Here is a 56,436-nt window from a genome sequence, read left to right as displayed (position 1 = left end):
TCTGCTCGGTCAGGCGTTGGATGCGCAGGGCCGGGCGATCGCCGGCCTCTACGCGGCGGGCGAGGCGAGTGGGTTCGGCGGCGGGGGCATGCACGGGTACCGCTCGCTCGAGGGAACGTTCCTCGGCGGCTGCCTTTTCTCGGGCCGAGCTGCCGGGCGCGCCGTCGCGTCCCAGCTCTGAGTCACCTCGTGAGGCGGGTCACCTCGTGAGGACGTGGCCGCGTCGGGTCGAGACGCGGGTCCAGGCGCCCGAGACGAGGATGCGTGCGGGTTCGTCGGTGCGCAGGAAGCCCAGGCTGTCGGCGGCGAGACCGACGCCCGCGGGAATCGGCGGAGCGACATCCGGAATCGCGCGACCCCAGACCTCGGCACGAACCTTGTGCACGAGCTGCTCGCCGGCGTCTTTCGGCAGGGCCTCGGCGACCTCGGCCACACCGTTGCGGGCGGCGGCCTCGAGCACGGGCGCGGCGACCTCGCCGGCAGCCGTCCACCCGCCGCGGGGCGGAGAGATACCGACCCAGGCCGGCGACGATTCGGGCGGCGGGATGAGCACTCCGATGGGGCCGTCGTCGAGGTTGACGGTCACCGAGAGAAGAGCCAAGCGATCGAGAAGCTGTCGGGCCGAGACCACGACGTCGAACGACGCACTCTCGGCGAGCGCGAACGTGCGGAGGCCGAGCACGGTGGGCGCGTTGTCGAGGAGGCCGCGGGGGTGCAGCACCGGCGCGTACACGGCGAGCACGCCGGATCCTCCGATGAGTCGCACGCCGCCCTGATCGAGCCGTGCCGAACGACCGAGGAACACTTTGAGGTCGCCGAGCGAGGGCGAATCGACAAGGGCGAATGACTGAACCATCTCGCTGTCTAAACTACTTCACTGGGAACGCCAATATGGGAGGCAGCATGACCGAGAAGATCCGTGCTACGCCATTGGAGGGACTCCTCACGGCGTTGGACCTCACCGACACGGGTGCCCGCACGAACGAGGACATCTTCACCGGCCCGTCGCAGTGGATGCCGCAGGGCCGCGTGTTCGGCGGTCAGGTGCTTGCGCAGTCGATCACCGCGGCGATGCGCACGGTCGACGAAGACAGGATCGTGCACTCGATGCACGGCTACTTCTTGAGGCCCGGCAACATCGACAAGCCCATCACCTTCGCCGTCGATCGCATCCACGACGGTCGCTCGTTCGCCACCCGTCGCACGCAGGCCTATCAGGATGGAACGCCGATCCTGTCCCTCATCGCCTCGTTCCAGACGGAGGACGACGGCCTCGAGCACCAGATCGACATGCCCGAGTCGATCCCTGCTCCCGAAGACATCCCGAGCACGGCCGAGCGGCTGGAAGGTATCGATCACCCTGTGGCGCGCTTCTGGGCGAACGAGCGGCCCTTCGACATGCGACACATCGACTCGCCGATCTACCTCTCTGTCGAGGGGCAGCCCGTGGGCCACCAGGCCGTGTGGATGAAGACGCTGGGTAGCCTGCCGGACGACCCGAATCTGCACCGCGCGGCGCTCGCCTACGCCAGCGACTACACGATCCTCGAACCCATCTATCGCCGCCACGGTATCGCGTGGGTGACCCCGGGGCTGAAGACGGCCAGCCTCGACCACGCCATGTGGTGGCATCGGTTCGGCCGGGTCGACGAATGGATCCTCTACGTTCAGGAGACGCCGAGCGGCCAGGGAGGCCGTGGTCTCTCTCTGGGGCGCATCTACTCGCGCGACGGAGTACTGCTCGCCAGCGTGGCCCAGGAGGGCATGGTGCGGGTTCCGCCTAGCGGGCGCGCTTCGTGAATTCGACGGGCGCGTCGAGGTAGGGCTCCCACGCCGCGCGCTCGATGTCGTTGATGCGGCGCGGCCTCTGCGTCGCCGCGTCGACCAGCACGATCGTCGTCGTCGCACGCGTGAACAGCACGTTCGGTTCGACCCCGACAGGACTGCGCACCTCGTAGCAGACCTCGAGACTCGCCCCGCCGAGCCGGCCGATCCAGAGCTGGATGTCGACGGGTTGCCTCAGATACGGCACGGGAGCGAGATACTCGATCTCCTGCCGCGCGATCAGTGTCAACGTGTCAGAGCCAGGGCGCCCGTCGAGCACCGCTGTGGATCCCCCGGCTGCCGACTCCGCCGCTCCCGGATCGGGCATCCAGAACGCCTCGATGCGCGCCTCCTCGAGGAGGCGCAGCATCTCGGCGTTGTTGACGTGGCCGTAGGCGTCGAGATCGGACCAGCGCAGGCGGATGGGAACGTGCAGGCGCATCGCGACCTCGACTAGTCGCGTGTGAGCTTGCGATACGCCGAACGGTTGGGCTTCGCCGCGTCCGGGCCCAGTCGCTCGATCTTGTTCTGCTCGTAGGACTCGAAGTTACCCTCGAACCAGTGCCAGTTCGACGGGGCCTCCTCGGTGCCTTCATAGGCGAGGATGTGGGTGGCGATGCGGTCGAGGAACCACCGGTCGTGTGTGATCACCACGGCGCATCCGGGGAACTCGAGGAGGGCGTTCTCGAGGCTCGACAGCGTCTCGACATCGAGGTCGTTCGTCGGTTCGTCGAGCAGCAGCAGGTTGCCGCCCTGCTTGAGGGTGAGCGCGAGGTTCAGGCGGTTGCGCTCACCACCGGAGAGCACGCCCGCCTTCTTCTGCTGATCCGGACCCTTGAATCCGAACTGCGAGACGTAGCCACGCGACGGGATCTCCGTCTTGCCGACCTGGATGTAGTCCTGTCCGTCGGACACGACCTCCCAGAGCGTCTTCTGCGGGTCGATGCCGCCGCGATCCTGGTCGACGTACGAGATGTCGACCGTCTCACCGATCTTCAGATTGCCCGAGTCGAGAGGCTCGATTCCCGTGATGGTCTTGAAGAGCGTGGACTTGCCGACGCCGTTCGGGCCGATCACGCCGACGATGCCGTTGCGCGGCAGGGTGAAGCTGAGGCCGTCGATCAGCACTCGATCGCCGAAGCCCTTCTTGAGGTCTTTCGCGTCGATGACCTGAGATCCCAGACGCGGACCGACGGGAATGACGAGCTCTTCGAAGTCGAGTTTGCGCGTCTTCTCCGCCTCGGCCGCCATCTCCTCGTAGCGGGCGAGACGAGCCTTGGACTTGACCTGGCGGCCCTTGGCGTTCGAGCGAACCCATTCGAGTTCGCTGGAGAGCCTCTTGGCCAGCTTGGCGTCTTTCTTGCCCTGAACCTGCAGTCGCTCCTGCTTCTTCTCGAGGTACGTCGAGTAGTTGCCCTCGTAGGGATAGAGCTTTCCGCGGTCGACTTCGGCGATCCACTCGGCGACGTGGTCGAGGAAGTACCGGTCGTGAGTCACGGCGAGAACGGCGCCGGGATACTTGGCGAGGTGCTGCTCGAGCCAGAGAACACTTTCGGCGTCGAGGTGGTTGGTGGGCTCATCGAGGAGCAAAAGGTCGGGCTTCTGCAGCAGAAGCTTCGTGAGCGCCACACGACGCTTCTCACCACCGGAGAGGTTCGAGACGCTGTAGTCGCCGGGCGGCGTGCGGAGCGCATCCATCGCCTGCTCGAGCTGGGAGTCGAGGTCCCACGCGTCGGCCGCGTCGATCTCCTCTTGCAGCGTGCCCATCTCGGCGAGGAGCGCGTCGAAGTCTGCGTCGGGCTCCGCCATGGCGAGGCCGATCTCGTTGAAGCGGTCGACCTTCTGCTTGATCGGGCCGACACCCTCCTGAACGTTCTCGAGCACGGTCTTCGACTCGTCGAGCTCCGGCTCCTGCATGAGGATTCCCACGCTGAAACCGGGAGTCAGCCTGGCTTCGCCGTTCGACGGCGTGTCGAGTCCGGCCATGATCTTGAGGATCGTCGACTTGCCGGCTCCGTTAGGGCCGACGACACCGATCTTCGCCCCCGGCAGGAACGCCATCGTGACGTCGTCGAGGATGAGCTTGTCTCCCACGGCCTTGCGGGCGCGGACCATCGAGTAGATATATTCGGCCATTCGACCAGTCTATGGTCTCTTCGGCCTCACTTCCTCGGCTCAGAAGTCGATAGGACGAGTCTGGCCGACGAAGCACTTGCCGGTCGCAAGCGGCGCCGCGATGATGCTGGTGTAGCCGCCGACCGCGCCCCACTGCCCGATCAGACAGGCATCGGGCGCGTGCACCGAGAACTGCACCGAGTCAGCCTTGACGCCCACGGTCGTGATGTCCGGCGTCAACTCCATGGTCTCGACGGCGAAACCGCCCGCGCGGAGGGAGTTGATGAACGCGGGGCCATCGGGCTGTCCGCCCGCCGCCGTGATGGCCTGGTTGTTCAGGTAGTCGAAGAACGGCTTGTTCTCGGCGGCAGTGCCGTTGGGAACGAGAGCGGGGGGCGGCGCATCCGTCGGCGTCGGCGTCGGCGACTCAGACGATGTCGGGTCGGAGGAGCTCGAGGTCGAGGTCGGCGCGGGTTCGGCCACGCAGCCGGTCAGAACCAGAGCCAACGATGCGGTCGCGATCACCGCGACCAGGGTCGCTCGACGTCGCCGTATGCCGTTGCCGTCAGTCGCTCTACGCGTCACGATGCCCTCTTCTCGCTGTGTCCCCCGTGTGCCCTCACCGATTCTAGGTGAGGGCCTCGGGTGGGCGACAACGGCGAGGTCGATTCGCCGATCCATCGAGCGGGCTAGAACGGCACCTTTTCCGTCTTGGAGCCCTCGTCTTGCGCGTCGGGCACCGACTCCTCTGAATCGTGCGGAAGATCGACATCGCCGACGGGCGACGACCAGATGTCGTTCGTATCGCCGTGAGCCCCAGACCCCAGAGGATCTGGCTCAACGTCGTCGACACTCGGAGCGCCCTGCTGGTCGACGGGCACGGCAGCCTTCAGCCGAGTGAAATGGGAGACGCCGAATGCGAGGTCGTGGCCGACGGAGTCGACGTCGACCTCGATCGCCGTGCCGCGTTTGTCGCCACTCGTCCAGTTGCGCACCCGCAATCTGCCCGTGAGCACGACATGGTTGCCGATCTCGAGCGAGTTGGCGACGTTGTTCGCCATCCAGCGGTACGCGTTGACGGTGTACCAGTTGGTGTCGCCCTCGATCCACGTCGATGTCGCGCGGTCGAATCGTCGTTGGCTCGAGGCCAGACGGAAATTGGTGACCGTCAGGCCTGTGCTGGTTCGCACGTTCTCGGGCTTTGTCGCTACGACGCCTGCCAGCGTCACGGTGTCTGTCACGTCATTCTCCTTCAGTCGGTCGGTTGGCCGGCGCGAGACCGGCACTCGTGCCAGTTGATTCCGGACTCGCGCCGGTTGCACCAGACTCGTCGCCGAGGGCGGGGTGCGGGGCCGAGCCGCCGGCATCTGTGCACAGCGCTCGACGACAGCACTCGGAGGAGGAGGAGAGGCCGTATCGCTCCGCGCCGTGCTGGTGCTCTACGGTTGATGCGTGATCTACAGCGCCGATGACAGCCGATACGAATCGATGCAGTACAACCGAACAGGGCGGAGCGGACTCAAGCTCCCCGCCCTGTCGTTGGGCCTCTGGCACAACTTCGGAGACACCAAGCCCCTGCAAACGCAACGCGACATCGTGCGCCGCGCCTTCGACCGTGGAGTCACGCACTTCGATCTCGCCAACAACTACGGGCCGCCTTACGGATCTGCGGAGACCAACTTCGGTCGCATCCTCGCCGACGACCTCAGCCCCTATCGTGACGAGTTGATCATCTCCTCGAAGGCCGGCTATGACATGTGGCCGGGGCCGTACGGCGATTTCGGATCACGCAAGTACCTGCTCGCGTCCCTCGACCAGAGCCTCGCGCGGCTCGGGCTCGACTACGTCGACATCTTCTATCACCACCGGCCCGACCCCGAGACGCCGATCGAAGAGACCGCCGCAGCCCTCGCAGCGGCGGTTGCGCAGGGCAAGGCCCTGTACGTCGGTGTCTCCAACTACGGCGCGGAGGACACGCGTCGCATGCATGCCGCGCTGGCCGAGCATCGTGTCCCCCTCCTCATCCACCAGCCTCGCTATTCCATGTTCGACAGGCACATCGAAGAAGACGGCCTGCTGCCCGTGCTCGACGAGCTCGGTATGGGCGGTATCGTCTTCTCGCCTCTCGCGCAGGGTCTGCTGACAGACCGATACCTGACCGGAACCGTCCCCGATGGGTCACGCGCCGCGACCAGCAGGTTCCTGCCCGAGTCACGGATCGACGACAGTTATCTGTCGCGGGCACGCGCCCTCGACTCGATCGCGAAGGACAGGGGCCAGACGCTGGCCCAACTCGCACTCACGTGGGTGCTTCGGCAGCCCCAGGTGACCAGCGCGATCATCGGCGCGTCCAGCGTCGACCAGCTCGACCAGAATCTGGATGCTCTGCGCGCGGAGCCCCTGTCCGAGGCGGAACTCACGCTCATCGAACCGCTCGCGGTGCACGGCACCGGGCTCTGACCCCGCACTGTCGGTGGCTGCTCCTAGCCTTTTCTCACGACGAGAGAAGTCGTAGCCGTCACGCAGACAGGAGCAGCCATGATCACCACACCCACGACATCAGCCGCATCTTTCATCGCTCTGCGTCCGGGCTTCTGGCGAGTGGTTCATCCTGCGGGGCACGTCCTGGGCTACATCGAAGAGGCGCGAGCGGCCGGGGGGCACCAGTTCACCGCCCGTCGCCTCGTGTCGAACACGACACGACTCGTCGACATCGGTGACTTCTGGTCTCTCGAGAGCGCTCGGGCCTGCTTCGCGTAATCCGCAGATCACGAATCGAACTCTACTCGGCTCGTCGCACCGTCATGCCGTCGACCGACGACGTAGTCTTCGGCTCATGGAATGGTGGAACAACATCGCAGACTGGTTCGCTTCGAGCAACGGGCGTTTCGTCGTGTCCGGCATCGTTCTGCCGGCAGTGGCGATCATCGTCGCCGCAATCGTCGGCGCATGGATCGCGAGCGGCTCGATCAAACGGCTTCTGGCCAAACACGATCGAGAGCTCAAGGTGGCGGCGATCGCATCGCTGGTCGACTCCGCACAGCAGGCGTCCGTGTGGAATTCATTGACGCCGCAGGAGCAGATCATGTCCGACCGCGCGGTGGGTCAGGCCGATATCCAGATCCGTCTGCTGCCCATCAAGGGTGCTGCCGTCGCTGCCGACTGGGCTGCTCACTCGCTCGCAGACATGCGCCGCAATTCGGCCACCTTCGGCTACGAGGTCCAACCCGCGGTCATCGAATTCCGCGATCGTCTCATCGAATGGCAGGAACGTCCGGGCCGCAGCCGCAAGACCTTCCAGTCCGATCTCGACCGCTGGAGCGTCGAGGACGAGGATGCCGAGAAGCACCTCGCTCGACAGCAGGAGGCCTGGGTGGCGCAGCAGCACCACGAGCAGCACAGCCAGCCCGAGCTCGAGGCGACCACCGTCATCACCCCGGCCGCCGCCCCTGCCGCGCCCGTCTCATCCGTCGAATCGCCTGTCGAGACGCCCGAACAGCGGGCGACCCGCGAGGAGACCCAGCGCGTTCTCGCGAACGTGAACGCGGTGCAGCGTCACGTGGGGTCCCGCGAAGACGGCGAGACGCCGCCCCCGATCAACGCATTCCCGCCGCGTCGCGCATCCGAGAACGACTGATCAGTAGCCCGAGAACGCGTCGGTGACGACGCGGCGCACGCGCAGGCGCTTCAGCTCGGAGCGAGCGGCGCCGACCAGGCGCGGCGGTCCCGAGACGAAGGCCGTCCTCTGCCGGGCGTCGGGCACATGCTGCTCGAACACGTCTTTCGTCAGACGCCCGGATCCCGCGTAGCTCCACCCCTCGGGCAGCTGCTCGGGTGCGGACGGCGCGAGAAGAACGACGCGCACTCCCAGCCGCTTCAACTCGTCGGCGTAGGCGAACTCCTCGTGCCCGCGGATGGCGTAGACGAGAACCAGGTCACGCTGCGTGCCCTCGGCCGAGTCATGCTGCAGCTGGCTGATGAACGGTGTGATTCCGATTCCGCCCGCGACGAGCAGCACCGGTCGATTCGGGTCTGAGGGCAGAAGAAAGTCACCCGCGACCAGGTTCGCCCGCACGGATTGCGAGGGCTTCAACGAGGCCAGAGCCCGCTTGAAGCTCGAGGTCGACTCGCCCATCCGCACACCGAAGCGCACCTCGTGGGGGTTGCTCGGCGCCGATGCAATGCTGAACACGCGCCGGGTTCCCGACGAGTCGACGCCCGCGTGCGGGATCGACAGCTCCATGTACTGTCCGGCGCGGAACGAGACCGGGTGCTTCGTCGAGAAGACGAATTCGGTCATCGACGGCGTGAGCTGAACAGAGCGCTCGAACGAGAGCGAAAGTCCACGACGCTGCCCTGCAAGGAAGGCGAGCAGGTTGCCCACCACGAGGGCGAGCTCGGGGCTGCCGTGAATCGGACCGAACGAGAACGGGATGGAGAAGAGCAGCGCCACGACGGCCGCGAGAGCGATTCTCTGCCACAGTCGCGGTGGCAGCGTGAGCGGTTCGCTCAGCATGAAGCCGGCGAGGAAGATGAGCGGTGACGACCCGATCGCGTAGATCAGAGCGTCGGGCACCGTAAGGCCGAACGACGATTGGACGATGACCACGGCGACCGTGGCGATCCCGATGAAGGTGAGTCCCATGGGCAGCTGACGTGTGCGATAGAGCACGAGCAGCGCACCGATCGCGACGACGGGCAGGAGCACGGGCGTTCCGACCCACCACACCGATGCGTTGAGGCCGGTGAACCCGATGATCAGCGCGCCGACGGCGGCCGGGTTGAAGATATGACGCCGCCTCCAGGCGAGCACGTATTTCGACGCCACGGCGATGGCGGACACGAGCGCAACCGAGAGCAGGTCTGTTCCATCGGTCGTGGGAAAGAACAGGAAGAACAGCAGGAGCGCGGTGATGATCGACGACTCCGTGTGCGGCCTCACGCGGAACAGCAGGGCCATCACACGGTTGGCCACGACGCAGGAGACCAGCACGGTGGCCAGAGTCGCGAGCAGCGCGAGAGGCGGGAACCCCAGAACGCCGACGAGACTCTCGACGATCGCCACCAGAGCGATCGCCGCCAGCACGAGGCTGACGAGCCGGTACATCTGAAGCTTGCCCAGCAGGGCATCCAGTCGAGCCATCAGGAGAAGACCTCTCCCCGCAGTGTGCGGGATCGTTCGGCGATGCCGGAGGAGTGCATGCGCACCCAATCGAATTCGAAATGCTCGGCGAGCCGCGCGGGCTGCACGAAGAACAGGGCTGTGGCGAGCCCATCGGCCAGCAGACCGGTGGGAGCGATCGCCCATGTGGCGATGATGTCGGAGGTCGGCGAGCCGGTGCGTCCGTCGAGAATATGGTGCAGACCCGCTCCCCACACCCGGCGATTCGACCCGGATGCGCAGAGCGACTCGTTCTCGATGGTCACGACCCCGATCGCTTTGCTGGGGTCGAACGGATGCTCGAGGCCTACGCGGAGGGGCTCTCCCCTGCTCACCAGATCTCCACTGGCGTCGATGACGAAGTCCGTGATGTCTGACTGTCTGAGCACGTCGGCCACCAGATCGACGAGGTAGCCCTTTCCGGCCGCTCCGACATCGATGACCGTGGGTTCCGTCGTGGTCACGGCGGTGCCGCTCCGGCTCACGGCCTCCGACCATCTGGTCGGCACGACTCGGCCCGCCTGAGCGGTGAGGCTGTACCGACTGTCGTAGCCGAGGTGCTCGAGGGAGCGGCCCACCAGGGGTGTCACCGCTCCCCCGCTGATCTCGTCGAGCCTGTCGTAGAGGTCGAAGAGATCGACCGAATCCGACGGGAACTCGACCGAGCCGGCCTCTCGTGCAAGAGACGCCACCAGGGAGTCGGATCGGAACCGGGAGTACGCGCGATCGAACTCCTCGACCCGGCCTCGCACTCGCTCGGCGACCGCCTCAGGGAGGTCGTCGTCGGTGTCGATCTGCCAGGTCGTCCCGATTCCGGTGAAGCGGAGACTAGACGCCGGCATCGGCCTTGATCTTGTCGACGGCATCGTTGAAACCGCCGCTGGTCAGTGAGGAACCGGCCACCTTCGACACCTTGAGCTCGTTGAGGCTCTTGCCCACGACCTCGGCGGCGATGCCATCGGCGAACTCGCCCTGGTACTTCTTGCCGTTGGGGTTGGTCGATTCGGGAGTGACGGTGACGGCGGTGACCTTGTCTCCGGCGAGAGTCAGCGAGACGCCGACGGTCTCTTTGCCACCGGGAGAGGTGTATTCGCCTTCGGCCTTGTACTCGCCGTCTTTGTAGGCGGACGATCCGGCGGGGGCGGACGTGGCGGGGGCTGCGTCGCTCGTGCTCTGGAGTGTCGCGGCGGGAGTGCTGCCGGAGTCGGACGATCCTGCTCCGGTGGAGCAGCCGGTGACCACACCGAGGAGCGAGAGTCCGGCGAGGGCGGTGACAGCGGTTTTCTGGTGGCGGGTGATCATGGTTCTCTCCATCAGTCGGGATGCGTACTGGCAAGTTAGTACGCCTATGACCATAGGGGCGTCACTGCTGCAAGTACTTGGGAGGAACTGTGGAAACACTGGGAATAGTTGAAGCGACAACTATTGAGGGCTTCTCATCGTCATTCGCCACGAAGCGTAGTGGAGTGCCCCCGGTAGGAATCGAACCTACGACCAAGAGATTAGAAGGCTCTTGCTCTATCCACTGAGCTACGGAGGCGTTGCGCCCCGCTCATCGCGAGGCGTTTCTACGATAGCGCGTCAGAGAGAGACGAGCGCGATGACCGCCACCACAAGCGACACGGCGGCGAGAAGCAGCGATACGCCGATGAGCACCGCGTGCACGATAAGGAACGTGGTGGCCTTGCCCGATGCGTCGCGCGCCCGGGGGTCTTTGCTGACGCGCTTGTAGAAACGCGGCCAGACGAGGGCGTTCCACAGCGCGTTGACGAGAAGGAGGACGGCGAGCGTGATGATCATCGCGTCCATCCTACGATTCATGCGCACGGATAGGATTGCCCACATGGCTTCACTCACGGATCGTCTCGTCTGGATCGACTGCGAAATGACGGGACTCGATCTCAGCGTCGACGAACTCGTCGAGGTCGCGGTGGTCATCACCGACTTCGACCTCAACATCCTCGACCCGGGCTTCGCCATCGTCATCAAGCCCGACGACTCGGCGATGCAGAACATGAACGACTTCGTGCGCAACATGCACGCGTCTAGCGGACTCGATCAGGAGATCCCTCACGGCGTGAGCCTTGCCGAGGCCGAATTCCAGGTACTCGAGTACATCCTGAAGTTCGTGCCCACCGGGCAGCAGGCGCCGCTCGCCGGAAACACGATCGGTACCGACCGCGCGTTCCTGGCCAAGTACATGCCCCGTGTCGACGGCCACCTGCACTACCGCAGCGTCGATGTGTCGAGCATCAAAGAGCTCGTGCACCGCTGGTTCCCCCGGGTGTACTACAACGCACCCAAGAAAGACGGCGGTCACCGCGCCCTCGCCGACATCCTCGAATCCATCCGAGAGCTCGGCTACTACCGCAAGGGCGCCTTCGTCGCGGAACCTGGACCGGCCACAGACGACCTGAAGGAACTCTCATCCACGATTGTGCGCGAGTTCGCCGCCGGTCTGTAGTAGAGTTTTCTTCGGTCGCTTCGATGAGTACTTCATCGAGTGGCACATGGTGGATATAGCTCAGTTGGTAGAGCGCTGGCTTGTGGAGCCGGATGTCGCGGGTTCGAGCCCCGTTATTCACCCCACTTGAGAAAGGCCCGGGTCGCATTCGACCCGGGCCTTTTGCTTTCCGACGCGGCACCCGATTTGAAAGGCGCACCGTGCACGACATCGATGCCGAGCAGTTCGAGGCGCTCGTGGTCGCCGAACTCGATCTGCTGCCCGACGACATGATCGACGGTCTCGACAACGTGGTCTTCGTCGTCGAAGACCGACCCGAGGACGGCTCTCTCGATCTGCTGGGACTCTACGACGGCGTAGCACTCACGGAGCGCGGGCAGTACGGATTCGGCGAGATGCCCGATCGCATCGTGCTCTACCGCGAGCCGCTGCTCGAACTCGTCGAAGATCTCGACGAGTTGAAGGATCAGATCCACGTGACCCTGGTGCACGAGATCGCCCACTTCTACGGAATCGACGACAGCAGACTTCACGAACTCGGCTGGGGCTGACCGGCCACTCAGCCCGACGCGGTTAGCCTTGGCCCATGGCCAGGTCAACCGCATCACGTATCAACCGGGCACTGGGCATCACGCTCGGAGCCGTGCTCATCCTCGCCATCGGACTCTACGGCCCCGCCACGCTCGTCGGGCCCCTCCCCAGCACGAACGCCGTGATCGACGATGCGTCGGACATCGCGCCGACGCTCGGGGCGCCGACCGTCTCGCAGAACGGTGCAAGCGCCATCGCGACCGCCGACGGCGCGATCCTCGCATCCGGTGGCGACGCAGCGCCGGTGCCTCTGGGTGGGGTCACCAAGGTCATCACCGCCCTCGTCGTACTCGACGCCAAGCCGATCGAGGCGGGCAAACCGGGCCCGTCGATCGTGGTCACTGCCGAGGATTACGCGGGGTATGTGAAGTACATCTCGGAGTCAGCGCGTTCGATCTCGTTGATCGCCGGTGAGACCTGGAGCGAGCAGCAATACCTGCAGTCGATGCTGCTCGGTTCGAGCAACACCCACGCCGACGCCCTCGCCCGATGGGCATTCGGCTCGGTCGATGCCTACGTCGTCGCCGCCAATGCCTGGCTGGCGAAGAACGGATATGCGGGCACGAGTGTGGTCGACGCGACCGGACTCGCCGAGGGGTCCCAGGGCACGGCATCCGAACTCGCGGCGCTCTCCGCCCGCGCCTTCGCCGACCCCGTCCTCGCCGACATCATGAGCCACGACAGCGTCGTGGTGGCGGGCAACCGCAAGGTCGACAACGTCGCCGCCTACCGCGGCGACGAGGGAATCATCGGCCTCTCGCGCAGCTTCACAGACTCCGCGGGACTGTGCTTCCTCTTCCGTCTCACGGTGGGCACGGGTGCCGACGCCGTTCCGCTCTACGGGGCGTTCCTCCGCGAGCCCGACTACGAGACTCTGGATGGCGACCTCTCGACGCTCATCTCGACGTCGGCCGCGACACTCACGAAGACGGTGCTCGTGTCGGAGGGAGACAGGGTGGTCACGTACACCACCCCGTGGGGCGATGAGGCACACGGTGTCGCGGTCGCGACCAGATCGCAGTTGATCTGGTTGACGGCTCCTGTGACCAAGAAGGTCACCGTCGAGCCTGTGACGACCGGGGCGAAAGGCACGCGAGTCGGTCAGGTGACGTTCACGACGCCCACGGGAGACGTCACGGTGCTGCTCGAGCTCGATAGACGAATCGCCGATCCGGGGCCGGTCTGGCGTATGACGCATCCGGCGCCCGTGATCGACGCGTTCATCGAGTCTCGAACGGATCAGTAGGCGTTCGCCTAGTGGTCGTCGCCGATGTCGCCCGTCTGAACGGTCGGGTCGGAGTCTGCTGCGTCGAAGGAGTACTTGACGGTCAGGTGTCCGTCGACCTCTTCGGTGTCTCCGGCCTGGTACCAGAAGGTCGACTCGAGGCCTCCGACGGCGCCGAGCGCGGGGAAGCGGCTGTCGAACTGGCCGTCGATGAATGCGCGGTCTTCGGTCTGCCCCTCGAGGGGACCGTCGAGGTACAGGGCTGTGTAGGTTTTCTCAGTCATTGCTCCACCGTAAACCGTCAGGCCGCGTTCAGCGCTCAGTTACGACCCGTCGAGCACAAGGTCGGCCGACGAGGTAGGGTCCTCCTCCTCGACGAAGGTCTCCCACTGCCGCTGCCACCTGTCCCAGTGCGGAATATACGTCTCGCCATCACGATCTAGCGCCCGTCGCTTTCTCACCACGTCTGGCGCATCGAGCCAGATGCGCACGTCGGCGAGTGCAGCGTTTCGACGGGTGAGAACACCGCATCCCTCGATGAGCAACGGGCGCTCGGGGTCGACGTCGTGCCATTCGGCCGGAGCGGCGGCGTTCCAGTCGAACCTCTGCCAGCGCGCCCCCTGGCCCGCGGCGAGGGGCTCGAGAACGAAGCGCTGCACGTGCACTCCCGCGTCGCGGAGACCGTCCCATCCGGGATAGATGTCGTCGAGCCGCACGAGCTGAGGCACGACGGCTCCGGGCCAACCGCCGACGATGCGATCGGCGAGTGTGCTCTTGCCCGCGCCGCTCGGTCCGTCGAGCAGAATGATGTTTCGAGGGCTCATCCGACGATGAAGTTCCATGTTCCGAACGCCACGGCGACGGCGATCGCGGTCGCAGCGATCGCAGCCCCGACGCCGATGAGCACGAACTCGCGCCATCCGAAGAGGGACTCGCGCGCCCAGGTGCGCTTCGCATCTCCCCCGAAGCCGCGCGCCTCCATCGCCGTCGCGAGCTTGCTGCCGCGTCTGATCGACAACACCAGAAGGGCGAAGGCCTGCGACAGGATGCGCCGGATGCGCCCCCGGTCCCCCACTCCCCGCGCTCGCCGGGCGAGCTCGAGCGAGCGCCAGTCGTCGAGAAACAGTCCGACCAGGCGCAGACCCGCCAGGGCGCCCAGCACGAAACGGCTCGGCAGACGCCAGACCTGGGCGAGACCGTCGGCGAGGTCGGTGGGGTCTATCGTCACGAACAGCACGATGGCCGGCAGCCCGATGGCGAGCACCCGGAGCGCGGTGGCGATCGCGAGCGAGATCGACCCGTCTGTGACGTGGATCAGGCCGAACTCGAAGTGACTCTCGCCTGATGCCTGCCCGTACAGCAGCGTCGTGAACCCCGCGGTGGGAGCAGCGATCCACACCGGGATGGTGCGGAGGAAGAACTGCCGCGCGGAGAGCCCGGCCCATGCCAGCAGAAGGCTTTCGAGCACGAGCGCGGTGGCCGCCGAGAGCCAGTCGATCGTGAGAATCAGCGCGAAGCTCAGGAGAAAGGCCGTCGCGAGCTTGGCGACGGGGTTGATCCGATAGATCGCCTGAGCGCCCTTGGTGGGGGTGAGGATACTCACGACAGCCTGATCTCATCGTCGGCGAGGGCCGCCACGAAGTCGGCGTCGTGGGTGACCGCCAGAATCGACTGGCCCTCGTCGAGCAGGCCGGCGAGCAGCGAGACGAGTTCGCTCCAGGTTCGCGAGTCCTGCCCGAAGGTGGGTTCGTCGAGTACGAGAAGCTGCGGCTTCGTGGCGAGCACGGTGGCCACCGACAGCCTGCGCTTCTCCCCGCCCGAGAGCGTGAACGGATTCGCGAGAGCCAGGTGGTCGAGCCGTAGCCGCTCCAGCAGCCCGTCGACCCGCTCGTCGACGTCCCTGTCGCTCAGCTCGAGGGCCCGTGGCCCCACGGCCAGTTCGTCGCGGACCGTCGCCGCCAGAAACTGGTGCTCGGGGTCTTGGAACACCGTGCCGATGCGCGTCAGCAGGTCTTTCGATCGCCAGTCGATCGGCGACGTCGACTTCAGCTTGCGAGTCAGGGCAGGCGTGGCAGACACGACACCCTCCGCGGGTCGCAGAAGGCCGGCCAGGGTCAACGCGAGCGTCGACTTGCCGGCTCCGTTGGGTCCGACGATGGCCGTGGCCCTGCCCTCGTCGAGCGAGACCTCGATGTCGCCGGCGATGCGTGTGCCGCGCACGCGCGCGATCCCCAGGCCAGCGGCATCCAGGAGGCGATCGCCCGCCCCGACGACCCGTCGCTGGGCGACCGGGGGCGGGAACTCGGGGATCCACACGCCGGATGCGCTGAGCTCGGCGCCTCGGGCACGCAGCACGGCGTCGGGGTCTCCGTCGGCCAGCACTCCGCCACCGGGTGCCAGCACCACGACACGGTCGACGATGTCGCGCCAGACCTCGACGCGGTGCTCGATCACGATCAGCGTGGCCCCGGTCGTTGCGGCCACTCGGGCCACGGCGTCGCGCACCTCGGCGACCCCGTGCGGGTCGAGGTTCGCGGTGGGCTCGTCGAGCAGAATCAGTCCAGGCTGCATGGCGAGCACTCCCGCGAGCGCGAGTCGTTGCTTCTGGCCGCCGGACAGAGCCGAGGTCGGATGATCGAGGGGAAGGTCGAGCCCCACGGCGTCGAGGGCCCGCGCGACCCGGTGCCAGATCTCGTCGCGGGGCACGCCCAGGTTCTCGCACCCGAAGGCCACGTCGTCGCCCACGCGGGCGAGAATCACCTGGGAATCCGGGTCCTGCAGGACGAGCCCGGCCACGCCACGCGCGCTTGTCGCGTCGCGCCCCGCCACACGGAGTTCGCCTCGCTGCTCGCCCTCGTCGTCGCCCCCGATCACCCCGGCGAGAGCGTGCATCAGCGTGCTCTTGCCCGCGCCCGAGGCGCCGAGGAGCAAGACCCGCTGCCCCGGCTCGATGTCTAGGTCGAGCCCGTCGACAGCCCAGGCCTTGCGCGACGCGTGCCGCCAGCCCCAGCCGCGCGCCGAGACGGCGGCCGGCGGCTGGCGGTCGTGCGTCATGGTCGCGATGGTCCGGATGCCCGTCAGACCCGCGCCGATACCTCTCGGCCCGAGGCGAATCGGCTGAGCGCCCCCGTGCGGGCGAGCCCGCGCGCCGCGAGCCACGAGAGGAGCCCCGCGAGCACGGCTCCTGAGACCAGCGAGCAGACGGTGTAGATGACGGCGAACTCGACCTTGGCGCCGGGGTACCAGAGCACGAGGTCGTTGATCGCGAGGGCCAGCCCGGCGCCCATTCCCGAGAGGACCGCGACGTAGGCGCGCCAGTTCGCGTAGAGGAAGAGAGCGAACACGAGCTCGGCACCCAGACCCTGGACGAGTCCCGACACGAGGGTGAGTGCGGCCCACTGCGTTCCGACGATCGCGGAGACGACGGCGGCGACGACCTCGGTGAAGAGGGCCGCGCCGGGCTTGCGGATGATGAGACCGCCGAGCACTCCGGCGAAGAGCCATCCGCCGCCGAGGAGAGCCTGGAGGCCCGGGAGCGCCGCTTCGAGCGGTGCGGACAGAGGGTTGTATGCCTGCCCCCAGAGCCAGAAGACGAGTCCGGCGGCGACGCCGATCACGCTGGCGACGACGATGTCGACGACCCTCCAGCGGAAGCGGTTGCTGCGGCCCGCTCCGACCGCGGCGGTGGTGTCTGATTCTGAAGAGGTGGTTGAAGTGCGCACTGAACGTGCCCTTTCGTCGTATGCGAATGTCAGGGCACGGGTGGCGTCGCCGCAGATGTGCTGCGGACGACACCGTGAGATGTCCTCCCTGCGCTGGCATGATCCAGATCAGGTTCGACGGTCGAAGGTTGGAGAACCTTCCTCTCAGCCCGGCTCACCGGACTCCCGTGTTGCGACTCATTATAGAGCGGTCTACTTCTTCAGCGCGCGGATGATCCTGGCGAGAGCCTTGCCGCTGACCCACACAGCGGGGATGGACACCGCGAGGAGCGAGATGAGGTTGGGCTCGAACGCGACGCGCCCGTTCTCCTGCGTGACGTAGGCGCCAACGGGGATGGCTGCGCCTCCCCCTCCGCCGCCGGCAATACCGGACGTCGTCTCGTCTGAGCCGCTCCCTCCGAAACCGAACCAGGTGATGGCGACGGGCACGAGAGTCTGGCCCTCGATCTCGACGGGATCGCCGTAGACGGCCCCCACTCCGAACGATCGAACGGTCTCTGCGAGCTTCACGGCGATGTTTGTCATGGGGTCACGCTACCCGGCGCACATCTGTGCCGCCAGGGTCCCCCGGGGTGTGACACTCTGGGGGTGTGGACCTACGTATCTTCACAGAACCGCAGCAAGGCGCCAGCTACGACGACCTGCTGGCCATCGCAACAGCCACCGAGAGGCTCGGCTTCGACGCATTCTTCCGCTCCGACCATTACCTGCGCATGGGCGACGACCCGTTCGAAGGCCTTCCCGGACCGACGGATGCCTGGACATCGTTGGCAGGGCTCGCCCGGGAGACCTCGCGCATCAAGCTGGGAACCCTCGTCTCGAGTGTCACGTACCGCCACCCCGGCATCCTGGCCATCCAGGTGGCTCAGGTCGACGCCATGTCGGGTGGCCGCGTCGAACTCGGTCTCGGCACCGGCTGGTTCGAGCAGGAGCACCTCGCCTATGGAATCCCCTTTCCGGCGAAGCGCTTCGGCCTGCTCGAGGAGCAGCTCGAGATCATCACGGGACTGTGGGGTACTCCGCTGGGCGAGACCTACTCGTTCGAGGGCGAGCACTACACACTCGTCGACTCCCCCGCGTTGCCCAAGCCCGTGCAGCATCCGTTCCCCGTGATCGTCGGCGGCTCGGGGCCGACTCGGACTCCGAAGATCGCGGCACGGTTCGCCACGGAGTTCAACGTGCCCTTCGCCGAGTTCGCGGACATCCCGCTGCGCTTCCGCGCCGTGCGCGAGGCGTGCGAGACGATCGGACGCGAGCCGTCGGAGCTGGTCTACTCGGCCGCTCTCGTCGCCGCAGTCGGATCGAACACCGCGGAGTTCGAGCGCCGGGCCGCCGCGATCGGCCGCGAACCCGACGAGCTGCGCGAGCACGGTCTCGCGGGCTCCCCGGCCGAGGTCGTCGATCGTATCGGCGCCCTCCGCGAAGACGGCGTCGAACGCCTCTACCTCCAGATTCTCGACATGCACGACCTCGACCACCTCGAACTCATCGCGGCCGAGGTCATGTCCCAGCTCGACTGAGCTTTCCCGCCCAGGCACTTCTGCTCGACCCGAATCACGACTTCACAGGAGACTTTTATGGAAAGCTGGCCCGGATCGGCCTACCCGCTCGGCGCGACCTTCGACGGTAGCGGCACGAACTTCGCGATCTTCAGCGAGGCCGCAGAGCGCGTCGTCCTCTGCCTCTTCGGTGAGAAGGGCGCGGAGACCCGCATCGAACTCACCGAGGTCGACGCGTACGTCTGGCACTGCTACCTGCCCCAGGTGCAGCCGGGCCAGCGCTACGGCTATCGCGTCTACGGACCCTACGACCCGGAGAACGGCTGCCGGTTCAACCCCAACAAGCTCCTGCTCGACCCGTACGCCAAGGCGACGAGCGGAACCATCGACTGGGATCAGTCGCTGTTCTCCTACAATTTCGGTGACCCCGACTCGCGCAACGACGACGATTCCGCCAAGCACATGATGACGGGCGTGGTCATCAACCCGTTCTTCGACTGGTCCGGCGACCGCATCCTCGACATCCCGTACAACGAGACGGTCATCTACGAAGCCCACGTCAAGGGACTCACCGAGCTGCACCCCGAAGTGCCGCGCGAGCAGCGGGGCACCTACGCGGGTGTCGCGCATCCGGCCGTCATCGAGCACCTCAAGAAGCTCGGGGTCACGGCGATCGAGCTGATGCCGGTGCACCAGTTCGTTCAAGACAGCACGCTGCTCGAGAAGGGCCTGTCGAACTACTGGGGCTACAACACCATCGGCTTCTTCGCCCCGCAGTCGAGCTACTCGTCGGCCGGCGAGCGCGGCCAGCAGGTGCAGGAGTTCAAGGGCATGGTGAAGTCGCTGCACGCGGCCGGCATCGAAGTGATCCTCGACGTGGTCTACAACCACACCGCGGAGGGAAACCACCTCGGCCCCACCATCTCGTTCCGAGGCATCGACAACGCCGCGTACTACCGGCTCATGGACGACGACAAGCGTTACTACATGGACTACACGGGCACGGGAAACACGCTGAACGTGCGCCACCCGCACTCCCTGCAGCTCATCATGGACTCGCTGCGCTACTGGGCGACCGAGATGCACGTCGACGGTTTCCGATTCGACCTCGCCTCGGCGCTGGCCCGCGAGTTCTACGACGTCGACAAGCTCTCCACCTTCTTCGAGCTCGTGCAGCAGGACCCGGTGATCTCGCAGGTCAAGCTCATCGCCGAGCCCTGGGACGTCGGCCCCGGCGGATACCAGGTCGGAAACTTCCCCGCCCAGTGGACCGAGTGGAACGGAAAGTACCGCGACACGGTGCGCGACTTCTGGCGTGGCGAGCCGGCGAGCCTCGGAGAGTTCGCCTCGCGCTTCACCGGATCCGCAGACCTCTACGAGCACTCCGGACGCCGACCCGTCGCATCCATCAACTTCGTCACGGCCCACGACGGCTTCACGATCCGCGACCTCGTGTCGTACAACGAGAAGCACAACGACGCCAACGGCGAGAACAACAACGACGGCGAATCGCACAACCGCTCCTGGAACTCCGGGGTCGAAGGTCCCACGAACGATCCCGTCATCCTCGAGCTGCGAGCACGTCAGCAGCGCAACTTCCTGGCCACACTGCTGCTCTCGCAGGGCGTGCCGATGCTGCTGCACGGCGACGAGATCGGCCGCACGCAACAGGGCAACAACAACACCTACGCCCAAGACTCGGAGATCAGCTGGATCCACTGGGATCACGCCGACGTTCCCCTGAACGAGTTCACCGCCGCCGTGTCACGGCTGCGCAAGGAACACCCCACCTTCCGACGCAGTCGGTTTTTCGACGGCCGACCGGTCAGGCGCGGCAAGGGCGAGCCCCTGCCCGACATCGTCTGGCTCAACTCGGATGCCCGCGAGATGGAGCCGGAGGAGTGGGACGCCCCTCTCAGCCGCTCGGTGGGCGTCTTCCTCAACGGGCAGGGCATCCGCGGGCGCGATCAGCGCGGCCAGCGCATCACCGATGTGAACTTCCTTGTCTATTTCAACGCCGAACCGCAAGACGTTGACTTCGTTCTCCCTCCCGGCGAATACTCGCAGTCGTGGGATGTGGTGATCGATTCGGCAGGCCAGGCTGCAGACGGACCTCTTCGCAGCGCGAACGAGAAGGTCAGAGTACTGGCGAAGTCGTTGGTCGTACTCCGCGCCCACCAAGAAGCCGTGACCGAGGCTGACCACTCGGTCGCCGCCTCTCTCACTGCCATGACCGGCACCATCGAGACCATCCCCCTGACCAAGCCGTCCAACGGCTAGCGAGGACCCATGCGAGAACCCCTCTCCACCTACCGACTCCAGATCTCGTCGTCGTTCACACTCGACGCGGCGGCTGAACTCATCGACTACCTCGCCGACCTCGGCGCCGACTGGGTGTACCTGTCGCCCATTCTCGAGGCCGAGCCCGGCAGCAACCACGGCTACGACGTGATCGACCACAGCCGTGTCGATCCCGAGCGCGGCGGGCCGGATGGGCTGGAACGGCTCTCCGAGGCAGCCCACGCGCGCGGCCTCGGCGTTCTGGTCGACATCGTGCCCAATCACGTGGGTGTGGCGACGGCCCCCCTCAGCGTGTGGTGGTGGGAGCTGCTGACGCACGGACGCGATTCCCGGCACGCCGAGGCCTTCGACGTGGACTGGGAGTTCGGCCACGGCAAGGTTCGCCTGCCCGTGCTGGGCGACGACTCCCTCGACGCGCTCGAGCTCGCCACCGGTCCCGATGGGGCGAAGGAACTGCACTACTACGACAATCGATTCCCGGTCGCGCCGGGAACGGCCGACGACGGCGCCGACGCGATCACCGTGCACTCGCGCCAGCACTACGAGCTCATGAACTGGCGCCGCGCCGACGCCGAATTGAACTACCGACGGTTCTTCGCCGTCACGACGCTCGCCGGCGTCAAGGTAGAGGTTCCGTGGGTGTTCGACGAATCGCACGCCGAGATCGGGCGCTGGTTCGCTGACGGCCTCGCCGACGGGTTGCGGGTCGATCACCCCGACGGGCTCGCCGACCCCGAGGACTACCTCGAGCACCTCGCCGAGCTCACGGGCGGCGCCTACGTTCTCGTCGAGAAGATCCTCGAGGGTCGCGAGAAGCTGCCCGCCTCCTGGAAGACGGCAGGCACGACCGGCTACGACGCGCTCGGCGACATCGATCGGGTGCTGGTGGATGCCTCGGGCGAGCAGTTCCTGAACGTCGCGTTGGGCCTCGGCGACGGCGAGAGCGCGCACGACAGCTGGACGACGCTGATCCACGACACGAAGCGCGGCATCGCCGACGGCATCCTTCGGTCCGAGGTGCTGCGGATCCAGCGCGACCTCGACCGCGAAGACGCCCTGGCGGATGCTGCCTGGCGCGGCTCCCCCGCGATCGCGGACGCGATCGCCGAGCTGCTCACCTGCTTCCCCGTCTACCGCTCCTACCTCCCGTCCGGTGTCGAAAAGCTCGAAGAGGCGCACCGCGCCGCTCTGGCAGCGCGGCCCGACCTCACCGCAGAACTCGATGTCGTCACGGCGGCCCTGTCGCACCCCAGCAACGCCGGCGCGATCCGCTTTCAGCAGACATCGGGCATGGTCATGGCCAAGGGCGTCGAGGACACGGCGTTCTATCGCTGGAACAGGCTCGTGTCGCTCAACGAGGTGGGCGGAGAACCGGCCGAGTTCGCGATCGATGCCGGCGAATTCCACGCGCGCCAGTGGCAGCGCATGGCGTCGTTCCCCCGCACCATGACGACCCTCTCGACGCACGACACCAAGCGTGGCGAAGACGTCCGCGCTCGTATCGACGTGCTGAGCGAGCTGCCGCACATGTGGCTCGAGACGCTCGAGGGGCTGCGCGAATCCGCACCCATCGGCGACGAGGCCTTCGATTCTCTCCTCTGGCAGACCGCGATCGGCGCCTGGCCGATCGAGCGCGAGCGCTTGCACGCCTACGCAGAGAAGGCGTCTCGCGAAGCCGGCGCATCCACGACGTGGAACGCACCGGACGAGCAGTTCGAGGAGGCCCTGCATGCCGCGGTCGATGCCGCCTACGACGACCCGCGCACCCACGAGCTCGTCGAGGCGCTCGCCACTCGCATCCGGCCCGCGGGCTGGTCGAACTCGCTCGCCGCGAAGCTGATCCAGCTCACCATGGTGGGCGTTCCCGACGTGTACCAGGGCACCGAGCTCTGGGACAACTCCCTCGTCGACCCCGACAACCGTCGACCGGTCAACTTCGACGAGCGACGTCGGCTGCTCGAGATCCTCGACACGGGCGAGCTGCCGTCCGTCGACGAGACGGGTGCCGCAAAACTGCTCGTCACGTCGCGCGCGCTTCGTCTTCGGCACGAGCATCCCGAGTTCTTCACGGGATACACCCCCGTCGAGGCGCACGGCGACGCAGCCAGCCATGTGATCGCCTTCGACAGGGGCGGCGCGATCACGATCGCGACGCGTCTTCCCTGGTCGCTCGCCCAGGCCGAGGGCTGGGGCTCGACCCAGATCACCATCGAACGCGACAGTGTCGACGTCCTCACCGGACGCCGCATCGAGGCAGGCCCGGTGGCCGTGTCCGAACTGCTCGCCGACCTTCCCGTCGCCCTCCTTGCCGCCGTCCGAGAGGATCTCTCCGAATGACCGAACGTCTCCGATTCGATGTGTGGGCTCCTCACGCCCACCGTGTGCGCCTCGTCGTCGCGGGGAGCACGCTCGAGATGACCAGATCAGCCGACGACTGGTGGAGCGCCGGTCCGTCGACGCCGGAGGGCGAGGTCGACTACGGGTATATCGTCGACGACGCCGACGGAAACTCGGTCGGCCCGATCCCCGATCCCCGCTCGCGCCGCCAACCCGAGGGTGTGCACGGACTCACCCGCACCGTCGACGCCGAATCGTACGTGTGGAACGACGACGATTGGGCCGGACGACAGCTCGCCGGCGGTGCCATCTACGAGCTGCACATCGGCACGTTCACACCCGAGGGCACGCTCGACTCGGCGATCGAGCGACTCGATCACCTCGTGTCGCTCGGAATCGACTTCGTCGAGGTCATGCCGGTCAACGCCTTCAACGGCACGCACAACTGGGGCTATGACGGCGTTCTCTGGTTCGCCGTTCAGGAGACCTACGGCGGTCCGGATGCCTACCGCCGGTTCGTCGACGCGTGTCACCTCCGCGGTCTCGCCGTCATCCAAGACGTGGTCTACAACCACCTGGGGCCGAGCGGCAACTATCTCGGCGTCTATGGTCCGTACGAGCACGAGGCCGCCGGAACGACCTGGGGCAAGGCGATCAACCTCGACGGCCACGGCTCGACCGAGGTACGGCGCTTCATTCTCGACAACGCCCGCATGTGGTTCGAGGAGTACCACGTCGATGGTCTGCGGCTCGACGCCGTGCACGCACTGCACGATGAGAGCTCCCGCCACCTGTTGAGCGAACTGGGCGCCGAGACCGATGCATGGTCGGCCTTCGTCGGCCGCCCGCTGAGCCTCATCGCAGAGTCCGATCTCAACGACCCCGTCATGTTCACCGCCCGCGACCAGCAGGGCTACGGCCTCGCCGGTCAATGGAGCGATGACTTCCACCACGCGGTGCACGTCGCCCTCACACGCGAGACATCGGGTTACTACGCCGACTTCGAGCCGCTGAGCGCTCTGGCCAAGGCGCTCACCTCGGGCTTCTTCCACGACGGAACGTGGTCGAGCTTCCGAGGCCGTCACCACGGCAAGCGCATCGACACCGCCAACGTGCTCACGTGGCGCCTCGTCGTGGCCAATCAGAACCACGATCAGATCGGCAACCGGGCGATCGGAGACCGGCTCACCGCGTCGCTCGACGAGGGGCAGCTCGCGATCGCGGCGGCGCTGACCCTTCTCGGTCCGTACACGCCCATGCTGTTCATGGGTGAGGAATGGGGCGCGTCCACGCCGTTCCAGTTCTTCACCTCGCACCCCGAACCCGAGTTGGGCAAGGCCACAGCAGAGGGTCGCATCGCCGAGTTCGAGCGCATGGGGTGGGACGAGTCGGTCGTTCCGAACCCGCAAGACGTCTCGACGTTCGCCAACTCCAAGCTCGACTGGAGTGAAGCTGCAGACGCTGATTCTGCGCACGCGCGGTTGCTGGGGTTCTACACGGCGCTCATGACGTTGCGCCGAACCGTGCCCGCCTTCACCGACCCGCGCTGGCCGCATCTCTCGGTGGAGTTCTCGGAGGAAGCGCGCTGGCTCGAGCTGACGCGCGGTGACGTCAGAGTGCTGATCAACCTGGCCGAGGAGCCGCTGCAGGCGCCCTCGGCGCTGCTGGATGACGCAGACGTTCTGCTGGAGTGGAGCCCTCGTGGGGATTCGCCCACGGTCGCGCCGCACTCGGTGACGGTCTACCGGCCCCGCGTCTCCTGAGGCTCGTCGCCCGAGGCCCCGCTCGCCTTCTTCTTCAGAAGCGACGCGGGGCCGACGGCCCCTGACCCGAAACGCGCCGAGAGCTTGTCGATCGTGCGCTCGGCGTCGCGCCATCCGTCGGTCTGAGACTCGGCCTCGTCGACCCAGAGCGACGGCTGGTGCACCACCGACCCCGACTCGGCGAGCTGCTCCACCCGCACGCCGATGAGCCGCACCCGTTGGTCGTCGCGCAGGTCGAGCGCATCGAAGATCGACTTGGCCTCGTCGTAGATCTGCTTGCCGAGGTCGCTGGGCTCGGCGAGCGTGCGCGATCGGGTGATGGTGGTGAAATCGCTGAATCTGAGCTTGAGCGCGACGGTGCGACCCTCGAGGCCGGCCCTGCGCAATCGCACGGCCACCTGGTTCGCCTGTTTGAGCAGCTCGCGATGGAGGACCCGGCGATCGGAGACGTCGAATTCGAAGGTGTTCTCGTGCCCGATGCTCTTCTCCTGGCGCTCGAGAACGATGCCTCGGGGATCGATGCCGAGCGCCAGGGCGTGGAGCTTCTGGCCTGACGCCTCTCCCACCGCTCTGGTGAGAGCGGGCAGCGGCATCTCGGCCAGTTCTCGCACGGTCTTGATGCCGATGCGAGCCAGTGCCGCCTCGGTGCTCGCACCCACGCCCCACAACGCCTTGATCGGCAGCGGGTGCAGGAAGTTGAGGATCTCCGACTCGGGAACGACCAGCATGCCGTCGGGCTTGGCGCGCTGCGATGCCATCTTGGCGACGAACTTGGTCGACGAGGCGCCCACCGAGCAGGTGAGGCCGGTCTCGGCGAACACCCGCGCCCGCACCTGGGCGCCGATCTCGCTGGGACTGCCGAGCAGCCTTCTCGCACCCGACACGTCGAGGAAGGCCTCGTCGATGCTGAGCGGCTCGACCAACGGCGTGATGTCGTGGAAGATGCGCATCACCTCGGCGGAGTAGTGCTTGTAGAGGTGCATGTGCGGCGGGAGGACATGGGCCTTGGGAGCCAATCGCATCGCCACCGACACGGGCATGGCCGAATGCACCCCGAGACGACGCGCCTCGTACGTGGCGCTGGTCACCACTCCCCGACCGCCGGCGTGGCCGATGATGACCGGCTGGCCGCGTAGCTCGGGGTGATCGAGCAGCTCGACCGAGGCGAAGAAGGCGTCCATGTCGATGTGCAGCATGGTGGCGGTCGAGTCGTCTACCCCCGCACTGATCGTCATTCCTCGAGTCTAGGCAGCACCAGCGACACCAGCTTGGCCGCGGTGTTCGCGTTCCGCACGGTCGCCCCCTGTCCGAACTGCCGCCAGAACGCCGCCGGGATCTTCGACGCCGACACCCCGTGGGGACACCACGCGTACACCGCCCTGCCTCCCACCCGCACTACCTCGGGAAGCAGCGCCGCGGCATCCGGCGTGGTGACGCCCGCAGGCGCAGGCCCGGGCAGGAACGAGACCATCAACCGTGAGGGGTTGTCGGAGAGCTCGGCGAGCGGATTCTCGTCGACGATCCTGACGAACTCAGAGCCCTCGATCACCACGAACGGCGCCGTGACACCCGTCGCTTCCGCGAAGCGGGCCTCGAGATCGGCGACGTCGCCATGCGAGAGCGTCGCCTCGGTGTCGAAGACGGCGTTACCGCTGCGAAGAAGCGTCTTCACTCGGGTGAATCCGCGTTCCTCCAGCACCCGCTGGAAGTCGGGCATCGGCACAAGGGTGCTCGTTCCCACGTTGATGCCGCGCACCAGTGCCACATACGTCGTCACGATGGCCTCCTCGATCTCCTCATCCTGCCATCCGATGCCGCAGAATGAGCCGCTCCCCGAAGCTCCAGGCCGTCGTCACGGCGAGATAGAGGGCCGCCGCGAGCGGCACGAAGGCGGCGAACAAAACGGTGAGATACGGCAGATAGCTCAGGATGCGCGTGAGCGATTCCGCTCCCGGCACGGTCGGGGCGACCGGCGTCGCGGGAACTGCTGGCTGAGCCAGCGGAGGAAGCGGAGCCAGGAAACGCCGTGACAACGTGGCGACGATCGCGATCGACGCCAGGATCGCGCCGAAGACGGCGACATCAGCCCACACGATGCCGGCGCCAGAGAAGGACAGCAGACTCCTGCCGAGAGGAACACCGAAGACGGTCTGCTCGAGCAGGCCGTTCGCGTGACCGTTCACGTGCAGTTGGGTGAAGAGGCCGTAGACGATCGACACGATCGGCAGCTGGATGAGCATCGGCAGGAACCCCGCGAACGGCGATGTCTTCTCTGCCGCGTAGAGATCCATGAGCTCACGCTGCATGCGTTCGGGATTCTTCGCGTGCTTCTGTCGGAGGCGCGCTATCGCCGGGGCGAGTCGCCGGCGGGCGACCTCGGCCCGCGCCTGCGAGACTCCGACAGGGATGAGCGCACTCCGAACGAGCAGCGTGATGACGACGATGGCGGCACCGGCGGCGGCCACCGGAAAAACGGGTTCGAGCAGAAGTGCGAGGTGGACGACGACGGCGTAGGCGGCATCGAGGACTGCGGCGACAGGGCCGAGGGTGTACGGATTCATGGCAGAGATATCCCAACGTCATGGGCGAAAGATGGATGACGTGTGGTCGCGAACCGCGCGCTCGATGGCGCTCGCGCAGATCAGCTCTGGGCTAGGCCGCGACCGGGAGGATGCGTGCCGGCGCTCTCGTGCGCGGACGGCCCGCGGCATTCGGATCGCTCTGCACGACCAAGACGCGCAGCGCCGCTCTCTCGAAACTCGTCTGCCCGACGGGCGACGTGGTCGCATTCGCGATCAGGCTCGCCAGGTAGTGCGCGCACAGGGCCACGGCAAGGGCGCTGAGCGCCACCACGCCCACCACGGCGACCGTGTCGACGGCGCCCGTGCTGAACGTCAGCGCCAGGGCCAACCCGAGGAGATGGTTGATCATCTCGAGCGTGGCGGCCATGGTGTCCTGTCGTATCGGGGGTTCCCACGCTACCCCCAGCCGCCGTCCAGTGCGAGGAGTAGCGTGGCGAATATGGAATTCAGGTACCTCGGCAAGTCCGGGCTCAAAGTCTCGGAAATCACATACGGCAACTGGCTGACCCACGGATCGCAGGTCGAGAACGACATCGCGGCGCAGTGCGTCGAAGCCGCGCTGACCGCCGGCATCACGACCTTCGACACCGCAGACGCCTACGCGAACACGGCGGCGGAGAAGGTTCTCGGCAAGGCTCTGAAGCATCAGCGCCGCGAATCGCTCGAGATCTTCACGAAGGTGTACTGGCCCACCGGCCCGAAGGGCCCCAACGACGTGGGCCTCTCGCGCAAGCACATCATGGAGTCGATCGACGGATCGCTGCGTCGGTTGAAGACCGACTACGTCGATCTCTACCAGGCTCACCGCTACGACGTCGAGACGCCCCTGGAAGAGACGATGCAGGCGTTCGCCGACATCGTGCGCCAGGGCAAGGCCCTCTACATCGGCGTGAGCGAATGGAACGCGGAGCAGATCCGAGCCGGCCACGCCCTGTCGAAAGAGCTCGGCTTCCAGCTGATCTCGAACCAGCCCCAGTATTCGATGCTGTGGCGCGTCATCGAAGACCAGGTCGTGCCGACATCGGCCGAGCTGGGTCTGTCGCAGATCGTCTGGTCTCCCGTCGCCCAGGGAGTGCTCACCGGCAAGTACAAGCCGGGGGCTGAGCTTCCGCCGGGAAGCCGCGCGACCGACGAGAAGGGCGGCGCAGACATGGTGAAGCGCTTCCTGAACGACGACGTGCTGACCCGGGTGCAGCTGCTTCAGCCCATCGCGCACGACCTCGGCCTCACCATGGCGCAGCTCGCCATCGCGTGGGTGCTGCAGAACCCCAACGTCGCCTCGGCCCTCATGGGAGCATCGCGACCCGAGCAGGTCGAGTCGAACGTGAAGGCCGCCGGGGTGACTCTCGACGAGGGCATCCTGGCGCGCATCGACGAGGCGCTGGGCTCTGTCGTCGTGCGCGACGCCAAGCACACGGTCTCGCCCGAGACACGTCCCGTCTGATCGGCGCTATCGGGGGGTGATGGCCGGCCCGTCGATGCCCAGCCGGGCGAGCCTGCGGCGTGCCGCAAGCTCGCTCGGCGGATCTTCCTCCAGGGTTCCCGCGATGACACGAAGGGTCAATCGCGTGAACGCCGCCACGGGCAGTCGGATGGGCCCGAGCGCCGGGGTGCGCAGCCGCAGCATGCCCCGATAGGGCTCGGGGATGGATGCGACGGCTCCCGCGAACAGGAGGGCGTAGCCCGGCATCAGAGAGCGGCCCAGCGGAGGTCTGCGGATGAACGACACGGCATCGGCCACACGTTCGTTGTAGACCAGCCGTCCCGCATCGAGGTACTCGCGCAACTGCGAAGAGAGTTCCGCCTCCGAGCGCGGCGGGTTCTGCACGCCCATCAGCTCGCCCGCCTTCGCCCACTCGCGCACGTAGGCATCAGGGCCACCCGGGATCGGCTTTCCGTAGAGTTTCGCCGTCGCGAGGAATGAATCCGTGAAGGCGAGGTGCACCCAGCTCAACAACTCGGGGTCGTTCGCCGAATAGGGGCGCTCCGCACCGTGCGCATCGAGGTAGCTGCCGACGACCCGTTCGTGCATCTTCAGCACCCAGTTCGATGTACCGATCGCCGTCCGGGTGTCTCCGTAACTCACCGTGAAGATCCACCGGATCGTTCCGGCCAGTCGTCCGAGCGGATCCTCCTTGTAGCGGGAGTGATCGTGCACGCCGGCCATCGCACCCGGGTGCAGCGCCTGGATCAGTAGCGCTCGGATCCCCGCGACGATCGTCGACATTCCGCCGTGCACGCTCCACGTAGCAGAGCCCGGCGCGAAGAAGCCTCCGTCGTCACCCTCGTCGAGGCGCACCGACCACTCCGGCGGCTCGTTGCTGGAGCCGCTCAGGACGAGGCGGATACGATCGCGCAGGGCGGCGGGAACGAGTTTCACGGTGTTTCCTCTCAGCGAGCGAGACGCTCGATGGCGAGCCCGAAAAGGCCGGGTAACGTGCGGGCCGCCGGCACGATGAGGGGCCGCAGGGGCGACTGCGCTGCGGCGAGCAACGCCGAGGTGATCACGCGGAAGTCGCGGCTGACCCGCGCCCATTCGCGGTCGTACACAGCCGCCGACCGGCTATCGGCGGCACCGATCGCCTCGACGGCCGCCCTGGCGTGGGCGAGGCCCACCCGGATGCCCTCGCCGGTGAGCGCGTCGACATAGCCCGAGGCGTCGCCCAGCAACAGCACCCGGCCGACACTCCTGGCCGAGCTGCGCTGCCGCAGCGGGCCGGCACCGCGGAGCGCCTCCACGGCGTCTGCCCGTCCGAGCCGAGCGCGTAGCTCCGGCATGCGGGCCAGCACGTCGTCGAAATCCGTGCGCGGCGGGCCGAGAACGGCGACGCCGATGAGGCCTCCGGCCAGCGGAGTGATGTACGCCTCCGCATCCGCGACCCAGTGCACCTCGACGAGGTCTGTCCACGGCTCGACCGCATAGTGCTTGCGCAGACCGAAGCGGCGGCGGTCGACTCGCGGGCTCGGCGAACGCTCGAGCCCCGTCACGCGCCGCACGGTCGAGTGCAGCCCGTCGCACGCGAGCAACCACGACGCGCGCACGTCGCCGACCGTCACGCCGTCGGCACGCTGCACCACGTCGGTGACCCGGCCATCCACCCGCGTCACGCCCAGCTCGTCGGCACGGGCCGCGAGCGCGTCGTGCAGAGCCGTGCGGCGCACGCCGAGGCCGGATGCTCCGGCGAAGCGGTGCTCGGCCGACCTGGTCGCATCCGTGTAGCGGAAGCCCGCAATCGGAACGCCCGGTGGATGCACCCCCAGACGAGCCAGGGCGGCGACCGCTCCGGGCATAAGACCCTCGCCGCAGGCCTTGTCGATCGGAAAGCTCCGCGGTTCGATGACGGCCACGGAGTACCCGGCCAGACGCGACTCGATGGCGGCGGCGAGTCCGATGGGGCCCGCTCCCACGATGGCGACGTCGACGTCGACCGGTGTCATCTCGGGGCGACCGGCTCTTCGCCGAGCGCCGCCTCGAGGGCACGTTCCTCGACCGGAATGCGGAATCCGAACAGGAGCACGGCGTTGAGCACGGTGAACGCGAGGGCGGTCACCCAGTTGCTGTGCACCAGAGGGAGGGCGATGCCCTCCGCGATGACGACGATGTAGTTGGGGTGGCGGAGCCACCGATACGGTCCCCGCAGCACGAGAGGCAGACCGGGCACCACGATGACACGCGTGTTCCAGCGCCGACCCAGCGAGCCGATGCACCACCAGCGCAGAGCCTGACTCGCCAGTGCAATGACGAGCATGGGCCAGCCCAGCCACGGGATGAACGGCCTGTCGGCGAGGAGGGTCTCGACGAGGCACGCCAGCAGGAGGCCCGTGTGCAGAGCCACCATGGGCCCGAAGTGCCGTCTGCCGAACTCCATGCCGCCGCGAGCGAAAGCCCAGGCCGCGTTGCGCGTCGAGACGACAAGCTCGACGATGCGCTCGCCCCCGGTCAGCAGGATGAGAATCACGTAGAGCAGCACCGACAGGGTCACTTCGAATCTCCAGACCATCTCATCAGAACGAGTTCGGCCGAGACGCCCGGCCCGAGCGCGAAGAGGGCGCACAGTTCGCCGGCCGCCGGTGTGTGATCGCGGATGCTGTCGGCCAGCACATGCAGGACCGATGCCGACGACAGATTGCCGACGCGGGCCAGCGAATCCCAGCTGGCGTCGAGGGCATCGGCCGGAAGCTGGAGCGCGTCGCTGAACGCCTCGAGCACCCTCGGTCCGCCGGGATGCGCGATCCAGCGCCCGATTCTGTCGACGGCGGTGTCGTGGTCGGAGAGGAACAGCGTCATGTCGCGACCGAAGTGCTCGTCGATCACGTCGGCGACCCCGGCCGTCAAGACGATGCGGAACCCCGTCTCGCCGGGGTTGAACCCGAGCACGTCTCGAGTGTTGGGGTAGAGGGCGCTGCGCACGCCCACGACATCGAATCCCTCGTCTGTGCGTGCGGCCGCGCGCTCGGCGCCGACCATCACGACGGCCGCCGCTCCGTCGCCGAAGAGTCCCGACGCCACGAGGTTCGCCATCGAGTCGTCGTCGCGCTGCACGGTGAGCGAACACAGCTCGACCGCGATCAAAACGGCCACGCCGTGGGGGTGACCGACGAGATAGTCGTCGAGCCTGGCGATGCCCGCCGCTCCAGCAACGCAACCGAGGCCGAACATCGGCACGCGCTTCACATCCGGTCTGAGCCCGATCCGCGGAACCAGGAGGGCATCGATGGAGGGCGCGGACACGCCGGTGACCGAGGTGAACAAGACGAAGTCGACTTCGTCGGCGGCGATCCCGGACTGCGCCAGGGCATCGGCGAGAGCCTCCTCGGCGAGATCGGTCGCGGCCTCGATGAAGATGTCGTTCGTGGTCGTGAAGCTCTGCTCTTCGAGGTACCGCTCGATCGGCAGCACCAGGTGACGGCGCTCGACCCGGCTCGATTCGTGCAGACGCCGCAGCACAGCCTGCTTCGACCGGTCACCCGTGATCATCGGGGCTATCGCCTCGGTGATGTCCTTCTGGGCATACGAGTTCGAAGGAAGAGCGGCAGATACCCCGACGATTCGCGACACGCTCGCACGGTAGCACGATGCATGCGTCTCGCTCGACGCCCATGAGACAGCCCTTCGACTGCGTCATAATGACCTCACGACGACGCGAAGGGCAACGAATGACCATCGAGACCGACCGGCCATGGGTTTCCCAGTACGCAGACGGCGTACCCTCCACGATCGAGCTCCCGACGGGGTCTCTCGTCGACATGCTCGACGCTTCCATCAGTGCGTTCCGCTCCAACGTCGCGCTCGACTTCTTCGGTTCGACCACGACCTATGCCGAGCTCGGAATGCTTGTGGCGCGAGCGGCCGAAGGGCTGCGCCGCGCGGGCGTCAGCCACGGCGACAGGGTCGCCCTGGTTTTGCCGAACTGCCCGCAGCACGTCATCGCCTTCTACGCCGTGCTGCGGCTGGGTGCGGTCGTCGTGGAGCACAACCCGCTCTACACGGACCGTGAGATGCGCCATCAGTTCGAAGACCACGGCGCCAAGGTCGCCATCGTGTGGGACAAGGTGGGTGACCGCATCCACGCGATGCCCGCCGACGTTGCGTTCGACACGGTCATCGCGGTCGATGTGACGCGCGCCATGCCGCTCTCCAAGAGACTCGCCCTGCGCCTGCCGGTGCCGAAGGCCCGCGAGGCGCGTAAGGCGCTCACCGCAGACTCGAAGCGCAGCACGCCGTGGGAGAAGCTCCTCAATCACCGGCCGATCCGACGCTCCGTGCCACGGCCTTCGGTCGACGACCTCGCCGTGATCCAGTACACCAGCGGCACGACCGGAACGCCGAAGGGCGCGAAGCTCACCCACCTCAATCTGCATGCGAATGCCCTGCAGGGGCGAGCGTGGGTTCCCGGGATGGTGGCGGGCAAGGAGGTCATCTACGCCGTCCTGCCCATGTTCCACGCATATGGGCTCACGCTCTGCCTCACCTTCGCGATGAACAGCGGTGCCCGGCTCGTGTTGCTGCCGAAGTTCGACGTCGACCTCGTCCTCGACGCGGCCAAGTCGCATCCGCCCACGTTCCTACCCGCCGTGCCGCCCATCTACGAGCGGCTCGCCCTGGGTGCCGAGAAGCGCAAGGTCGATCTCACGGGCATCCGGTTCGCCATCTCGGGTGCCATGAATCTGCCGGTCTCCACCGTCGAACTCTGGGAGAAGGCCACGGGCGGCTACCTGGTCGAGGGCTACGGACTCACCGAGACCTCCCCCGTCGCACTGGGCAATCCCATCGGCCCGAGCCGTCGGCCCGGCACCGTCGGTGTGCCCTTTCCCAGCACGGAGATCCGCGTGGTCGATCCGGACGACACCTCCGTCGATCGGGCGCCGGGCGAAGAGGGCGAACTGCTGATCCGTGGCCCGCAGGTGTTCCAGGGGTACTGGCAGAAGTCCGATGAGACCGACGCCGTGCTGCTCGACGGCGGCTGGTTCCGGACGGGAGACATCTGCACGCAGGATGCCGATGGCTTCGTCACGATCGTCGACCGCATCAAGGAGCTCATCATCACGGGCGGCTTCAACGTCGCGCCCTCAGAGGTCGAAGACGCGCTCCGACAGCACCCCGGAGTCGCCGATGTGGCCGTGGTCGGCATGCCCAGCGGCGGCGGCGGAGAAGACGTCGTGGCGGCGGTGGTGCTGTCTTCCAAGGCCGACTTCGACGAGAAGAAGTTCCGCGACTGGTGCCGCGATCAGCTCACCGCGTACAAGGTGCCGAAGAGGATCGTGGTCATCGACGAGCTTCCGAAGTCGCTGATCGGCAAGGTGCTGCGCCGGGCGGTCAGGGAGCAGCTGCTGGCCGACCGCGGCTGAGCCGAGAGTTGGAGCCCTAGGAGGCTTCGGGCAGGGCTGAGGCCGGAAACACGGGCGCGGACAGCAGAGCGACCTTCACGGATCCACCCTTGGTGACCTGCTCGCCCAGCTGCACGAAGCCGAGCCGATCGTGGAATGCCAGAGATCCGGGGTTCGGCGGATCGAGGTTGACCTCGCACGTGACCTCCGCGAGTCCGGCCAGCTCCGCCTCGGCGAAGACACGCTCGTACAGGATCTGTCCGAGACCTCGGCCGCGCATGCCCTGGTGCACGACGATGCGGTCGACGTACAGAAAGTCACCGCCGCGCTCTTCGAACCAGCGGTAGTTCTCGCTGTCGTAGTCGTTGCCCGCCGTCAGCGTGATGACGAGACCGAGCGGGTCGCGCGGGGAGGCATCATCGACGACGATGACGGCCGAATGCGCCATCGACACGAGATCGAGCAGTTCCGCCTCGTCGAGCAGATTGACCGCGGGTATCGCCCCGTTGTTCATCGCCAGAAGCGAAGTCAGATCGGTGGCGTCGATGTCTCTGGTCGTCAAGGTCACCCCGAGAGCCTATCCGCACCGGCTCGGCGGAATGCGCACCGCCATGATGGACTTATACCCAGGACTATGACGAGCACTGCCGACAGGAGCCCCATCGTGACCATCGACTGGCTGACACTGCAGAACACCGCCCACGCCGAGTTCACCGCTCGCCTGAACGCGGTGACCGATTGGAACGCGCCTACGCCCGACACAGACTGGAACACCCGTCAGCTCGTGACCCACGTCATCGAAGAGCAGCAGTGGGTGCCGCTGCTGCTCGAGGGCCGCAGCCTGCGTCAGGCGCGATCGCTCAAGCGGCCGCTGTCGAGCGATCTCGCGGCAGAGTGGGCTCAGTACTCGAAGGCTGCCACCGACGCGTGGCGATCGGCTGCACCGGATGCTCAGGTGCAGCTCTCGTACGACACCGTGACGGTCACCGAATACCTGCGCGAGCAGGTCTCCGACGTCACGATCCACACCTGGGACCTCGCGCGGGCGACCCGGACCGCGGAGGTCATCGACGAACGGCTGATCGCGGCTGTCTACACGGTCTTCGAACCGCAGAAAGAGACGCTCGAAGCCTCGGGTCTGTTCAGCTCGCCGATTCCCGTTCCCGAGCACGCGCCGCTGCAGTCGAAACTGCTCGCTCTGACCGGCCGCGACGACAGGCTTCCGCTCTCCGCGTAGCGACGAATGAGGGCACCGTCAGGAATGCGCAATAACCTTTTGGTCTAGGCGGCCCACCCGAGACACCGCCTCGCCCCCGAGGAGCTTCATGTCGACCGCACCCCCGCTATCCATCCCCGATCAGCACGGCAGACGCGTGATCATCACCGGCGCCAACAGCGGGCTCGGCCTCGAGGCGGCACGCCGCCTCTCTGCCGCCGGCGCCCACGTCGTGATGGCCGCCCGAACGGCGGAGAAGAACGCCGGGGCCGCCGACACCATCCGCAAGACGGTTCCCGACGCATCCCTGCAGCTCGAGAGCCTCGATCTCGCATCTCTGGCCAGTGTGAGGGCGTTCGCCGATCGCATGAATGCCGAGAAGACGCCCACCGACATCCTGATCAACAACGCAGGCGTTATGGCGGTGCCCACGAGGCACACCACCGAAGACGGCTTCGAGCTGCAGTTCGGCACGAACCACCTCGGGCACTTCGCTCTCACGGCGCAGCTGCTTCCCTCGCTGACAGCCGCCGAAGCGCCCCGGGTCGTCACCCTGTCGAGCGTGATGCACTGGATCGGTCGCATCCGCTTCGGCGACCTCAACGCCGAGAAGAAGTACAACGCGTGGCTCGCCTACGGCCAGTCGAAACTGGCCAACCTCCTCTTCGCCCACGAGTTGCAGCGCCGAAGCGACGCCGCCGGATGGGGGCTGCTGAGCGCTGCTGCGCATCCTGGTTCGAGCCGCACGAATCTGCAGAACGCGGGCCCGCAGTTGGGCCGCGACAAGCCGGCCAGCGCTCTCGTCGAGCGATTCATGCAATCGCCCGGCTTCTCTCAGGACGCCGAGCAGGGCACAGAACCCGAACTGTTCGCCGCGACCTGGGCGAGCGTGTCCGGCGGCGACTACGTCGGGCCCACGGGCGCATTCGGCCTGACGGGTCCTCCCGGGCGCGCCAAGCAGAGCCGACGGGCCCTCGATCAGAGGGTGGCCATGCGGCTCTGGGCGGCGTCAGAAGACCTGACCGGCATCGACTTCTAGCCGATGTTCAGCCCGGACTACTCCGGAAGCGCGGTCGCCCGCTCGAGCACCAGCTCACGCACGCGCGCGGCGTCTGCCTGGCCCTTCATCGCCTTCATCACGGCTCCGATCACGGCGCCGGCGGCCTGCACCTTGCCGTCGCGGATCTTGGCCAGCACATCGGGCTGGCTCTGCAGAGCCTCGTCGATGGCGGCGATCAGCGCGCCGTCGTCTGACACGACGGCCAGGCCGCGCGCATCCACGACCTGCTGAGGTGTGCCCTCGCCCGCGATGACACCCTCGAGAACCTGCCGCGCGAGGCGATCGGTGAGCGTGCCGGCGTCGACGAGTGCGACGAGCTGAGCGACCTGGAGCGGCGTGACGAGGGTGGTGGCGTCGACGCCCTGGGCGTTGGCCGTCCGGGCGATCTCCCCGGTCCACCACTTGCGGGCGGACGCGGGAGAGGCGCCGGCGGCGACGGTGTCGATGACCTCGTTGACCAGGCCGGAGTTCGTCAGGTCCTGGAACTCCAGATCGGTGAAGTTCCACTCGGTCTTGAGCCGGCGACGACGGATCGCGGGAGCCTCGGGAAGGGCGGCACGCAGTTTCTCGATGAGTTCGGGCGAGGGCACGACGGGAAGCAGATCGGGCTCCGGGAAGTACCGGTAGTCGTCGGCGTCGGACTTGGGGCGGCCTGCGGAGGTCTGGCCCGTGTCCTCGTGCCAGTGCCGGGTCTCCTGCGTGATCGTTCCGCCGTCGTCGAGGATGGCGGCCTGGCGCTGGATCTCGTAGCGGATGGCGCGCTCGACGCTGCGCAGCGAGTTGACGTTCTTCGTCTCGGTGCGTGTTCCGAGCGGCGCGGGCGGCTCGCCCTCGGGCGTGCGCCGGCGCAGCGAGATGTTGGCGTCGCAGCGCAGGTTTCCGCGCTCCATGCGGGCCTCTGAGATGCCCAGGCCCACGACGATGTCGCGAATCGTGGACACGTACGCCTTGGCCAATTCAGGGGCATCGGCTTCGGCACCATAGATGATGTCGGTCACGATCTCGACGAGAGGCACACCGGCGCGGTTGTAGTCGACGAGCGAATACTCGGCGCCCTGGATGCGGCCGGTCGCGCCGCCCACATGGGTGAGCTTTCCGGCGTCTTCCTCCATGTGCGCCCGTTCGATCGGCACCGTGAAGAGTCGGCCATTGGGGAGCTCGACCTCGACGGAACCCGCGAAGGCGATGGGCTCATCGCTCTGCGAGATCTGGTAGTTCTTCGCCAGGTCGGGATAGAAGTAGTTCTTACGGGCGAAGCGGCTCGTCGGCGCGATGGAGCAGCCGAGGGCCAGGCCCAGGCTGATGGCGTAACGCACGGCCTGGCCGTTGACGACGGGAAGCGACCCTGGCAGCCCCAGATCGACGGGCGTGATGTTGGTGTTGGGCTCTCCGCCGAAGTAGTTGGGCGCGTCGGAGAACATCTTGGTCTTGGTGCTGAGCTCGATGTGCACCTCGAAGCCGAGCACCGGCTCGAACAGTTCGAGAGCGCGGTCGTAGTCCATCAATTTCGCCATCAGACGGCTCCCTCATCGGTCGCGTTCATTTCACTAAAAGAGAGGTCGGGAGCCTGGCTCAGGAGCGTGTGGCCCCATTTCTGCTCGAGCAGGGCTTCGAGCGCCGCCGCGACGCCATAGAGTCGGGCGTCTTCGCGCGCTGGCGCCAAGAACTGGATGCCGACGGGCAGGCCGTCTTCGGCGGCCAGTCCTGCGGGAACCGAGATTCCGGGGATGCCGGCGAGGTTGGCCGGGATCGTCGCGATGTCGTTGAGGTACATCGACAACGGATCGCCGGTCTTCTCGCCGAGCTTGAACGCCGTGGTCGGAGCCGTCGGCGACACCAGCACGTCGGCGTTGGCGAACGCAGCTGCGAAGTCGCGCTGCACGAGCGTGCGCACCTTCTGGGCACTGCCGTAGTAGGCGTCGTAGTAGCCGGCGGAGAGAGCGTAGGTGCCGAGGATGATGCGGCGCTTCGTCTCTGCCCCGAAGCCCTGTTCGCGGGTGGCGCTCATCACGTCTTCGACGGTTCCGCCGCCCTTCGGGTTGACCCTCAGGCCGAAGCGCACGGAGTCGAACTTGGCGAGGTTGCTGGAGGCCTCGGCGGGCATGATCAGGTAGTACGCGGCGATGGCGTGTTCGACGCTCGGAAGCTCGACCTCGGTGATGATCGCGCCGGCCCCCTCGAGAAGGGCCAGGGCTTCGCGGAAGCGTTCCATGACGCCCGGCTGGAAGCCGTCGCCCTGGAGCTCTTTGATGACGCCGATACGGAGACCCGCAACGTCGGCATTGCGCACGGCCTCGGCGAACGAGGGCCAGACGTCGGTGAGCGACGTGGAGTCGCGCGGGTCGTGGCCGCCGATCACGTCGTGCAGCAGGGCCGAGTCGAGGACGGTGCGCGAGACCGGGCCGATCTGGTCGAGGCTGGAAGCGAGGGCGATGGCGCCGTAGCGGCTGACTCCGCCGTACGTGGGCTTGAGGCCCACGGTTCCCGTGACGTGGGCGGGCTGGCGGATGGATCCGCCGGTGTCGCTGCCGAGCGCGAAGGGAGCTTCGAAGGCGGCGACAGCCGCGGCAGAGCCACCACCGGAGCCTCCGGGGATACGCTCCAGATCCCACGGGTTGTGCGTCGGGCCGTAGGCGGAGTGCTCGGTCGACGAGCCCATGGCGAACTCGTCCATGTTCGTCTTGCCCAGCGAGACGAGGCCGGCGGCCCGCAGCTTGGTCATGACCGTGGCGTCGTAGGGCGGAACCCAGCCCTCGAGGATCTTCGATCCGCTGGTGGTGGGCATGCCCTTGGTGACGATGACGTCTTTGATGGCGATCGGCACACCGGCAAGGGGGTGCAGCTGCTCACCGGCCGCACGGCGACGGTCGATATCGGCCGCCTCGGCGAGGGCGCTGTCGGATGCGACGTGCAGGAACGCGTGCACCGCGCCTTCGACCGCGGCGATGCGGTCGAGGTGGGCCTGCGTGGCCTCCACAGAGCTCACCTCTTTCGAGGCGAGCTTGGCTGCGAGGGCGTCGGCGGTGAGCCTGGTCAGATCGGATGTCATTACTGCTCCTCCCCCAGAATCGCTGTGACGCGGAACCGGGAACCGTCGTGATCGGGTGCGCCCGCCAGCGCCTCTTCGGCGGTGAGGGTCTGCCCCACAACGTCGTCGCGGAAGACGTTCTGCAGCGGGATCGGGTGGCTCGTCGCGGGCACGTCGGGCGTCGCCACCTCGGTGACCGTGGCCACGTGGTCCATGATCGACCCGAGTTCGCTGGTGAGCGACACGATCTCTTCGGGCGTCAATGCGATACGGGCGAGGTTGGCGAGGTGGGTGACCTGCTCCTGCGTGATTTCGGACATGCTGCTCCGTGTCTTCATTCGGGGGGAGTTCGGACGAACCCACCGATTCTACCGGAGGCCCGTTCCTGAGCTTGTCGAAGGGAACGACAGGGTCAGGGAGCGACGTCGTCGGGCGCGCTCTCCGCCTCGGGAGCCGGGCCGAGCGCATCCGGGCCCTGCGTGACGAGGATCGCGAACTGTTCGGCGTCGATGATGCGCAGGCCCAGCGCCTCGGCCTTCGTGAGCTTGGAACCCGCACCGGGGCCCGCCGCCACGAAGTCGGTCTTCTTGCTCACGCTCGACGCGGCCTTGCCGCCCGCCTCCATGATCGCTTCGAGGGCGCCTTCTCGGCTGAATCCTTCGAGCGACCCGGTGGCGACCACGGTGATGCCCGAGAGCACACCGCCCTCGACGACAGCGGCTCCCGGCCCCGGATGCCCCGGGGTCGCGAACTGCACGCCGGCCGCGGCCCAGGCCTCGACGATGTCGACGTGCCAGTCGACCGCGAACCAGTCGATCAGGGCGTCGGCGATGATCGGCCCGACGCCGTCGACCGCGGCGAGTTCATCGCGGCTCGCAGCGCGGATCGCGTCGAGCGACCCGAAGTAGTCGGCGAGAGCGCGCGCGGCGACGGGACCCACGTGGCGGATCGACAACGACACCAGGATGCGCCACAACGGCTTCGTCTTGGCTTTATCGATCTCGGAGAGGAGCTTCACCGCGTTGGTCGAGGGCACCGAGAACTCGTCGCCCGCGAACTCGGCAGCCTCGGGGTCGAAGGCCCCATCGCGCTTCTGGCGCTTGCGCTGGAACGGCATGACCCGCTTGGGTTCGCCGCCGTCGGTGAGCTTGATCATGCCGGTCTCGTTGTCGCGCACGACGACGGTGATCGGGAAGATGTCTCGCATGCGCAGGGCAAAGAGCCCCGCCTCGGTCTCGAGCGGAGGTTCGGCAGGTTCGAGCGGCTGAGTGAGTGCCGCGGCCGACACCTCGCCCAGCACCTCGATATCGAGTCCGCCGCGAGATCCGACGTGCTCGACGCGACCGCGAACCTGCGCGGGGCAGCTTCGGGCATTCGGGCAGCGCAGGTCTTTGTCGCCCTCTTTCGCCGGAGCCAGTCGGGTGCCGCACTCGGGACAGTTCTCGGGCATCACGAAGGCGCGTTCGTCGCCGGTGCGGAGTTCGACGACGGGGCCGAGCACCTCGGGAATGACGTCGCCTGCCTTGCGCAGAACCACGATGTCGCCGATGAGCACACCCTTGGCCTTGACGACGTCTTGGTTGTGCAGGGTGGCCTGGCGCACTTCCGACCCGGCGACCTCGACCTTCTCCATAACGGCGAAAGGGGTGGCCCTGCCCGTGCGTCCGACGCTCACGACGATGTCGAGCAGTCGAGTGTTGACCTCTTCGGGCGGGTATTTGTAGGCGGTGGCCCAGCGCGGCGCGCGGCTCGTGGCGCCGAGCTCGTCGTGCAGGGCCAGGTTGTCGACCTTGATGACGATTCCGTCGATCTGGTGCTCGACACTGGCGCGATGGATGCCGTTGTAGCGAACGAACTCGACCACGTCGTCGACCGCGTCGAAGACCTTGAAGTGGGTGGAGATGGGAAGGCCCCACTCGGCGAGCAGGCCGTACACCTCGCTCTGGGCGGCGACCGGAGGGTTCGGCCACGCTCCGATGCCGTGCACGAGCATGCGCAGTCGAGACAGACGGTTCTCGACCAACGCCAGCTGCTTGGCGTTCTTGCCCTCGGTCTTCTGCCGCAGCGACCCGGCCGCCGCGTTGCGGGGATTCGCGAACACGCGCTCCCCCGCCGCTTCCTGGGCGGCGTTGAGTTCGTCGAAGGATGCGACGGGAAAGAAGATCTCACCCCGCACCTCGACGAGCGGCGGGTGCCCCGTTCCCGCGAGTCGCGGCGGGATCTGCTTGATCTGCAGCACGTTGTCGGTGACATCCTCGCCGACGACCCCATCGCCACGAGTCGCGGCGGTGACGAGCACTCCGTTCTCGTAGCGCAGGTTGATGGCCAGGCCGTCGATCTTGAGCTCCGAGAGGTAGCGCACCGCACTGCGGCCCGCGTCGCGTTCGATCTTCGACGCCCACTCGCGCAGTTCTTCTTCGCTGAAGACGTTGTCGAGGCTGAGCATGCGCTCGGCGTGCGTGACGGGGGTGAACATGGTGGTCTCGGCGCGTCCGCCGACCGTCTGGGTGGGGCTGTCTGCGCTCAGGAGCTCGGGATGAGCGCGCTCGAGTGCATCGAGTCGGCGCACGAGCGCGTCGTACTCGGCGTCGGAGACGGTCGACGCGTTCTTCTCGTAGTACTGATCGCGCAACTCGAGGATGCGCGTCGTGAGCTGCTGCGCCTCGACCTTGGCTTCGGCGAAATCCGGCGTGATCTCGTCGGGCAGGATCTCGGACATCAGGCCACGGCCGGGGTGGGATCGGACGCGACCGCGACGGCGCTCACCGTGCGATCGATCGTGCACTGACCGAGAACGCGCGTGCCGATGTAGACGACCGCCGTCTGACCGGGGGCGACGCCGTTGAGTGGCGAGTGCGGCGTGATCACGAGCTCGTGATCAGATGCCGGTCGCTGGCCCTCGACCGGCACGGGAACGTCGAGGGGGCGTACGACCGCGGTGGCAGCGACAGGATCTGCGTGCGCTCGGATCTGAACCTCGCACTCGAAGGCGACCTCAGGATGCTCGGGAGCCAGGCCCGCCCAGGTGAAGCGTGCACCGGCGATCTCCGAGATGTCGAGCGCCTCTTTCGGGCCGACGACCACCTGGTTGCTGATGGGACGCACCTCGAGAACGAAGCGCGGCTTGCCGTCGGGCGCCGGCATGCCGAGGTGCAGTCCTCGGCGCTGGCCGACCGTGAACGAGTGAGCTCCGTCGTGGCTGCCCACGACGCTGCCGTCGCGTTCGATGACCTGCCCTGTCTCGGCGCCGACGCGCTCGGCGAGCCAGCCCTTCGTGTCGCCGTCGGGGATGAAGCAGATGTCGTGGCTGTCTGGCTTCTTCGCCACGGAGAAACCGCGCTCGGCAGCCTCGGCGCGAACCTCGGCCTTGGACGGCGTGGCGCCCAGGGGGAACATGCTGTGCGCGAGCTGCTCGCTGGTGAGGACGCCCAGAACGTAGCTCTGGTCTTTGGCCCACGTCGCCGCACGGTGCAACTCGCGATTGCCGTCGGCGTCGGTGACGATGTTCGCGTAGTGACCGGTGGCCACCGCGTCGAAGCCGAGATCGACCGCCTTCTCGAGCAGAGCCGCGAACTTGATGCGCTCGTTGCAGCGCATGCACGGGTTAGGAGTGCGCCCCGCCGTGTATTCGGCCACGAAGTCGTCGACCACGTCGGCCTTGAACCGCTCGGAGAAATCCCACACGTAGTACGGGATGCCGATCTTGTTCGCCACCCGCTGCGCGTCCATCGAGTCTTCGATGGTGCAGCAGCCGCGCGCCCCCGTGCGGAGAGTGCCGGGCATTCGGGACAGGGCGAGATGCACCCCGACCACGTCGTGCCCGGCCTCGACCGCGCGCGCCGCGGCAACCGCGGAGTCGACTCCGCCACTCATCGCTGCTAAAACCTTCACGGAACGAGCTTACGTGAGGGGTACGACGGCGGGGCCGGGGTGGTGCTTACTCGCCAGGTGTCGTAGCAGCAGCGTCTGCCTCGGCCTGGGCCTTCATCGCGGCCTCGACGTCGAGCGCCTTGAGCTGAGCGACGAGGTCTGCGAGTGCGGGCGCGGGAAGCGATCCCGCCTGGCGGAACACGGGCACGCCGTTCTTGAACGCCATGAGCGTGGGGATGGACGTGATCTGGGCGGCCGCCGCGAGCTGCTGCTGGTCTTCGGTGTCGATCTTGCCGTAGACCACATCGGTGTTGTCTTCGCTGGACTTCTCGAACACCGGGGCGAACTGCTTACAGGGCCCGCACCAGTCGGCCCAGAAGTCGAGCAGAACGATCTCGTTCTCGGTGATGGTCTTGTCGAGGGATTCGGCGGTGACGGTAACGGTAGGCAAAACGGGCCTCCTCGTGAAGCGTTTCGGTTGATGGTCGTGCGGTTCGCGAAACGCTACCCGCACGACCCGTACAACGAAACGGGGTTGCGCTTCATTCCCCGGCCCGCCCGTGGGCGGGCCGGGGACGGTGCGCTACGCGCCGATGCCCACGACCTCGGGCTGCTCGTTCGAGCCGGGGGCGCTCGGCTCGACGGCCGCGGCGACGCGCGCTCCGAGCGTCGCGTCGACGTTCGTCCAGTACTGGTACACGCGCTGGCGGAGCCCGGCGTCGGTCACCTTCGAGACGTGACCCGCGATGTTCGCGACGAGCCGATCGCGCGCCGCGTCATCCAGAACCTCGCGCACCAGGGTGCCGGCCTGGCCGAAGTCGTCGTCGTCGGCATGCAGCGCGGCAGCGGCACGCACGAGTTCGCCGTCGCTCTCCCAGCCCGCGTCGTTGCCGTGACGAGCCGGGTCGGCGTGCGGGCCTCCGTGCGAGTTCGGCGCGTAGACGGGGGTCTCTTCCGAGTTGAAGCCGTGACGCATCGCTCCGTCTTTCGAGTAGGAGTTGACCGGCGAGACAGCGGCGTTCACGGGCAGCTGAGCGTGGTTCGTTCCCACGCGGTAGCGGTGCGCGTCTGCGTAGCTGAAGATGCGGGCGAGCAGCATCTTGTCGGGGCTTGCCGCGATTCCGGGAACGAAGTTCGAGGGCGCGAAGGTGGCCTGCTCGATCTGAGCGAAGTAGTTCTCCGGGTTGCGCGTCAGGGTCATCGTTCCGACCTCGTGCAGTGGGTAGTCGGCGTGCGGCCAGACCTTGGTGAGGTCGAACGGGTTGAACCGGTAGTTCGCCGCGTCGTCGTAGGGCATGATCTGCACCGAGAGGGTCCAGCTCGGGTAGTCGCCGCGCTTGATGGCCTCGGACAGGTCGCGGATGTGGAAGTCGGCGTCTTCGCCGGCGATGCGGTCTGCGTCGGTCTGGCTCAGGATCTCGATGCCCTGGTGGGTCTTGAAGTGGTACTTCACCCAGAAGCGCTCGCCTGCTGCGTTGATCCACTGGTAGGTGTGCGAACCGAAGCCGTCCATGTGGCGCCACGAGGCCGGCAGGCCACGATCTCCCATGAGCCAGGTCACCTGGTGTGCGGTCTCGGGCGAGAGCGTCCAGAAGTCCCACTGCATGTCGTGGTCGCGCAGGTGCGTGCCGGGCAGACGCTTCTGCGAGTGGATGAAGTCGGGGAACTTGATGCCGTCGCGGATGAAGAAGACGGGCGTGTTGTTGCCGACCAGGTCGTAGTTGCCCTCGTCGGTGTAGAACTTGAGCGCGAAGCCGCGCGGGTCGCGCCAGGTGTCGGGGCTGCCCTGCTCGCCTGCGACCGTGGAGAAGCGAGCGAGCACGTCGACGGAGGCGCCCGGCTGGAAGAGGCTGGCCCGGGTGTAGGCCGAGACATCGTGGGTGGTCACGAAGGTGCCGAACGCGCCGCCGCCCTTGGCGTGCACAATGCGCTCGGGGACCTTCTCGCGGTTGAACTGGGCGAGCTTCTCGACCAGGTAGTGGTCGTGCAGAGTGATGGGGCCGTCGGTGCCGACGGTCTGCGAGTGCTCGTCACTCGCGACGGGGGCACCGGAGTTGGTGGTGGTGAAAGCATCGGTGGACATGGTTCTCCTTTGTAGAGGATCGGTCGACAGGACGAGAATACGGTCTGGCGCTGTTAGGCAGTCTGGCAATTCGGACAGAGACCCCAGAAGTTCACCTCGGCGCTCTGAACCTGAAAGCCCGACGCCGCCGACGGCACGAGGCACGGGCTGTGCCCGACGGTGCAGTCGACGTCTTCCACCGCTCCGCACGCGGAACAGACGATGTGATGATGGTTGTCATCGACACGTCGCTCGTAGAGCGCGGGCGAGTGAGCGGGCTCGATGCGCCGGAGGAGTCCGGCCTGAGAAAAGGCTGCCAGAACTCCGTGCACGGCCTGCACGCTCGTACCGGGCAGCGTCCTCCGAATCGATTGGAAGATGCGTTCGGCGTCGATGTGCGGATCGCGTTCGACGACCGAGAGCACCGCGATACGGGGTTCGGTCACCTTGAGGCCGACCGAGCGGATGCTGTCGGCCAGCGCCGTCGCGTCCGTCACGTCTGTCGTCATGTCTCCACCCTAACGGTATTTTGAATGACTCAAAACATGAGGAGTGGTGCAACAAGCCCCGCCCGATGCATCGCGGTATCGACCTGAGTATTCGCCCAGTCTGCTGCGGCAGACTGGAGGGCGATGTCTCTCCTGTACGAGACGCCCCGCGCGTCATCTTCTGCGAAGCGTCGACCCTCCCCCGGTCGTCGTGCGCTGAACGCCGTCGTCGTGGCCGCATCCCTCGTACTCGCCGCCGTCATCGCGCTGCACAATCTCGTGCCCGATGTGGGCGGTCTCGGCCTGGTGATCGACTCGGCCGCTCCCTGGCTCGGGCTCGGAATCCCGGTTCTGTTCATCCTTGCCGCCTTCGCTCGCCGCGGGCGTCCTTGGGTCGCCGCCTTCGTGCCTCTCGTGGCCTGGGCGTTCATGTTCGGGGCTTCCATCGTTCCGCTCGAGTGGACCGCTCCTCCCGCGAGCGCGAGCACGCTCACCGTCGCGAGTCAGAATGTCGAGGCGAGTTCGGGCACGGGGGCCGCGTCGGCCGCCGACCTCGTCGCGACGGGCGCCCAGGTGGTCGCCATCCAGGAGATCGACGACGCGTCGCGCGACGAGATCTCGTCTGTTCTCGACGCCGCCTACGAGTACTCCTATCAGGTGGGCACCGTCGGCCTCTGGAGCAGCTACCCCATTCTGAACGCGCAGCCGTGGGACCTCGGCCTCGGATGGCAGCGTGCGCTCGCCGCCGATCTCGAGACACCCGAGGGCCTCGTGAGCATCTACGTGATCCACGCGGCGTCTGCCCGCCTAGGCGATCACGGTGACAGAGACGAGATGCTGAAGAACCTCGCCGACGTCCTTCCCAACGACGAGAACGATCGTGTCATCGCTGTCGGCGACTTCAATGCGGCGTCCACCGACAGGGCGTTCAAGCCGATCCTGTCGCAGCTGTCGGAGCCGAATCAGAGCGACGGCCTCTTCGGCTTCACCTGGCCGGCATCTCCCTTCGCGGTGACGAGGCTCGACCACTTCCTTCAGCGCGGCCTCGACGTCACGAGCAACACCGTCATCCCGGCCGGAGGCAGCGACCACCTGGCCATCGTGGCCACCGTCAACCTCTAGCGGGCGTGCCCGAGCGGCACCACACGGTCGCTGAGCCCCGCCTTGGACGCCTGCGTGAATGCGACCGGCAGCGCGGCGACGAACGCATCGACGTCGGCTTCGGTCGTTCCGTGCCCGAGCGTGATGCGCAGCGCACCGCGCGCGTCGGCCTCGCTCAGTCCCATGGCCGTGAGCACGTGCGACGCCTCGGGCACGCCCGCCTGACAGGCAGAGCCCGTCGAGACGGAGAGTCCTGCTACGTCGAGCAGGAAGAGGAGCGAGTCGCCTTCGCAACCGGGAAAAGTGAAGTGCGCGTTGCCGGGGAGCCGACCCGCGGCATCCGGGTCACCCTGCAGGACGGCCTCGGGCACGGCCAGCCGCACGGCCTCGATGAGCCGGTCGCGCAGCGTGCGGAGCTCGGCCGCGTGGACGGCGACCTCGGCGGAGGCGCGGCGCGCGGCGACGCCGAACGAGACGGCACCCGCGACGTCCTGCGTTCCGCTTCGGCCCCGCTGCTGACTGCCGCCGTGGAAGAGGGGTACGACCTCGGCCGAGCGCGACAGCAGAAGCGCCCCCACCCCCACCGGTCCCCCGATCTTGTGCGCCGAGATACTCATCGCCGCAGCACCCGAGGCGTGGAAGTCGAGGGGCAGATAGCCGAAGGCGGAGATCGCGTCGACGTGTGTCGGGATGCCGAATTCCGCCGCGACCGCTGCCAGCTCGGCCACGGGCTGGATGGTGCCGACCTCGTTGTTCGCCCAGAGAATCGAGACGAGGGCGACGGATTCGGGCGCGCGCTCGATCGCCTCGCGAAGGGTCTGCGGGTGAAGGCGGCCCAGCGAGTCGATCGGCAGCCACTCGAGTTCGGCCCCGTCGTGGGCCGCCAGCCACTCGACGGCGTCGATGGTCGCGTGGTGCTCGCCTCCGGGAACGAGGATGCGACGGCGCGGCCTGTCCTCCTGCCTCTTCCAGAACAGACCCTTGATTCCCAGATTGACGGCCTCCGTGCCGCCCGAGGTGAACACGACCTCGACGGGCTCCGCCGAAACGCTCTCGGCGACGTTCTCACGCGCTTCTTCGAGCATCCGCTTGGCCTGCTGCCCCTGGCTGTGAATCGACGCGGGGTTGCCGACGACGCCGAGTGCCTCGATGTACGCGTCTCGCGCATCGGGGAGCATCGGCGTAGTGGCCGCATGGTCGAGGTAGACGGGCACGACGACCCTTTCCGTGATCTGTTCGAAACGTATGAATCACTACTCTAAGACGCATGACTGCCGCTGATCCCCTCGCCAACATGGGCGTTCGCCTCACCGCCCACGGAGGCGAGATCCGCGTCTGGTCGGAGCATGCCGAGAAGGTCGAGCTCTGCCTGTTCGACGACAAGGACGCCAACTGGATCTACAAGACCGTCGACCTCGCGCGCGACCGGCACGGCGTCTGGTTCGGCCGCACCCGTGAACTGGTCCCCGGCCGCCGCTACAACCTGCGTGTCTCGGGGCCTCAGGGACCGACGCACCGCTTCGATCCCTCGCGGCTCCTGCTCGACCCCTATGGCAAGGGCATCCAGCGGCTGAGCTCGGGGTCACAACGCTCCGTCGTCGTCGATCAGTCGTTCGACTGGGCCGGCGTCGCCAAGCCCAACACGCCGCTCGATCACACGGTCATCTACGAAGCGCACGTGAAGGGACTCTCTGAACTCAACCCGCGCATCCCCGAGGAGCTGCGCGGAACGTACGCCGGCCTCGCGCACGAGACGACCATCGGATATCTGAAGAATCTCGGCGTGACGGCCGTGCAGCTGCTCCCCGTGCAGTCGTTCGTGTCGGAGCAACGACTCATCAAGCAGGGGTTGCGCAACTACTGGGGATACAACACGCTCGGGTTCTTCAGCCCCCACGCGCTGTACGCGTCGAAGGCCGCCCAGGCTCAGGGACCGAGCGCGAACCTGCGCGAGTTCAAGGGAATGGTCAAGCTCTTGCACGAGGCCGGCATCGAGGTACTGCTGGATGTCGTCTACAACCACACGGCCGAAGAAGGCCCCGAGGGCCCGACCACGAGCTTCCGCGGCATCGACAATGCCGGCTACTACCGCCAGACCGTCGGAGGCACCTACATCGACGTCACGGGATGCGGCAACAGCATCAACACCGCCACCCCGGCGGTCTCGCGCATGATTCTCGACTCCCTGCGCTTCTGGGCGAACGAGGTGCAGATCGACGGCTTCCGGTTCGATCTCGCCGCCACCCTGGGGCGCAACGCCGACCACTACTACGACCCGCAGCATCCGCTTCTCACCCAGATCGTCTCAGACCCTCAGCTGCAGAACGTGAAGATGATCGCCGAGCCGTGGGACGTCGGCATGGGCGGATGGCAGACCGGCAATTTTCCCGACGGCTGGTCGGAGTGGAACGACCGCTACCGCGACCGGATGCGCAAGTTCTGGCTGCGGGACATCCGCTCGATGCGACAGCACGGAGACCCGGGCGACGGCGTGGGGATGCTCGCGACCCGCCTCGCCGGATCGTCAAACACTTTCGCGCAGCATCGCGGACCGCTGTCGTCGGTCAACTTCGTCACCGCGCACGACGGTTTCACCATGGCGGATCTGACCGCATACGACTCGAAGCACAACGTGGGCAACGGTGAATCGAACCGTGACGGAACCGACAACAACATGTCGTTCAACCACGGCGTCGAGGGCCCCACGTCGTCGCGGCCGATCGAGGCGTCGCGTCGCCAGGCGATGCGCAACCTCATGGGCACTCTGCTGCTGTCGGCGGGCGTTCCCCTCATCACGGCGGGAGATGAGTTCGGTCGCAGCCAGAAGGGCAACAACAATGCCTACTGCCACGACAGCGAGCTCACGTGGCTGAGCTGGGACAGACGGCGCTGGCAGAAAGACCACTGGAAGACGACGCAGCATCTGTTGAAGCTGAGGCGGGAGAACCCGGCGCTTCGGCCGGTCAGATTCGGCATCTTCGGCGAGACGACCCCGAGTGCCAGCCAGATGGACTGGTACGACGCGGCCGGCGCATCGATGTCGGTCTACGACTGGAACTCGGCCGAGAACCGCACGCTGCAGTACATGGCGGCATCGACGCCCGAACACGAGGAGTTCAACCGCATACTGCTCGTGATCCACGGCATCGAGGCGCCGGTCACGGTGACGCTGCCCGTGCACCTCGGCGTGGCGTCGTACACCGAGCTGTGGGACTCGGGCCACGACGCGCCGAACCCCGAGGAGGGGCCGACCTATGAGCCAGGCACCGTGATCGAGATGGCGCCCTCGTCACTGCGCCTGTTCCGGGCCAACTGACCTGCGGAACACGCATCCACCACTTCCCCGCCACGCCCCTCCCGTGCGCGGATGAGGAAGCATCGTCGACGCGCCGTGCACCTGACGAGTAGGTGCGGCGGGTCGCAGGAATTTCCTCATCGGCGAAAGGGCGGGAGGGGTGAAAGACCCGCGCGAACTGCTCGTTCTCGTCGCAGAACGATGATGATCGTCGAAAGAACCGTGTCCCAGTCGAACAAAACCATCGCATAGGTGAAATGCAGCACGCGGTAGCCGAGGGCATTCAAGAATGCGTCGCGCTTCCGGTCGGCAACAAATGCCTCGTGGCCTGAGTGGAACTCCGAGCCGTCAACCTCGACGACGATGACCCCGTCGATCACGAAATCGACCCGCAGCCCCTCGGATACGACAACCTGAACCTCGAAGGGTAGGCCCGCGGCGAGAAACCCCAACCGTGCAGCCGATTCGACTCCGCTCTCCGCTCGGCCGTCCACCAGATCGATGATCGAGCGGTGGACAGCAGGAACCGACCCACGCAACTCCCCCAAGTCGCGGTCTGACAGCACGCCGCGGTGCAATGCGGAGTCGAGCGTCGAGACGACGCTTCGATGGGACTGGCACGACACCAGATGCCGGAGATAGGCAACTCGCGAAAGCGCGTACCCTCCAGAGGTCGACCACGCCTGATCATCCCAATGGAGAACGACATCGCCACGTTCATCGTGTGCCCGATAACGCGTTGCGTCCGTCCTGTTTCGAAAGACTGAACCGTTGCCCCTCACACACACATGGAGTTTCTCCTCGTCGAGCACCCACAGCCCGTCGACTGCAGCGGCCGAGACGCAGGTGAGGACCCCGCCCACCCGCACGGCCTCGATTACGCGACGGTCGACATCCGGAAGGCAATACCAGCCGACTCGGGGCCGGATCAGCATGCCGAGCTGCACCATGCGGGCGATGGACATGCCAGAGACGCCACACCGCTCGAGATCTCGGCGCCGTGCAACACCGCCGTGGGTCAGAAGAAAACCGTATGCATCGCCGTTCATGCCGGCCAGCATTCCCTGAAGAGGCATGACTCAGCGGGCGGATCACCTCATCGGCAACAAAAAAGGAACGCTAACGCCCTGGGGAGGACAGGCTACCGCGACCAGGCACCACTTCGCGGATGAGGAAAAACACGCGACACTCCGCTCAGATGGGAGCATGACTCGGCGTGTCGGCAGCATTTCCTCATCCGCGAAAAGGGGGCCTGAGGAAGGTGGCTGAGGGTGTGTCAGTGGGCGGTCGCTATGAGGCCCAGCTCGGCCGGTGAGGCCAGATGAGCGTGTTTGGGCACGACGCGCACCGTGTAGCCGAACGCGCCCGCTCTCGACAGGGCGAGGGTGCCCTCGAAGAGCACCACTCCCGAGTCTGAGGCCGAAGCGGTCGACGGCGACAGGGCGAACGTGGCCACGTCGCGCAGCTCGTCGCCCGTGCCCGCCTGGCCATAGACGACCTCGACCGACACGTCGTCGGGGCTGATGCCGTCGAGCTGCACCTGAGCACGCAGATGCAGCGAGTCGCCGACCTGCGGAGTGTCGTCGAGGCCGCCGGACTCGACGTGCACGACCTGCACGCTCGGCCAGTGCGCCGTCATCCGTTCCTTGAACGCCGACAACTCCCGCGCCGCCTCGTGGTCTCTCGCCGACATGATCCTCTCGGCTGCGGCCGCCTTCGTGTAGAGGCGCTCGGTGTACTCGCGCACCATGCGCTCGGCAGACAGGCTGGGCGACAGGGTCGACAGCGTGTGCCGCACCGAGGCCATCCAGCGCTCGGGGATGCCGTCGGCGTTGCGGTCGTAGAAACGCGTTGCGACCTGGTGCTCCATCAGGTCGTAGAGCGCGCCAGCCTCGATAGCGTCGCGTTCCTCCGGAGTGCTCGCGCCGTCGGCGGTGGGGATCGCCCAACCGTTCTCTCCGTCGTAGTACTCGTTCCACCAGCCGTCGAGAATCGACAGGTTGAGTCCGCCGTTCAGTGAGGCCTTCATGCCGGATGTTCCGCACGCCTCGAGCGGGCGCAGCGGGTTGTTCAGCCACACGTCGGTACCCGGGTACAGCAGCTGGGCCATGCCGATGTCGTAGTTCGGAAGGAAGACGATGCGGTGCCGCACCTCCGGGTCGGAGGCGAACTGCACGAGGCGCTGGATGAGACGCTTGCCCTCCTCGTCTGCCGGATGCGATTTGCCCGCGATCACCAGCTGGATAGGGCGCTGCGGGTTGAGCAGGATCGACTTCAGCCGCGCGGGGTCGTGCAGCATCAGGGTGAGGCGCTTGTACGTCGGCACTCGACGCGCGAAGCCGATGGTGAGCACCGTGGGATCGAGAAGCGTCTGATACCAGGCCGGCGCGATCGAGCCCGGATTCTGCAGCTCGAAGGCCTCGGTCACGCGACGACGGGCGTCGTGCACGAGCTGGCGGCGCATGTCGCCCCGCACAGCCCAGAGATCGCCGTCGCTGACGTCGGAACTGTTCCAGTCGGCGTTGGCCGTGTCGGAGGAGCCGAGCTTCGAACTTGCGAGCTCCTGCAGAAGCGGGTCGGTCCAGGTGGCGGCGTGAACGCCGTTCGTCACCGAGGTGATGGGCACGTCGTCGACGTCGAAGCCCTTCCACAGACCCTGGAACATTCCTCTGCTCACAGCGCCATGCAGTTTCGACACCCCGTTCGCCCGCTGCGCGAGACGCAGCCCCATCACGGCCATGTTGAAGACCTCGGACGAACCGCCCTCGTAGTCCTCGGCGCCGAGACGCAGGATGTCGTCGACGGCGAGGCCAGGCAGCAGGTCGCCGCCGAAGTACCGCTCGATGAGAGTGCGCTCGAACCGGTCGATCCCCGCGGGAACGGGGGTGTGCGTCGTGAAGACGGTGCCAGCGCGCACGACCTGCAGGGCAGCGTCGAAGCTGAGCCCGTCTCCGATGAGACGCGAGATGCGCTCGAGTCCCTGGAATCCGGCGTGGCCCTCGTTGGCGTGGAAGACCTCGGGCTCGGGCACATCGCGGAGTTCGGCCGCGAGCTTGAGCGCGCGCACTCCCCCGATACCGAGCAGCAGTTCCTGAAGAAGGCGGTGCTCGCCGCCGCCCCCGTACAGGCGGTCTGTGATGCCGCGAAGATCTTCGGCGTTCTCGGGGATATCGGTGTCGAGAAGCAGGAGCCTCACGCGGCCGACCTTGGCCTGCCAGATCCGCGCGAACAGGGCGCGTCCGTCGGGGAGCGCCAGCGCGATGTGGGCCGCTGATCCGTCGGCGAGACGCAGCACGGTGAGCGGGAGTCCGTCGGGATCGAGCACCGGGTAACTCTCCTGCTGCCATCCGTCTCGCGAGATGGCCTGGCTGAAGTAGCCGGCCCGGTAGAAGAGGCCCACGCCGGTGAGGGGCAGTCCGAGGTCGCTCGCCGCCTTCAGATGGTCGCCGGCGAGGATACCGAGTCCTCCTGAGTACTGAGGAAGCGCGGCCGCGATGCCGAATTCGGCGGAGAAGTAGGCGATGCCGGTCGGCTTCTCGCCCTCGAGTTGCTGATACCAGCGCGGCTCGACGAGGTAGCGGTTCAGATCGTCGCGAAGACTGTTCGCCCACGCCACGAATCCCTCGTCGTGCGACAGCTCGTCGAGGCGGTCGGGGCTGACAGCGCCGAGCAGGGCGATCGGATCGCCGCCGGTCTGCTGCCAGTCATCCGGCGAGATGCGGGCGAAGAGCGCGCGGGTGGGCTCGTGCCACGACCAACGGAGGTTGGATGCGAGTTCACCGACAGCCCCCAGACGCTCCGGCAGCACGGATCGAACGGTGAATCTTCTGATCGCCTTCACGAAAAATTCTCCATATCGGCGCGCCACCACCACTCGTCTCGCGCGCCGCGGCGAACGCCGTGGCCTGGCTTCGCCCAGCCTAGGACAGCGCCGCTGTGGCCGCATAAACGACCGGGAACCGTTTCCATAATCCCCCGCGAACGTTTCCCCTTTATTGATACGGTCGAACCGTGGCAAAGACGCAAGCACCCAAGCAACCGACCCTCTCCGATTCCGGACTCGGGCGCATCCCGATCCTCGACATCTTCCCCAGTGTTCCCGGCCAACGATGGCTACCCAAGGCATTCGCCGGCGAGGTCGTGCCCTTCGGCGCCGTGGTGTTCCGCGAGGGCCACGACGCTGTCGGCGCCCGAGTCGAGGTGGCCGGCCCCTCCGGGCAGCGCAGCGAACGGCTCCTGGCGCCCCTCGAGCCCGGCACCGACCGCTACGGAGCACTCGAGCAGTTGGGCGAGGAGGGGCTCTGGCGATTCCGCATCCGCGCGTACTCCGACGACTTCGCTACCTGGCAGCACACCGCGTCGATCAAGCTCCCCGCAGGCATCGACGTCGACGTGACCCTCGCCATCGGGCGGGAGCTGTTCGAAGCCGGCAGAATCGACGCGACGCGCTCCGACGCTCAGCGCGTGCTGTTCGGCAAGGTCGCCAACACCCTGGGCGACGCGACCATCGACCCGGTCGAGCGCCTCGACGTGGCCACGAGCGCCGCCGTTCTCGAGGCCATCGCCGACCGCCCGTTCGAGAGCCTCACCACGTTCTCGGAGTGGCGAGAGATCACGGTCGAGCGCGAGCGCGCCGGGTCGGGCTCCTGGTACGAGTTCTTCCCGCGCTCGATCGGAGCGAAGAAGAACACCGACGGCAGCTGGACGAGCGGCACGTTCCGCACCGCGGCGAGACGCCTCCCCGAGGTCGCGGCGATGGGGTTCGACGTTCTCTACATGCCACCGATCCACCCGATCGGCCGGTCGTTCCGCAAGGGCCCCAACAACTCGTTGGATGCCGGACCGTACGACCCCGGATCGCCCTGGGCCATCGGCGGTGCCGCGGGCGGACACGACGCGATCCACCCCGACCTCGGAACGGTCGCCGACTTCAGCTACTTCTTGAAGCAGGCGGCCAAGGCCGGACTCGAAGTCGCTCTCGACTTCGCGCTCCAGGCATCGCCCGACCACCCCTGGGTCACCGAGCATCCCGAGTGGTTCACGACGCTTCCCGACGGCTCCATCGCCTACGCGGAGAACCCTCCTAAGAAGTATCAGGACATCTACCCGATCAACTTCGACAACGACCCGAAGGGCATCCGGCGCGAGACTCTGCGCCTGCTGCGCTACTGGATCAAACTCGGCGTGCGCATCTTCCGTGTCGACAACCCGCACACGAAGCCGCTCGACTTCTGGGAATACGTGATCCACACGATCAACGCGGAATTCCCCGAGGTCGTCTTCCTCGCCGAGGCGTTCACACGCCCCGCGATCATGCAGGGGCTGGCGAAGGTCGGCTACCAGCAGTCGTACACCTACTTCACGTGGCGCAACACGAAAGAAGAGCTCGAGGAGTTCCTCAACGGCCTGTCGCACGAGACCGACGCCTTCTTCCGGCCGAATCTCTGGGTCAACACCCCCGACATCCTTACGCAGTACCTGCAGTTCGGCGGGCGCGCGGCATACAAGATCAGAGCCGCCATCGCCGCCACCGCTGCGCCCACGTGGGCCGTGTACTCCGGCTACGAGCTCATCGAGAACGTCGCGCGTCCCGGCGCCGAAGAGAACATCGACAACGAGAAGTACGAGTACCGACCGCGTGACTTCGCGCTGGCAGAGAAGACCGGGCAATCGATCGCCCCGTACATCACCAAGCTCAACGAGATGCGCCGCGATCACCCGGCCCTGCGCCAGCTGCGCAACCTCGAGCTGCACTGGAGCGACGACGACGCGATCCTGGTCTATTCCAAGTACATCGCTGCGGAGTTCAGCGGCACGGGGGCTCCCGACGCCATCATCGTCGTGGCCAACGTCGATCCGCATTCGGCGCGCGAGACGAGCGTGCACTTCGACGTCTCGAAGTTC

54 protein-coding genes and 2 tRNA genes (2 of these 56 only partly in view) are annotated in these 56,436 nt (G+C 66.8%); 20 read left to right on the top strand and 36 right to left on the bottom strand.

The genetic code is table 11. The annotated features are described in order from the left end of the window. On the top strand, positions 1–181 hold the 3' portion of the coding sequence (locus ASF79_RS05190) for an FAD-binding dehydrogenase (RefSeq protein ID WP_055852548.1). Its footprint begins 1,475 nt before the window's first position; 181 of the gene's 1,656 nt are visible here — the last part of the coding sequence; its start codon lies off the left edge, out of view; the stop codon is at positions 179–181. A gap of 18 nt (positions 182–199) precedes the next feature. On the opposite strand, the gene ASF79_RS05185 is transcribed toward ASF79_RS05190, so the two are convergent. Then, positions 200–856, bottom strand: coding sequence for a hypothetical protein (locus ASF79_RS05185; protein WP_055852545.1), 657 nt, complete (start codon positions 854–856; stop codon positions 200–202). Between the two features lie 47 nt (positions 857–903). Between ASF79_RS05185 and ASF79_RS05180 the strand changes: the two genes are divergently transcribed. Beyond that, positions 904–1,800: an acyl-CoA thioesterase gene (locus tag ASF79_RS05180; protein ID WP_055853174.1), complete on the top strand. Its 897-nt coding sequence runs from the start codon at positions 904–906 to the stop codon at positions 1,798–1,800. Here the strand turns inward: ASF79_RS05180 and ASF79_RS05175 are convergent. From ASF79_RS05175 to ASF79_RS05160, 4 genes are all read right to left on the bottom strand, one after another. Beyond that, complete coding sequence (locus tag ASF79_RS05175; RefSeq protein ID WP_055774592.1) at positions 1,781–2,266, bottom strand: acyl-CoA thioesterase; 486 nt, start codon at positions 2,264–2,266, stop codon at positions 1,781–1,783. The genes ASF79_RS05180 and ASF79_RS05175 overlap by 20 nt on opposite strands. Positions 2,267–2,277: 11 nt before the next feature. Next, positions 2,278–3,960 (bottom strand): energy-dependent translational throttle protein EttA, encoded by a 1,683-nt coding sequence (gene ettA, locus ASF79_RS05170; protein ID WP_044442898.1) that lies wholly within the window; start codon positions 3,958–3,960, stop codon positions 2,278–2,280. 39 nt (positions 3,961–3,999) lie between these two features. Further along, positions 4,000–4,524 carry a DUF6993 domain-containing protein gene (locus ASF79_RS05165; protein ID WP_235500637.1) on the bottom strand — a complete coding sequence of 175 codons (525 nt, stop codon included), beginning with the start codon at positions 4,522–4,524 and terminating at the stop codon, positions 4,000–4,002. 104 nt (positions 4,525–4,628) lie between these two features. Then, complete coding sequence (locus ASF79_RS05160; protein ID WP_055852541.1) at positions 4,629–5,180, bottom strand: single-stranded DNA-binding protein; 552 nt, start codon at positions 5,178–5,180, stop codon at positions 4,629–4,631. A 247-nt stretch (positions 5,181–5,427) separates the two neighbouring features. Between ASF79_RS05160 and ASF79_RS05155 the strand changes: the two genes are divergently transcribed. The 3 genes from ASF79_RS05155 (at position 5,428) to ASF79_RS05145 (ending at position 7,576) form a co-directional block, all read left to right on the top strand. Beyond that, positions 5,428–6,399: an aldo/keto reductase gene (locus tag ASF79_RS05155; protein ID WP_055853172.1), complete on the top strand. Its 972-nt coding sequence runs from the start codon at positions 5,428–5,430 to the stop codon at positions 6,397–6,399. 78 nt (positions 6,400–6,477) lie between these two features. Continuing rightward, positions 6,478–6,699, top strand: a complete 222-nt coding sequence (locus tag ASF79_RS05150) for a hypothetical protein (protein ID WP_055852538.1) — start codon at positions 6,478–6,480, stop codon at positions 6,697–6,699. A 76-nt stretch (positions 6,700–6,775) separates the two neighbouring features. Then, entirely contained in the window at positions 6,776–7,576 is an 801-nt protein-coding gene (locus ASF79_RS05145) for a hypothetical protein (protein ID WP_156366164.1), read from the top strand. Here the strand turns inward: ASF79_RS05145 and ASF79_RS05140 are convergent, their stop codons facing one another. The 5 genes from ASF79_RS05140 to ASF79_RS05120 form a co-directional block, all read right to left on the bottom strand. Then, on the bottom strand, positions 7,577–9,082 hold the full coding sequence (locus ASF79_RS05140) for an FAD-dependent oxidoreductase (protein WP_055852537.1): 1,506 nt from the start codon (positions 9,080–9,082) through the stop codon (positions 7,577–7,579). Beyond that, the gene (locus tag ASF79_RS05135) at positions 9,082–9,942 is read right to left on the bottom strand and encodes an FAD:protein FMN transferase (protein WP_055852534.1); all 861 of its coding nucleotides are present in this window, start codon (positions 9,940–9,942) and stop codon (positions 9,082–9,084) included. Before ASF79_RS05135 ends, ASF79_RS05140 begins: the two co-directional genes overlap by 1 nt. After that, positions 9,929–10,402, bottom strand: a complete 474-nt coding sequence (locus ASF79_RS05130; protein ID WP_055774610.1) for an FMN-binding protein — start codon at positions 10,400–10,402, stop codon at positions 9,929–9,931. Before ASF79_RS05130 ends, ASF79_RS05135 begins: the two co-directional genes overlap by 14 nt. A 165-nt stretch (positions 10,403–10,567) precedes the next feature. Further along, a tRNA-Arg gene (locus ASF79_RS05125) sits at positions 10,568–10,640 on the bottom strand. A 41-nt stretch (positions 10,641–10,681) separates the two neighbouring features. Continuing rightward, the gene (locus tag ASF79_RS05120; protein ID WP_055853169.1) at positions 10,682–10,900 is read right to left on the bottom strand and encodes an SCO4848 family membrane protein; all 219 of its coding nucleotides are present in this window, start codon (positions 10,898–10,900) and stop codon (positions 10,682–10,684) included. 43 nt (positions 10,901–10,943) lie between these two features. On the opposite strand from ASF79_RS05120, the gene orn reads away from it, so the two are divergent. From orn to ASF79_RS05100, 4 genes are all read left to right on the top strand, one after another. Beyond that, the gene (gene orn, locus ASF79_RS05115; protein ID WP_055774613.1) at positions 10,944–11,564 is read left to right on the top strand and encodes an oligoribonuclease; all 621 of its coding nucleotides are present in this window, start codon (positions 10,944–10,946) and stop codon (positions 11,562–11,564) included. A gap of 49 nt (positions 11,565–11,613) precedes the next feature. Continuing rightward, positions 11,614–11,689 (top strand) — tRNA-His (locus tag ASF79_RS05110). Positions 11,690–11,764: 75 nt separating this feature from the next. Next, entirely contained in the window at positions 11,765–12,115 is a 351-nt protein-coding gene (locus tag ASF79_RS05105) for a metallopeptidase family protein (protein WP_055774615.1), read from the top strand. 35 nt (positions 12,116–12,150) lie between these two features. Further along, on the top strand, positions 12,151–13,401 hold the full coding sequence (locus ASF79_RS05100) for a D-alanyl-D-alanine carboxypeptidase family protein (protein ID WP_055852533.1): 1,251 nt from the start codon (positions 12,151–12,153) through the stop codon (positions 13,399–13,401). Positions 13,402–13,409: 8 nt separating this feature from the next. Here ASF79_RS05100 and ASF79_RS05095 read toward each other — a convergent pair whose 3' ends face one another. The 6 genes from ASF79_RS05095 to ASF79_RS05070 form a co-directional block, all read right to left on the bottom strand. Then, positions 13,410–13,664, bottom strand: coding sequence for a hypothetical protein (locus ASF79_RS05095; protein ID WP_055774621.1), 255 nt, complete (start codon positions 13,662–13,664; stop codon positions 13,410–13,412). Positions 13,665–13,703: 39 nt separating this feature from the next. Then, positions 13,704–14,204: an ATP-binding protein gene (locus ASF79_RS05090; RefSeq protein WP_200933527.1), complete on the bottom strand. Its 501-nt coding sequence runs from the start codon at positions 14,202–14,204 to the stop codon at positions 13,704–13,706. Continuing rightward, entirely contained in the window at positions 14,201–14,983 is a 783-nt protein-coding gene (locus ASF79_RS05085) for an energy-coupling factor transporter transmembrane component T family protein (protein ID WP_055852528.1), read from the bottom strand. Before ASF79_RS05085 ends, ASF79_RS05090 begins: the two co-directional genes overlap by 4 nt. Next, on the bottom strand, positions 14,980–16,434 hold the full coding sequence (locus tag ASF79_RS05080; protein WP_082495727.1) for an ABC transporter ATP-binding protein: 1,455 nt from the start codon (positions 16,432–16,434) through the stop codon (positions 14,980–14,982). The genes ASF79_RS05085 and ASF79_RS05080 overlap by 4 nt, the downstream gene beginning before the upstream one ends. 23 nt (positions 16,435–16,457) lie before the next feature. Beyond that, positions 16,458–17,102, bottom strand: a complete 645-nt coding sequence (locus ASF79_RS05075) for an ECF transporter S component (protein WP_055774632.1) — start codon at positions 17,100–17,102, stop codon at positions 16,458–16,460. Positions 17,103–17,294: 192 nt separating this feature from the next. Continuing rightward, positions 17,295–17,627, bottom strand: coding sequence for a hypothetical protein (locus ASF79_RS05070; protein ID WP_055774635.1), 333 nt, complete (start codon positions 17,625–17,627; stop codon positions 17,295–17,297). A 65-nt stretch (positions 17,628–17,692) separates the two neighbouring features. Between ASF79_RS05070 and ASF79_RS05065 the strand changes: the two genes are divergently transcribed. Genes ASF79_RS05065 through treZ form a run of 4 tightly spaced genes read left to right on the top strand, consistent with a single transcriptional unit; the run spans position 17,693 to position 25,002 of the window. Next, the gene (locus ASF79_RS05065) at positions 17,693–18,622 is read left to right on the top strand and encodes an LLM class F420-dependent oxidoreductase (RefSeq protein WP_055774637.1); all 930 of its coding nucleotides are present in this window, start codon (positions 17,693–17,695) and stop codon (positions 18,620–18,622) included. Positions 18,623–18,679: 57 nt separating this feature from the next. Continuing rightward, positions 18,680–20,881 carry a glycogen debranching protein GlgX gene (gene glgX, locus ASF79_RS05060; RefSeq protein WP_055774641.1) on the top strand — a complete coding sequence of 734 codons (2,202 nt, stop codon included), beginning with the start codon at positions 18,680–18,682 and terminating at the stop codon, positions 20,879–20,881. Between the two features lie 9 nt (positions 20,882–20,890). After that, a complete protein-coding gene (treY, locus tag ASF79_RS05055) occupies positions 20,891–23,239 on the top strand; it encodes a malto-oligosyltrehalose synthase (protein ID WP_055852525.1) in 2,349 nt (782 codons plus the stop codon). Further along, positions 23,236–25,002 carry a malto-oligosyltrehalose trehalohydrolase gene (gene treZ, locus ASF79_RS05050; protein WP_055852522.1) on the top strand — a complete coding sequence of 589 codons (1,767 nt, stop codon included), beginning with the start codon at positions 23,236–23,238 and terminating at the stop codon, positions 25,000–25,002. The genes treY and treZ overlap by 4 nt, the downstream gene beginning before the upstream one ends. On the opposite strand, the gene dinB is transcribed toward treZ, so the two are convergent. From dinB to ASF79_RS05030, 4 genes are all read right to left on the bottom strand, one after another. After that, complete coding sequence (gene dinB, locus ASF79_RS05045) at positions 24,981–26,237, bottom strand: DNA polymerase IV (RefSeq protein WP_055774651.1); 1,257 nt, start codon at positions 26,235–26,237, stop codon at positions 24,981–24,983. The genes treZ and dinB overlap by 22 nt on opposite strands. Next, positions 26,234–26,779: a DUF1697 domain-containing protein gene (locus ASF79_RS05040; protein WP_055852521.1), complete on the bottom strand. Its 546-nt coding sequence runs from the start codon at positions 26,777–26,779 to the stop codon at positions 26,234–26,236. The genes dinB and ASF79_RS05040 overlap by 4 nt, the downstream gene beginning before the upstream one ends. 19 nt (positions 26,780–26,798) lie before the next feature. Next, positions 26,799–27,563 carry a YidC/Oxa1 family membrane protein insertase gene (locus tag ASF79_RS05035; protein ID WP_055852518.1) on the bottom strand — a complete coding sequence of 255 codons (765 nt, stop codon included), beginning with the start codon at positions 27,561–27,563 and terminating at the stop codon, positions 26,799–26,801. A gap of 91 nt (positions 27,564–27,654) precedes the next feature. Beyond that, entirely contained in the window at positions 27,655–27,951 is a 297-nt protein-coding gene (locus ASF79_RS05030) for a DUF6412 domain-containing protein (protein ID WP_055852515.1), read from the bottom strand. A 72-nt stretch (positions 27,952–28,023) separates the two neighbouring features. Here ASF79_RS05030 and ASF79_RS05025 point away from each other — a divergent pair, with 72 nt between their 5' ends. After that, positions 28,024–29,028 carry an aldo/keto reductase family protein gene (locus ASF79_RS05025; RefSeq protein ID WP_055852512.1) on the top strand — a complete coding sequence of 335 codons (1,005 nt, stop codon included), beginning with the start codon at positions 28,024–28,026 and terminating at the stop codon, positions 29,026–29,028. Positions 29,029–29,034: 6 nt separating this feature from the next. Here the strand turns inward: ASF79_RS05025 and ASF79_RS05020 are convergent, their stop codons facing one another. The 4 genes from ASF79_RS05020 to ASF79_RS05005 are packed head-to-tail and all read right to left on the bottom strand — an operon-like array spanning position 29,035 to position 32,643. Further along, positions 29,035–29,964 carry an oxygenase MpaB family protein gene (locus tag ASF79_RS05020; protein WP_055852511.1) on the bottom strand — a complete coding sequence of 310 codons (930 nt, stop codon included), beginning with the start codon at positions 29,962–29,964 and terminating at the stop codon, positions 29,035–29,037. An 11-nt stretch (positions 29,965–29,975) separates the two neighbouring features. Then, positions 29,976–31,022 carry an NAD(P)/FAD-dependent oxidoreductase gene (locus tag ASF79_RS05015; protein ID WP_055852508.1) on the bottom strand — a complete coding sequence of 349 codons (1,047 nt, stop codon included), beginning with the start codon at positions 31,020–31,022 and terminating at the stop codon, positions 29,976–29,978. Next, complete coding sequence (locus tag ASF79_RS05010; RefSeq protein ID WP_235500668.1) at positions 31,019–31,561, bottom strand: isoprenylcysteine carboxyl methyltransferase family protein; 543 nt, start codon at positions 31,559–31,561, stop codon at positions 31,019–31,021. Before ASF79_RS05010 ends, ASF79_RS05015 begins: the two co-directional genes overlap by 4 nt. A 2-nt stretch (positions 31,562–31,563) precedes the next feature. Further along, positions 31,564–32,643, bottom strand: coding sequence for a type III polyketide synthase (locus tag ASF79_RS05005; RefSeq protein WP_055852502.1), 1,080 nt, complete (start codon positions 32,641–32,643; stop codon positions 31,564–31,566). A 98-nt stretch (positions 32,644–32,741) separates the two neighbouring features. Between ASF79_RS05005 and ASF79_RS05000 the strand changes: the two genes are divergently transcribed. Beyond that, positions 32,742–34,433, top strand: a complete 1,692-nt coding sequence (locus ASF79_RS05000; RefSeq protein ID WP_055852499.1) for a long-chain-fatty-acid--CoA ligase — start codon at positions 32,742–32,744, stop codon at positions 34,431–34,433. Between the two features lie 16 nt (positions 34,434–34,449). Here the strand turns inward: ASF79_RS05000 and ASF79_RS04995 are convergent, their stop codons facing one another. After that, a complete protein-coding gene (locus ASF79_RS04995; protein ID WP_055774683.1) occupies positions 34,450–34,980 on the bottom strand; it encodes a GNAT family N-acetyltransferase in 531 nt (176 codons plus the stop codon). A 66-nt stretch (positions 34,981–35,046) separates the two neighbouring features. Between ASF79_RS04995 and ASF79_RS04990 the strand changes: the two genes are divergently transcribed. Together ASF79_RS04990 and ASF79_RS04985 are read left to right on the top strand one after the other, a co-directional pair. After that, positions 35,047–35,649: a TIGR03086 family metal-binding protein gene (locus ASF79_RS04990; RefSeq protein WP_055774686.1), complete on the top strand. Its 603-nt coding sequence runs from the start codon at positions 35,047–35,049 to the stop codon at positions 35,647–35,649. Between the two features lie 88 nt (positions 35,650–35,737). Further along, positions 35,738–36,667: an SDR family oxidoreductase gene (locus ASF79_RS04985; protein WP_055774688.1), complete on the top strand. Its 930-nt coding sequence runs from the start codon at positions 35,738–35,740 to the stop codon at positions 36,665–36,667. 17 nt (positions 36,668–36,684) lie between these two features. On the opposite strand, the gene gatB is transcribed toward ASF79_RS04985, so the two are convergent. The 8 genes from gatB to ASF79_RS04945 form a co-directional block, all read right to left on the bottom strand. Next, positions 36,685–38,202, bottom strand: a complete 1,518-nt coding sequence (gene gatB / locus ASF79_RS04980) for an Asp-tRNA(Asn)/Glu-tRNA(Gln) amidotransferase subunit GatB (protein WP_055852497.1) — start codon at positions 38,200–38,202, stop codon at positions 36,685–36,687. Beyond that, a complete protein-coding gene (gene gatA, locus ASF79_RS04975) occupies positions 38,202–39,737 on the bottom strand; it encodes an Asp-tRNA(Asn)/Glu-tRNA(Gln) amidotransferase subunit GatA (RefSeq protein ID WP_055774695.1) in 1,536 nt (511 codons plus the stop codon). The genes gatB and gatA overlap by 1 nt, the downstream gene beginning before the upstream one ends. Then, positions 39,737–40,036, bottom strand: coding sequence for an Asp-tRNA(Asn)/Glu-tRNA(Gln) amidotransferase subunit GatC (gatC, locus tag ASF79_RS04970; protein ID WP_044442836.1), 300 nt, complete (start codon positions 40,034–40,036; stop codon positions 39,737–39,739). Before gatC ends, gatA begins: the two co-directional genes overlap by 1 nt. Positions 40,037–40,128: 92 nt before the next feature. Further along, positions 40,129–42,435 (bottom strand): NAD-dependent DNA ligase LigA, encoded by a 2,307-nt coding sequence (gene ligA, locus ASF79_RS04965; protein ID WP_055852494.1) that lies wholly within the window; start codon positions 42,433–42,435, stop codon positions 40,129–40,131. Further along, the gene (mnmA, locus tag ASF79_RS04960) at positions 42,435–43,607 is read right to left on the bottom strand and encodes a tRNA 2-thiouridine(34) synthase MnmA (protein ID WP_200933526.1); all 1,173 of its coding nucleotides are present in this window, start codon (positions 43,605–43,607) and stop codon (positions 42,435–42,437) included. Before mnmA ends, ligA begins: the two co-directional genes overlap by 1 nt. A gap of 46 nt (positions 43,608–43,653) precedes the next feature. Continuing rightward, positions 43,654–44,037, bottom strand: coding sequence for a thioredoxin (gene trxA / locus ASF79_RS04955; protein ID WP_055774706.1), 384 nt, complete (start codon positions 44,035–44,037; stop codon positions 43,654–43,656). A gap of 132 nt (positions 44,038–44,169) precedes the next feature. Next, the gene (locus ASF79_RS04950; RefSeq protein WP_055774709.1) at positions 44,170–45,669 is read right to left on the bottom strand and encodes a catalase; all 1,500 of its coding nucleotides are present in this window, start codon (positions 45,667–45,669) and stop codon (positions 44,170–44,172) included. A 53-nt stretch (positions 45,670–45,722) separates the two neighbouring features. Further along, entirely contained in the window at positions 45,723–46,157 is a 435-nt protein-coding gene (locus ASF79_RS04945; protein WP_055852489.1) for a Fur family transcriptional regulator, read from the bottom strand. 123 nt (positions 46,158–46,280) lie between these two features. Between ASF79_RS04945 and ASF79_RS04940 the strand changes: the two genes are divergently transcribed. Further along, complete coding sequence (locus ASF79_RS04940; RefSeq protein ID WP_055852485.1) at positions 46,281–47,258, top strand: endonuclease/exonuclease/phosphatase family protein; 978 nt, start codon at positions 46,281–46,283, stop codon at positions 47,256–47,258. Here ASF79_RS04940 and ASF79_RS04935 read toward each other — a convergent pair. Then, positions 47,255–48,451 (bottom strand): cysteine desulfurase family protein, encoded by a 1,197-nt coding sequence (locus ASF79_RS04935; RefSeq protein ID WP_082495678.1) that lies wholly within the window; start codon positions 48,449–48,451, stop codon positions 47,255–47,257. The two genes, ASF79_RS04940 and ASF79_RS04935, sit on opposite strands and share 4 nt — an antisense overlap. Before the next feature lie 53 nt (positions 48,452–48,504). On the opposite strand from ASF79_RS04935, the gene glgX (ASF79_RS04930) reads away from it, so the two are divergent. After that, positions 48,505–50,553 (top strand): glycogen debranching protein GlgX, encoded by a 2,049-nt coding sequence (gene glgX / locus ASF79_RS04930; RefSeq protein WP_055852482.1) that lies wholly within the window; start codon positions 48,505–48,507, stop codon positions 50,551–50,553. A gap of 116 nt (positions 50,554–50,669) precedes the next feature. Here glgX (ASF79_RS04930) and ASF79_RS04925 read toward each other — a convergent pair whose 3' ends face one another. Together ASF79_RS04925 and glgP are read right to left on the bottom strand one after the other, a co-directional pair. Then, on the bottom strand, positions 50,670–51,581 hold the full coding sequence (locus tag ASF79_RS04925; RefSeq protein ID WP_162239065.1) for a DUF559 domain-containing protein: 912 nt from the start codon (positions 51,579–51,581) through the stop codon (positions 50,670–50,672). Between the two features lie 227 nt (positions 51,582–51,808). Continuing rightward, complete coding sequence (glgP, locus tag ASF79_RS04920; RefSeq protein WP_055852477.1) at positions 51,809–54,373, bottom strand: alpha-glucan family phosphorylase; 2,565 nt, start codon at positions 54,371–54,373, stop codon at positions 51,809–51,811. A 170-nt stretch (positions 54,374–54,543) separates the two neighbouring features. Here glgP and ASF79_RS04915 point away from each other — a divergent pair, with 170 nt between their 5' ends. Continuing rightward, positions 54,544–56,436, top strand: partial view of a maltotransferase domain-containing protein gene (locus tag ASF79_RS04915; protein WP_082495676.1) — the 5' portion only. 189 nt of this gene lie beyond the right edge of the window; the window shows 1,893 of its 2,082 coding nt (coding positions 1–1,893); it begins with the start codon at positions 54,544–54,546; its stop codon lies beyond the right edge, outside the window.

The organism is Agreia sp. Leaf335, from assembly GCF_001423605.1.
Lineage (GTDB): Bacteria > Actinomycetota > Actinomycetes > Actinomycetales > Microbacteriaceae > Agreia.
The sequence above is the reverse complement of the archived record's forward strand: the minus strand, read 5'-3'. Positions and strand labels throughout refer to the sequence as shown.

Excerpts from the sequence above, each read along its gene's own strand:
- ASF79_RS05185 (WP_055852545.1), bottom strand. The coding sequence starts at position 856 with ATGGTTCAGTCATTCGCCCTTGTCGATTCGCCCTCGCTCGGCGACCTC.
- ASF79_RS05180 (WP_055853174.1), top strand. The coding sequence starts at position 904 with ATGACCGAGAAGATCCGTGCTACGCCATTGGAGGGACTCCTCACGGCG.
- ASF79_RS05175 (WP_055774592.1), bottom strand. The coding sequence starts at position 2,266 with ATGCGCCTGCACGTTCCCATCCGCCTGCGCTGGTCCGATCTCGACGCC.
- ettA (WP_044442898.1), bottom strand. The coding sequence starts at position 3,960 with ATGGCCGAATATATCTACTCGATGGTCCGCGCCCGCAAGGCCGTGGGA.
- ASF79_RS05155 (WP_055853172.1), top strand. The coding sequence starts at position 5,428 with ATGCAGTACAACCGAACAGGGCGGAGCGGACTCAAGCTCCCCGCCCTG.
- ASF79_RS05150 (WP_055852538.1), top strand. The coding sequence starts at position 6,478 with ATGATCACCACACCCACGACATCAGCCGCATCTTTCATCGCTCTGCGT.
- ASF79_RS05145 (WP_156366164.1), top strand. The coding sequence starts at position 6,776 with ATGGAATGGTGGAACAACATCGCAGACTGGTTCGCTTCGAGCAACGGG.
- ASF79_RS05140 (WP_055852537.1), bottom strand. The coding sequence starts at position 9,082 with ATGGCTCGACTGGATGCCCTGCTGGGCAAGCTTCAGATGTACCGGCTC.
- ASF79_RS05135 (WP_055852534.1), bottom strand. The coding sequence starts at position 9,942 with ATGCCGGCGTCTAGTCTCCGCTTCACCGGAATCGGGACGACCTGGCAG.
- ASF79_RS05130 (WP_055774610.1), bottom strand. The coding sequence starts at position 10,402 with ATGATCACCCGCCACCAGAAAACCGCTGTCACCGCCCTCGCCGGACTC.
- ASF79_RS05120 (WP_055853169.1), bottom strand. The coding sequence starts at position 10,900 with ATGATCATCACGCTCGCCGTCCTCCTTCTCGTCAACGCGCTGTGGAAC.
- orn (WP_055774613.1), top strand. The coding sequence starts at position 10,944 with ATGGCTTCACTCACGGATCGTCTCGTCTGGATCGACTGCGAAATGACG.
- ASF79_RS05100 (WP_055852533.1), top strand. The coding sequence starts at position 12,151 with ATGGCCAGGTCAACCGCATCACGTATCAACCGGGCACTGGGCATCACG.
- ASF79_RS05095 (WP_055774621.1), bottom strand. The coding sequence starts at position 13,664 with ATGACTGAGAAAACCTACACAGCCCTGTACCTCGACGGTCCCCTCGAG.
- ASF79_RS05090 (WP_200933527.1), bottom strand. The coding sequence starts at position 14,204 with ATGAGCCCTCGAAACATCATTCTGCTCGACGGACCGAGCGGCGCGGGC.
- ASF79_RS05080 (WP_082495727.1), bottom strand. The coding sequence starts at position 16,434 with ATGACGCACGACCGCCAGCCGCCGGCCGCCGTCTCGGCGCGCGGCTGG.
- ASF79_RS05070 (WP_055774635.1), bottom strand. The coding sequence starts at position 17,627 with ATGACAAACATCGCCGTGAAGCTCGCAGAGACCGTTCGATCGTTCGGA.
- glgX (WP_055774641.1), top strand. The coding sequence starts at position 18,680 with ATGGAAAGCTGGCCCGGATCGGCCTACCCGCTCGGCGCGACCTTCGAC.
- treY (WP_055852525.1), top strand. The coding sequence starts at position 20,891 with ATGCGAGAACCCCTCTCCACCTACCGACTCCAGATCTCGTCGTCGTTC.
- treZ (WP_055852522.1), top strand. The coding sequence starts at position 23,236 with ATGACCGAACGTCTCCGATTCGATGTGTGGGCTCCTCACGCCCACCGT.
- dinB (WP_055774651.1), bottom strand. The coding sequence starts at position 26,237 with ATGACGATCAGTGCGGGGGTAGACGACTCGACCGCCACCATGCTGCAC.
- ASF79_RS05035 (WP_055852518.1), bottom strand. The coding sequence starts at position 27,563 with ATGAATCCGTACACCCTCGGCCCTGTCGCCGCAGTCCTCGATGCCGCC.
- ASF79_RS05030 (WP_055852515.1), bottom strand. The coding sequence starts at position 27,951 with ATGGCCGCCACGCTCGAGATGATCAACCATCTCCTCGGGTTGGCCCTG.
- ASF79_RS05025 (WP_055852512.1), top strand. The coding sequence starts at position 28,024 with ATGGAATTCAGGTACCTCGGCAAGTCCGGGCTCAAAGTCTCGGAAATC.
- ASF79_RS05015 (WP_055852508.1), bottom strand. The coding sequence starts at position 31,022 with ATGACACCGGTCGACGTCGACGTCGCCATCGTGGGAGCGGGCCCCATC.
- ASF79_RS05000 (WP_055852499.1), top strand. The coding sequence starts at position 32,742 with ATGACCATCGAGACCGACCGGCCATGGGTTTCCCAGTACGCAGACGGC.
- ASF79_RS04990 (WP_055774686.1), top strand. The coding sequence starts at position 35,047 with ATGACGAGCACTGCCGACAGGAGCCCCATCGTGACCATCGACTGGCTG.
- ASF79_RS04985 (WP_055774688.1), top strand. The coding sequence starts at position 35,738 with ATGTCGACCGCACCCCCGCTATCCATCCCCGATCAGCACGGCAGACGC.
- gatB (WP_055852497.1), bottom strand. The coding sequence starts at position 38,202 with ATGGCGAAATTGATGGACTACGACCGCGCTCTCGAACTGTTCGAGCCG.
- gatA (WP_055774695.1), bottom strand. The coding sequence starts at position 39,737 with ATGACATCCGATCTGACCAGGCTCACCGCCGACGCCCTCGCAGCCAAG.
- gatC (WP_044442836.1), bottom strand. The coding sequence starts at position 40,036 with ATGTCCGAAATCACGCAGGAGCAGGTCACCCACCTCGCCAACCTCGCC.
- ligA (WP_055852494.1), bottom strand. The coding sequence starts at position 42,435 with ATGTCCGAGATCCTGCCCGACGAGATCACGCCGGATTTCGCCGAAGCC.
- ASF79_RS04950 (WP_055774709.1), bottom strand. The coding sequence starts at position 45,669 with ATGTCCACCGATGCTTTCACCACCACCAACTCCGGTGCCCCCGTCGCG.
- ASF79_RS04945 (WP_055852489.1), bottom strand. The coding sequence starts at position 46,157 with ATGACGACAGACGTGACGGACGCGACGGCGCTGGCCGACAGCATCCGC.
- ASF79_RS04940 (WP_055852485.1), top strand. The coding sequence starts at position 46,281 with ATGTCTCTCCTGTACGAGACGCCCCGCGCGTCATCTTCTGCGAAGCGT.
- glgX (WP_055852482.1), top strand. The coding sequence starts at position 48,505 with ATGACTGCCGCTGATCCCCTCGCCAACATGGGCGTTCGCCTCACCGCC.
- ASF79_RS04925 (WP_162239065.1), bottom strand. The coding sequence starts at position 51,581 with ATGAACGGCGATGCATACGGTTTTCTTCTGACCCACGGCGGTGTTGCA.